A 57,379-nucleotide genomic window follows, 5' to 3' on the forward strand; every position below is an offset into this window, starting at 1 on the left:
TGTGGGAAGCAGCGGATCAACTGCGAGCCAACTCCAAGCTAACCGCTGCGGAGTACTCGATGCCGGTACTCGGGCTGATTTTCCTGCGTCATGCGGATAATCGCTTCAAGGCCTATCTCCCGGAGATCGAGGCCGATATCCACCCCAAGATGCCGGATACCCAACGCGAGAAACTGATCCTGCTTGGCTTCCAAGGCAAGGCCGCCATTTACCTGCCGGAAAAGGCCCGTTTTGATCACATCGTCAGCTTGCCTCAGGGAGCTAATGTGGGCGAGGCTATCGACACCGCGATGGATGTGATCGAAGCCGAGTATGAAGTGCTCAAGGGGGCGCTGCCGCGAGGCTACACGGCCTTTGAGCCCGACCTGCTGGCGGATTTAGTTAAGATTTTCGACCGCCCGGCGATAAAGGCGGCTACTGGCGATGTGTTTGGCCGCATCTACGAATACTTCCTCAACAAATTCGCCATGAGCGGTGCCCAGGAGGGAGGCGAATTCTTCACCCCGCCATCCCTGGTGCGGATGATCGTCAATGTGATCGAGCCCGATCATGGCTTGGTGCTGGATCCGGCATGTGGTTCGGCCGGCATGTTTGTTCAGACCGGTCACTTCATCGAAGACGAGCGTCATGCAGTAGTCAACGACGCCGTCACCTTCAATGGGCAGGAAAAGAGCGACACCAACACCAAGCTGGCGCGCATGAACCTGGTGGTGCACGGGCTGGATGCTTCCAACATTCGTCAGGGCAATACCTTTTACGATCAGATCGAGCATTTGGTCGGGCAATGCGATTTTGTGATGGCCAATCCACCGTTCAATGTGGATGGCGTGGATACCAAGAAGATCGCTCCCCAGGAGGATCCTGTAGGTCGCCTACCTTTTGGGCTGCCAGGTACCAACGCCAAGACGGGGGCCATTAGCAACGCCAACAGCCTGTGGATTCAGTACTTCTATGCCTACCTGAACAAGACGGGGCGTGCAGGCTTTGTTATGGCGTCAAGTGCCTCGGATGCCAGTAATAAGGACCGCGATATTCGCGAGAAGCTGGTCAATACGGGCCATGTCGATGTGATGATGGCCATTGGCAACAAGTTCTTCTACACCCGCAGCCTGCCTTGTACGCTTTGGTTCTTTGACAAAGGGAAACCGCAGCACTTGAAAGACCAGGTGCTGATGATCGACGCACGCAACGTGTATCACGTCGTCTCCGCGCGCTCGCATGTGTTTACCGACGAACAATTGGCAAACCTCAACGCCATCGTCTGGTTGTATCGCAGCGAACAAGAGAAGTTTGTGGCGCTAGTGGGGCGCTACCAGCGGCAAGTGGACGGCTGGCTGGCGGCGTTACCTGAACGCATCAGCGCTGATACCGCTGCGGTGAATGATCTGGCGACCAAACTTTCCGCCTTTGCTGAGGGCGTGACTTTGGCTGAACTAAATGCCGACCAACTGGAGGACGCCCAGCTCACGCAGGCGGTACTCGACTCTTTCAGGGTAGAGCTTGCAGCAGTCTGTGCTGATACGGCAGTAGCTGAGGCCATTGCTGCAACCCTAGAGGCATGTGCGCAGGCCCGCAGCGCCATCGCCGCTGCAGATATGATCAAGCACGATAGCCAGGTAGCGTTGCAAACCAACTTGGATGCACTGGCTCCCCAGCTAAAGGCAACGGCCAAGGTACTGGAGGCCCGCCATAAACAGTGGCTCAAACTGCTGGATACGGCTGAGAAATCCCTTCGTGCCCGACTTTCCAATGCCTTCGATGGCAAAACCATTCGCGAAGCAAAGCGTGCATTGTTATCTGCCGATGCCAAAAAGAACGAAGCACCTACCTTGCGTGATGCGGTGCTGGAGGCGTTCAAGCAGGCCGTCTACTTCATTCATCAGGGGCACTGGCTGCATAGCCGTTTCCCAAGAGGCACGTTCGAGAACGTGCCCGGTCTGTGCAAGGCGGTTCCGATAGAAGGCGAAAATGGCATCGCGGCCAATGACTACTCGTTAACTCCTGGTCGCTATGTGGGCATGGCTCCGTCGGATGCCGAGGATGATGAAGACTTCGCTGAGAAACTGCGCGAGATTCACGATGAACTAACTGAATTGAATGACAAGGCGGCTGAACTGGCTGGGCAAATTGCCTCCAACCTTGAGGAGTTGCTGGGATGAGCTGGCCCGAGGTTAACTTCGAATCGATTTTTGCAGAGTCGAGCCGAAATGGTGTTTACAAGAGCAAAGAACACCATGGCGCAGGAGTGCGTATTGTCAATATGGGGGAGCTGTTCGCATTCAATCGAATAGGCAATCAGCCGATGTCGCTGATTCAGATGTCCGATTCCGAAATGCGCAAGAGCGGGCTGATTGACGGGGATCTTCTCTTCGGCCGTCGTTCTCTGGTAGAGGAAGGGGCAGGAAAGTGTTCGATGGTGTACAGACCCGCGAGTCCGATGACGTTCGAGTCATCCATTATTAGGGTTCGTCTCGACAAATCGGTCGCCGATCCAGAGTTTTTCTTCAACTATTTCCGTTCCTCTATTGGACGATCCAGAATTCGTGCAATCGTTGGCGGGGTGACTGTTAAAGGTATTCGAAGCAGTGATCTGAAATTGATCAAGGTGCATTTGCCGCCCATCAATGAACAGATTGCAATACGCCAGGTTGTAGCTAGCTACGATGACCTGATTGCCACCAACCAGCGTCGTATCTCCCTGCTCGAAGACGCTGCCCGCCGTCTCTACCGCGAATGGTTCGTGTACCTACGCTTTCCAGGGTATGAGTCGATACCGGTTGCGAATGGGGTGCCAGAAAAGTGGCAAGCCCAGACCCTGAGCGACGTTTGCGATACCGTAGGAGGCGGAACGCCGTCAACCGACCGGCCAGAGTACTGGAATGGCGACGTGGTATGGGTGACGCCAACAGACGTGACCCGAAACGATTGCCTCGTACTGCTCGACTCAGGAAAGAAAATCACGGAAGCGGGATTGGCTAATTCATCAGCAAAGCTGGTCCCACCGAACACTATTTTGATGACCAGTCGGGCATCCATAGGTTTTTTCGCGCTGATAGATCGGTTCGCTTCAACAAACCAGGGGTTCATATCTGTTGTTCCAAAGCAGGCAGATTCGCGGATGTTTTTGCTGTTTAACTTGCTAGGGCGTGTTGAGGAAATGATCGGCTTGGCAACAGGCTCGACATTCAAGGAAATCTCGAAAAAGACCTTCCGTGCGTTGCCAATCATCTGGCCGAATGAAACTCTGTTGGGGGCGTTTGAAGGCAGGGTGTACCCAATGATCGAGCAGGTACGGCTAATTAAGAAGCAGAACCATCAGCTTGCTCTGGCTCGTGACCTTCTACTTCCCAAACTGATGTCTGGCCAACTCGACGTAAGCAATATCCCTTTACCTAAAGAGGTAGCTGCATGACGAGGATCTTTCTATACGGTTCCGCAAGTGGCCCTTATGGCTTAGCGCTAAGGCACAACCTACGCTCAAACAGTTTGAAGACTTCGCTTGTTTCACGCATAAACGCATCAAAATTCCGAATTTGTGCATTGGCTTGGGCCTGCGATTCATGACGTCCTACGGAATTTTGCGGATCGAGAAGCCAAATTTGTTCTTGGGGCCGCCCAGTAATGATGTTTTGACCTTGGTAGCGAGCAAGCTATGACGCAGCCTTGCTTACAGCAACCGTATTGCTGACGACTTGATTAAGGGCCCTGGTGCGCCGGAGTGCGTAGCCGGGGCTTGAGGGAAGGAAACCGATGGCCAAGAAAGACTACTCCGAAGATTTGTTGATTCAGGCCCCAACGGCCGAGTTTCTGGAAAAGGAGCTGGGTTGGCAAAGTGTCTTCGCGCAGGATGAAGGTGGCTTTGGGCCGGATAGCCTTCTTGGTCGGACATCGGACAGCGAGGTGGTACTGACCCGAGAAGTGTCGGCCGCACTCGAACGCTTGAACCCTGGTTTGCCAGATGAGGCATATCGCCAGGCACTGACCCAAGTCGTGCAGGACGACATTACCAAAACGCTGATCGCCCACAACGAAGAAAAGTACAAACTGCTGCGCGACGGCGTGCCGGTGAGCTACCGCGATGCGTCGGGCCGCTCGATGGATAAACGTCTACGTCTGATCGACTTCAATGAGCCGATCAACAACCGTTATCTGGCCGTGCGTGAGCTGTGGGTGCGGGGCAAGCTGTGGTTGCGTCGACCGGACGTCATTGGCTTCGTGAACGGCCTGCCTCTGGTGTTCATCGAGCTCAAGCGCTTCGAGGCGCACATCGACAGTGCCTACAAGAAGAATTACGCCGACTACTTGGATACGATTCCGCATCTGTTCCATTGGAATGCGCTGGTGGTCATCTCCAATGGCCACGATGCCCAGTACGGCTCAATCACCTCGACCAAGGAGCACTTCTACCGCTGGAAGCGCCTGGATGAAGAAGACCCGGAGCCCAGTAAGGACCAGCCCCTGCTGCCCATCCTGCTGGCCGGTATGCTGCATAAGCAGCGCCTCTTGGACATCACCGAGAACTTCGTGTTGTTCGACACCAGTGAAGGTAGCACACACAAGATCGTAGCACGCAACCACCAATACCTCGGGGTGAATCGCGTTCTTGATCGGCTGACCTCTTCCGATGAGCAGATCCGTGCTGAAGTAATAGCCGGACAACTTGGGGTGTTCTGGCACACACAAGGCTCGGGTAAGTCGTATTCAATGGTGTTCTTGACCGAGAAGATTCACCGCAAGATTTCCAGCAGTTACACCTTTGTGATCATCACAGATCGCACTGAGTTGGACGACCAGATCGCTTCGACCTACACCAACTGCGGACGTGCCAACAGCAAAACCGATCAGGCTAAAAATGGTGAAGCCTTGCGCAAGATGCTGCGCGATCAAAATCGCCGTTATGTGTTCAGCCTGATCCAAAAATACCGTGAGCGGATCATCGAGGCCTACTCGGAACGGGACGACATCATAGTCATCAGTGATGAGGCGCACCGGAGTCAGTATGGACGTTTGGCGTTGAACATGCGCAAGGGGCTGCCGTGTGCCAAGTTCCTCGGCTTCACCGGTACACCGCTGATTGATTCGGGGGAAACGCAGCTCACTCGTGAAGTATTTGGCGAGTACGTGTCGATCTATGACTTTCAGCGTGCTGTGGCCGATGGCGCGACTTTGCCGCTGTTTTACGAGAACGCTGGCGAGAAGCTGAAGATCATCGACCCCACAGTGAGTGAGCGTATTACTGACCACATTGAGGCCGCTAAACAGGCAGCAACCCTCGATGACCCGTGGAGTGACGAGAAAGAAGAAAAGCTTTATCGGGAGTTGGCGCGGGACTACCCCATCCTGACTTCTCCTACGCGGCTGGATAAAGTCGCGCAGGATTTCGTGGATCACTTCCATCAGCGCTGGCGCGTTGTGGAAAACGGCGGCGGAAAAGCCATGATGGTCTGCCTCGATAAAATCACCTGCGTGAAGATGCACGATCTAGTCGTTGCTAAATGGCAGGATAAAGCCGCGCAACTCGACGCTACGGTGACCGCAGAAGAAGCCATGTTTGCAGCCAAGGGCAAAGCACCCACTAATCTGCTCAAGCAGCGCCGCGAGCAGGTGGAATGGATGAAGGCCACCGAATGCTGCGTAGTGGTATCGCAGGAGCAAGGCGAGGTGGCTGACTTCGCCAAGTGGAAAAACTTCCGCGATGAGCCGCTGGACATCACGAAGCACCGCGAAAAGATGGTAAAGCGTGACCTAGAAAAGGAATTCAAAAAGGCCGACAACCCATTCCGGGTCGCCATCGTTTGTGCTATGTGGCTGACTGGCTTCGATGTGAAGTGCTTAGCCACGTTGTATCTGGACAAGCCCATGCAGGGCCACACCCTGATGCAGGCCATCGCTCGGGTCAATCGAGTGGGCGGCGGCAAGAAGCACGGACTGATCATTGATTACAACGGGATGATCAAGAGCCTGCGTCGTGCGTTGGCCACCTTCGCCCAGGGGGACCGGGCTGGTACCGGCAAAGGCGAAGGTGAGCAGGATAGGGTGCGCGACGATACAGTTGCTTTGGCCGAGTACGCTAACAGCCTAAAGGTCGCGCGTGACTTCCTGGTGGGACTGGGCTTTGATCTCGATGGATTGATCGGGACCCACGGCTTCGCTAAGCAGCAGCAAATTTTGGTGGCTGTGAATCTACTTTGTGAAAGCGATGAGTGCCGCAAGACCTATCAGGTGATCGTCGAGGATGCGCAGGCTCGCCATAGAGCCCTGTTCCCTCATCCTGGCTTGTTCGGCTTTGATGCCGAGGAAAGCGCACTTACGGCGATCTACAACAAACTGCAGGATGCGCGTGTTACACCAGACGTGAGCGCCCTATTGCAGGACTTGTATGACGTGGTGGATGTGGCTGTTGCTACTGAGGCACCGAGCGCCAAGGAAAAACGATCTCGCTATGACCTCTCGAATGTCGACTTTTCTCGTCTGCGGGCCGAGTTCGAGAAAACGCCCTTCAAGAACGTTGTGGCGATGAATCTGATGGAAAAAATCGAAGAGCGTCTGGCCGCCATGGTCGCGCGTAATCCAACTCGGGTGGACCTCTACGAGCGTTATCAGGAGATCGTGCAAGCGTACAACAAGGACAAGGATTCGGCGGAAATACAGAAGGTGATGGATGATCTCTTTTCCTTCAACGACACTTGTACTGACGAGGAAAAGCGCTATCTGCGCGAGGAGCTGGAAAGTGAGGATCAGTTGGCTGTATTCGATCTGCTGCAGAAGAAGTCGCTCAGCAAAGACGACCGCGATGCCATCAAAAAAGCAGCGAAGGAGTTGCTCAATAAATTGACTGGCGGGAAGCTGCAGATCGATCGCTGGCGAGAAAAGGCTGCAGCACAGGCCCAGGTCAAGGCCGAGATCATCAAGCATTTGTGGGCCAGTCTCCCACTGTCAGCGTATGATGCGGACGAGATTGATCTCAAGGCGAACGCGGTTTTTTCCCACATCTACACCTCTGGAATTGGAGGTGAGCTGCGGGGGTATCACTAATTTTGTAATTGGGGCTATGGGCGCTCTCAGCCAGGCCGACTACTCCTATTAGACCTACTGGTGCAAGGGTCAGCTCCAATGCAAGCAGTTGGTCGAGTGAGTGAGGTTGCGTTTTTGGCCGAAAAAATAAGAACTGAATTAATCCCCTAACCCCGATTCCCTAGACACCAATGGACCGTATGACCCGGTCCATTGGTGTCTAGGGATGTTATTGCAGGTAGCCCAGCGGCTGATCATTGTCGTCAAAGCAAAGGATAGTCTCGCAGTGCCCTCCTAACTGGTCGACATTGGATTCGCTGACCGAGGGAAGCCATTTACCCAGCTCCGCCACTGGCACTTTTTGGTTGTCGATGTAGCAGTCATCATCCATGCGGGGATTACACCAGGCGGTTTTGACTTCTGGCCATTCGGACTGGGGAGCAGCCGGAGTCTTCGTCGCTGCTGATGCAGTCCCGCCCTTCTCCTGATTCCACGCTGCCCAACCACCGATGTAACGCTTGTCGAAGGTCGAAACCAGTTCATTGTCCGGGACACCTGCATCTAAGTAGAACTTCATCAGCAGGCTGCCCGCTTCCGCGTATGACACTTGACGGGTGGCGTCGATGCGGTAGGCGACTGGCTTGCCATCAGTGCTACTGCCTATGCGATACCAGATGGACAGTTGGAATGGTGTGTCCTCCTTCCAGTTACCTACCTCTGCACCCTGGATTCGACAATTGCCACGCTGACACATGCCGTTGACTTTGTTGGTGATGCGGACGTTCTGCTGACGCTGCGCATCCCAGAGGTCCACGTACCGCGTGCTGGTGAGCCAGGTACAGAAGAGCATGGGTTGGCCCGTTGCTGCTGGGCGGGTGACGCATGGAATCACTTCCGGGAGGTTGTGCGTCGATTTCTCGTCGGGAAAGAAAGCCACTGTACCTTGGTACGCGGAGAATTCAGCGTTGACTTGGGCACAGAACGCGAGAAGGAGGATGCTGAGAATACGTTTCATGGTTTGTTTCTTACTATGAAGGTGGGAGCGAAGGAGGTCTTGAGCAAGCTGCTATTTCTTGTAAATAACCTTGAGCTTCTTGTTGACGTAGTCCTTGATGATTTCGTAGTCGGGGTTGTAGGTAACGAGCGTATGACCTACTCCTGCTGCGGCGGTTAATGTTGCTATGGTCAATGTGGCGGGTGTTGTCAGGACGCTGAATACAGCCCCGAGTGCGCCGCCTTGTACCACTGCACTTTTCACATCGCTTTTAACTCGACACTTCAGCCCCTGGCTTTCAATCTTGGTTTCAACCAGTTTGATACCTGCCATGAAATTGCCTCTGAGGCCTTGGATCTCGAAGGACGCTTTGCTTCTCACGAGACCTTCAATCTGTGCTTCATTCAGACCGGTTACGACGATCATGTTTTTCTGAGCTCCCTGCATGAGGTGGCGGATTAGAGAAAAAGTCGAATATCAACCTTTTAAGGTGAGTCTCGGTTTAGGAGGTCCTTCATGTCAACAGGTTGATGCTCAACCATCCAGGTTGAACTGGAGGGTGGCATGTCAAAAAACAAATCGAAGCAGCTGGCGGAGCTTGTTGGCCAAGCAATTGCTCGCCAGCGTGTTGGTTGCAAGCTGAGTCAGGAGCAGGTTGCGGAAAAGCTTGGGATTGGAAGTGAGGCCGTATCCCGTATCGAGCGTGGGATCGTCATGCCTAACATCGAGCGTTTGGTCGAATTGGCGGCGGTTTTTGGTTGTGAAACGGCTGATTTGCTGACCGAGGGGAGTTCTCGCCCAGAAGATCAGGCGCGGAGGCTCTATGACTTGCTGTCTAGACTGGAGGCGCATGACCGCGACTTCGTCATGGACATGGTGGAGCGTCTTGTCGCTAGGCTCGATCGCGACTGATGGGCTCAGTCACGGCGGTTGTTTTGTTGTTTCAAAGGATTCTTTTTTCCCTGGCTCATCGAACAGAGCACCTCAGCGCAGGCACAAGCAGTTGAATCCCGCGAAGTGATATTTGGCGACATCCTCGGCTACCTGCAATGCCGATGGATAGGCGGGAGTGATAGCGGCCAACCCATTGATGAGCAGATGACTGTCTGGCGCTTGGGAATCCTCGTTCGCTTTCTGCGCTTCTCGCAACGCACTGTCAGCTAGGCAGACCAGCAGTGCGATACCCTTGGCTGCTTCCCGGACCAGGACGGCCTTGGAGTCGCAGATCAAGCAGTGTCGAAGCATGATTCATTCTCCTGGAAAAGCGGCCCTGGACACGGCAGCGCACGGTGATTTTGAGTATTTCAGGTGGGATTTCTCTGGTCGGAGGACAGTAGCCTGAGTAAACGACTCAGGATCCAGCAGGCCAGCACCACGGCCAGTAACAGAGGCGGGAAACGCAACATGAGCAGAATGCTTAGCACCAGCGCTCCTGCGGCGGCGAGCGCACCGACGAAAATGAACAAACAGAGCAAGAATCGCAGTAGATGCATGGCGGATCTCCAAGAGCTTTTGCCTGGCAGATTACTCAGCACAGACAGATTCGATTCAGTGAGCCTGTGAGGCGATAGCTTCCAGCTTGCCAGCGAGAGAGTTGGGAGCTGGCTGCGATTCACACTGGCTAGAGGTGCTGGCGGGCTCCGAGTTCGCGAAGAACTCTTCGATCACGACGTGACTGTCCTCCTCGCTATCCTCGAAGGCTCCATTGCCGAAGCCCCGGCGAGCCGTCTCATCCAGTGCTGTTTGGTCGAAACCTGCTGTTTGCCGCTGTGTATCGAGGTCGCTCGCCTTCTGTAGTGTTTCGGTAATGTCCATACCGCTGCGTGCCGTGAGGTCGACGTAGAAGATCGGAGTGCCGTGGCTTTGGCGAGTCGACTTGCCACGCAGGCGCAGCTCCAGCGGCAGGCAAGCCAGCCGATTACCTGAGATGGCCTGGAAGTAATGCAGCCGAGCGGCCAGGGTGCGGATGCTATTAAATCCGGTGGTGCGGAACACAAAGCTACCCAACGAATCCTCATCACCAATGACCACATTCAGTCGGCCGTAAGGCTTGCAGGCACCGCCTCTGGCGAGTGGGCAGGCATCCGGCGATGGGCATGGCAACGACTGCATGCCGTCCTTGGTCAAGCGCTTGCAGGTCTCGCCATTGCCCACGCAAAGCGGGCGTCCGGATTGACGGTCGAACAGCGTGTAGTCGGCACGAAAGTTGAGCTCCGGCTCGTTGAACAGCAGGCGTACCGGGATGCTGCGCAATTTGTCTTCCTTACCCTTACGCAGCTCATCATTGAGCGGGTGCAGTAGCCAACCGTCCTTGCCTTGTACCTGCGAGGTGATGGTGAACTGATCATCTTTCTCCGGCAGGCGTTTGCCGTTCTTTTCGATGATCTTGCCGATGGAAATTCGTCCGAGTACCGGCGGGGTGATAGCCAGACCTTTGAGCATGGTGGTTCTCCTGTAAACGAAAAAAGGCCAGCCACGCAGAACTAACTGCATGGGCTGACCAAGGGGAGGGAATGGTTGAACACGGTGGGGTCAGACGATTAGGAAACGTCGGCTGCCTTCCTTAATCTTGATGTAGCGCGCCTGCAGGTAGGGCTTATCCTTCAGCATGCTTTCGACATCGAGCACAGTGCTGTCGTTGGACTTTTTCCAGCTGATGAAGCCGTGACCGAACTCGGCACGGGTAGCATCCCCCATGGCCTGCTGCAGCATTTGCTTGAGCTGGGCTTCACGAGTTTCTTTCTCGGCTATCGACTGACGTACCGCCTTAAGTTCGATGTAGGCGGCCGTCAGTCCTGCATGATTGCTGAGATCCAGCGCCTGGCCGTTGTCTTCCGGATAGAGCGCGCGCAGTGCCATTTCAGCCGAGGCTGAGCCATCAGCAGGTGGTGGCGTGTCGGTCTCGACGTAGTGCCAGAACTTACGCTCCAGCTCAACCAGGCGAGCAATCACCTGCTCGTCACGCTCGATGCGGTGGATCTCCAGCGTCTGGCCGCCCAGCAATACAGCCACATCCGCAGCTTGCTTACCGGTGACGGCGAGCTGATGCATAACCTGCAGTTGTACGTACTCGGGCACGCCTTCTTTCCAGAGGCGTGCGCCGTTTACGCCGGCGGTCTTGCACTCGAGGATTTGCACATCGTCAGAACCGATCACCTCGCGGTCGATGTTGGCCAGCATCCAGGGCAGCTCAGGATCAGGGTGTTGAAGCACAGCGTTGATGCGCCGCACCTTGTTTTTCGTGCGTTTGCTGTAATGCCAGGCCACGACTGGTTCCAGCACGTTGCCCCAGTACATCGGGCTTTCTTCATCATGTGGGTCGGCTTTTGGCAGTGTGGTGTCTCGACCGGTTTTCTCCAGCCACAGCTCTAACTGCGATTTGTAGGGATTTAGGCCCACCGCAGCGCCGGCATCCGAGCTGCCAATGCCTTGCTTGCGCACCGCCAGCCAATCTTCACGAAGCAATTCCTTGGTGCTGATGAGGCGCAGTGCTGGACGAGCCTTGCTAGTGCTGTGCGACGGAGTAGTGTTCATAACGTTCACCTTGCAGAAATAGAAACGCCCGATCAGCAAGAGGCTGATCGGGCGTTATGGGGTGGAGGAAGTAACCGGTTAGGCGACAAGTTGCAGTGCGGTGTCCAGCGCACGTTGCTTGATCTGCGCCCCTTGGCCGAACCAGGCCGAGTCCATGCGGTACTCGTTGCTACGGGCGCGACGTTCGTGGTCGACGTACTCGGTTACGGCGTTGAGCAGGCCCCAGGCGGTACCGCGAGCCGAGTCCAGCTGACTGCCTCGGCCGCGACCTTCGTACAGCTCCTGAACCTTTCGCAGGGCACGTTCATTGGGCAGTACCTCCGGCAATGCGCCGGTAGGATTGGTCTCGCACAGCACGTTCATAAAGAAGCCCAGCGCCTCATGCCACTGCACTTTGCGTTCCGCCAGCGCACGCATGCGGTACATAAAGTCGTCCCATTGCGAGACGGCGATGCCGAGCTGCTTCTTTACTGCCTTCGGGTCGAAGCGAGTGTTGTGCGGCACCTTGATGGCGCGGCTTGTGCCGTCTAGGGCGATGGTCAGGGTGTTGTTGCAGACAACGCGCACGGTGGTCGGCGTTGCCGTGGTTGCCAGGGTGCCGTCGCAGGAGGTTGCCAGCAGTAGGTAGCCATTCACCTGGTCATTACCCTTGAGTGCCGCCCCTTGTCCGGTACGCGCCAGCGCCCAGAATTTACGGCCACCCTTGAGCACGCCAGCCGTCTCCAGTTCGAAGCCGGAGACCTCGGTGAGATCCCGATAAAACTCCAGCACTTCCCGAGGTTGCACCGTGTGGTAGCGATTGGAGACCACCGACAGCGGGGTCTTGGTGTCAGAACGGAATAGTACCTTCTGTTCGGGGAAAGAGTGGATTGCGCCCAGGTGGCCAACGGCATCCGACTTAAAATGCACGGGGCTTTCCAAAATCTGCCAGTCCATACCGGCTTCACGCTGCCAGACTTCGATTGGCTGTTTCTGAGTGAGCTGATTGCCCAGTCCATGCCACGGGGCAGCGCCAGCGTAGGCCATGGTTTCGACGAGATGTGCCATGTTAACGATTCCTTTAGGTGCAAGCCGGCATAAAGCGCCGCGCCAGGCGCAGCACAGGCCGGACGATTGAAATATGAGGAGAGAAAGGGCGGGATTAGGCCGGCAGGTTGAAGCGATGACCGCAGAGCAGGCAGAGGTTGTGGGCCAGGACATGACGGTCGAGCGATTCGCCGAGTTGCGCGCCCAGCGCACAGCCGCCGACCCCGCCTGCTAGGCCGCCGAGGATGGCGCCAGACACGGAGCCGAGGGTGATACCGACAGGCCCGGCTAACGCGCCGATAGCGGCGCCAGCGTGACTGCCTGCCAGGGCTGCGCTGACGCCACGTGCAACACCGCCCACAGTGCCGATGGTGGCGCCGACTTTCATGGCGGGATGGAAGGAAGCGACTTTGGGGGAGTGACAGCGAGGACACTGCAATGACATGGGGCGAACCTCCTTGGTGGGTTTGTCATGGCAGTTATGTAGATTTGAAAGTTTTTCGGATCGAATCAGCCCGCTAGCGGGCGTGATTTGGTTTGTACGAAAGACACCCATAGCTGATATGAGGAGGAGGGACAAGGAGGTGCGTACATAGTATCGTTCGGCCATGAGTGCCGATGGCGCGCCGAAAGGCCTCGGCTTATATGAACACTAGATGCAGGGAGGCCGCGTCATTGGGCGCGTATAGCGATGTTCATTGAACGATTAACGTTAACCAAATTCCGCAGTTTCGGGGTCGAAACGAACATTGACCTGACCCCAGGTCTCACTGCATTCATTGGCGCTAATGGCTCTGGTAAGACGGCAGTGATGCAGGCGCTTCAGCGGCTATTCGGTATCACCGGAGATCAGCGTCGTATTCGCCGCCAAGACTTTCATGTGCCTGCGGCCGAGGATGTTGCACCACTGCAGCGGCAGTTTAGTCTTGAAGCCATCCTCGCTTTTCCTGAGCTGGACACGGAAGAGGCTGAAGCAGCAGCCATCCCTGAGTTCTTTCAGCAAATGGCTGCCGATGAGGCCGGGCGGTTGAAGTGCCGGCTTCGGCTAGACGCGACATGGACAGACGATGGTTCGATCGATGGGGCAATCGAGCAGAAATACTGGGCCGTACGTGCCTTTGGCGAATTCACTGATGAGGATTGCGTCGAGCTGAAAGCTGTCGATCGGGCACGTATCCAGATGATCTACGTACCTGCTTCGCGTGATGGTTCTTCGCAGGTAACTTCATTTTTGAGGGGGCGCCTGTGGCGCGCGATCACTTGGTCTCAGGGTGTACGCGACACGTTTGATGAGGCTGGCACGACACTCAATGGGGCATTTGCTGGTGAAGCGGCTGTCGATGTAGTTGCTGACGCGGTACGGCGGCGCTGGCAAGAGGTCCATACGGCCGGCACCGATACCACGCCATTGTTTCGCCCCATGGATTTGCGTTTCCAGGAGTTTATTAGGAAGGTCGAAGTGGTTTTTCGGCCTGACGAGGCTGGCCGTGAACGTGCTCTTGACGATCTCAGCGACGGCCAGCGCTCGTTGTTTCATCTCGCAATGACGGCAGCAACATTGGATGTCGAAAACAGCATCGCCGGAGATCCCGTCGCAGCCGGATTTCAACCTGGCGGTGTCCCCCTGCCGGCGTTGACCCTTATTGCGATCGAAGAGCCGGAGAACAATCTCGCCCCCTTCTACCTTTCGCGCATCGTCCGTCAAGTCGAAGACCTTACGGGCGGGAACCGTGCCCAGGCAGTTGTCTCAAGTCACTCGGCAAGCATTCTTTCGCGAGTTGATCCCTCTCAAGTCAGGCACTTCCGCCTCGACTCCGCTAATCGGACGTCCTTGGTTCGAGCGATCTGCTTGCCTGAGGGGCTGGAGGAGGAATCAAAATTTGTTCGTGAAGCTGTGCGCGCCTATCCAGAGCTCTACTTCGCTCGATTCGTCGTTCTTGGCGAAGGCGCTTCTGAAGAGGTTGTTATCCCGCATCTGGCAGAGGCCATGGGCTTCGATATTGATCGTTCGTTTGTCGCTGTCGTGCCGCTCGGTGGACGCCACGTCAATCATCTGTGGCGCCTTCTCAAGGATTTAGAAATCCCTTACGCAACGTTGCTTGACCTCGATTGGGGGCGCGATGGCGGCGGTTGGGGGCGAATAAAGAGCGCCTGTACTCAGTTGCTCGAGATTGGTATCGCCCCTCAAGCGCTGTTTGGCCAGCACTTGGATCCAAACGGCCCCGAAGTCAACCTCGCTCGCTTTGATGGACTACCAGCAGAGAATACGGTAGGGATGCAGGAGTGGACCAATTGGCTGCGCCGGTTCGAAGTATTCTTCTGCGCTCCTCTTGATCTCGACTATTCAATGCTTTGCGCTTTTCCTGCGGCATATCAAGTTATTGAGCCAGGCCGGCAAGGCCCCTCTAATCAAGGCGACCCTCGCATTGCGGTGCTGGGCGAGACGGGGCGCCGGGAGCTTTACGGACTAGACCAAGAAGCCTCATTACGCTGGTATCGATACCTGTTTCTCGGGAGAGGCAAACCCAGCACGCATGTGCGTGTGCTCAGTAGCCAAGCATCCGAAACCTTGGCCGCAGGAGCGCCTGAGGAGCTCCGGGCGCTCCTCATGGCTATAAATGCTCGATTGGAACCGGCGAACTGACTATGGCACAAATTCGTCCAGAGGATTGGCGACCACGCGGTATTGAGGATTTAGAGCCTGCTGCATGGCGAGCGTTGCGTCATGAGGGGTCGGCCTGTGTAGTCGCAGGTCCAGGAGCCGGCAAAACCGAGTTTCTTGCCCAGCGCGCAGCCTACCTGCTTGAAACAGGAATATGTCCTGCTCCTTACCGTGTGCTGGCGATTTCTTTCAAGGGTGATGCTGCTGACAATTTAGCGGCGCGGGTTCGAAAACGGTGCCCACCTGATCTCGCTAACCGCTTTACCTCGCTCACCTTCGATTCCTTTACAAAGGGCTTGGTAGATCGCTTCCAGGCGGCGATTCCGGTAGCGTGGCGGCCAACACGTCCCTATGACGTGGCATTTCCGACGCGCCGCCAGGTCGAGCAATCCATTGCTCGTGCGAGGCAAAATTCTGCAGTTCAATGGCAAGCCACAATTGGTAGCTTTAGCGCTGGGACCTTTGAGTCGCACAAGGTGGGGGCATACCGGCTCCCTATCGCTCGGAATGCACCGCAGTCGGCTGAAGAATTTGCCATCCACCATTGGTGGAGAGAACAGCTTGAGCGCCAACCGAGCTCAGGTCTCACCTTTGTAAGCCTGAACCGATTAGCAGAGCTGTTGCTTCGCTCGAATCCGCATATTCGACGTGCACTGCAGCACACCTATCCGTTTGTGTTCGTCGATGAATTTCAAGACACAACTTACGCTCAATACGACTTCCTGCTGTCAGCATTCGGCGGTGCTGACATTGCGGTGACAGGAGTCGGTGATGACAAGCAGCGCATCATGACGTGGGCAGGTGCGCGCCCGGATTCATTTGACCGCTTCTCTGAGGATTTCGGCGCAGTTCGTATTCCGTTGCTGTTCAACTTCAGGTCGTCTCCAGACCTTGTTCGAATACAGCAGGTTGTTGCGCGAGCGCTTGATCCAAATGCTCCTCAAGCGGAGGCGCAAGCGCAGCGCCAGGTTGACGGTGATGTGGCTCAAGTTTGGAACAGTCGCACTAGGAATCAAGAAACAACCCACCTCGCACGCTGGATTGTGAGCGACATGGCCAATCGTGGCCTTTCGCCTCGACATTACGCAATTCTTGTAAAACAGCGCTCCGATGATTTCGAGGCTGATCTGGCACCTGCCTTTGCCCAGGTTGGGCTACGGATTCGCAATGAAAGTCACGCTCTCGGGCGAACGACTTTGCAAGACCTGCTTTCTGATAACTTTGCAAAAATCGCCATAGGGCTCCTCAGGCTCGGAGCAAGTCGCAGAGCCCCTGCTGCCTGGCAGCTTGTTTCCTCCGCGCTTTGGGCCATACGTGCTATTGCCCCGGATGATGAATTAGGAGCGATGCGCATTGAGACGGAACTCTCTAGGTTCATCGCAACGCTTCGCGCTGATATGACCAATTGTCCGCCTTCGCTAGCCAATGCCAATGTCTTTGCAAATCGCGTGGTGGAATTTCTCGATCTGGCAGCCCTTCGGCGAACCTACATCGAATACGCATCCGGTGACGTGCTAGCCATCATGGAAGAGGCGTTCCACTTGCACCTTGCAGCGTCTTCTGATGCCGCTGACTGGATCGGTTGTCTCGATGCCTTCGAGGGGCTAGCTCAAATCCCCATGATGACCGTGCACAAAAGCAAAGGCCTCGAGTACGACACTATCGTCTTTGTGGGCCTTGATGATCAGGCTTGGTGGGCACATACGCCGGGCAATCTTGAGGGTCTTGCGACGTTCTTCGTTGCCCTCTCTCGTGCAAAACAGCGTGCGATTTTTGCCTTCTGCCAGGAGCGTGGTCAGCGGCAGCGGGTAGCTGAGCTCTTCCAGCTTTTGACCGCGGCCGGCGTGCCGGAGATCGCAATCTGAATACTAAATATCAGATGGGTAGTGAAGACCGTTTTCATATGTGGCTGCGTCCGCTTCTGGGCCGGTAGCAGCCCCTGATCAGCGTATCGAAACGACTTTTTTGTCCCGGTTTTCCTTGATGGCTGACATGGACAGGTTGCCGGTTGCTGCTTCCTGAATGTGTTCACTCCACCAGGCCATCATCGGGCGTCTACGTTCAATGTAATCCGCCCGGTTGTAGGCGCTGCGAACCTCGTCCTTGTCGACGTGGGCAAGCGCCACCTCAATCAGCTCAGGATCCCAGCCATGCTCGTTGAGAATGGTACTGCCCATCGAGCGCATGCCGTGGCTGACCAGTCGCCCCTCGAAGCCCATTCGCTTCAGTGCCATGTTGGCTGTCTGGCTATTGCAGTGGGTGCGGGGGTTCCGGTCTGCGGGGAAAACATACTCCCGATGTCCACTGTAGGGTTTGATAGCTTCCAGGAGCGCGAGAGCCTGCTCCGTGAGCGGGACAATGTGTGTGCGGCGCTTCTTCATACGCTCCGCAGGTATCGTCCAGACCTTCTTCTCGATGTCGATATCTACCCAGCGGGTGGTTGCTGCCTCGATTGGTCGAGTCATGGTGTGGAGCTGCCACTCGATTAGGCAGCGGGTTGTTCTTTTTATGCTGGCATTGGCTATCGCCACCATGAGCTCTTTCAGCTCATCGGGGGGGAGTGCCGGCATGTTTTTCTTTTTCGGTTTCTTGAAGACGGAGCGGATGCCGCTAAGCGGATTCGCGTGAATAAGCCCCGAGTTGACCCCGTAGGTCATGATCTCGTTGAGCCGCTGCGTCAGCCGCTTCACGGTTTCAAGACTGCCCTTGGTTTCGAGTGGTCGGAGCAAGTTGATAACCTGAGGGGCATTGATGGCTGAGATCGGCGTGGTGCCTAAATCAGGGAAGATGTGTAGCGTGAGGGAGCGCCAAATGTCCTCGGCGTAGGCCTGCGTTACTGAGTCTTTTTTCAGTTCATACCAAGCTGTCGCGATGTTCTGAAAGGTATGTTCGGTCGCGGCTTTTTTCGCCTGACGATGAGCGTTGCGCTGTTCCTTCGGATCGATCCCTTGGGCAACAAGCTCTCTAGCCTCGACGGTTCGCTTGCGCGCCTGAGCCAGGCTCACTTCAGGGAAAGTACCTAGACCCATGTTTATCCGTTTCTTCGTCACAGGATGGATATAGTTAAAATTCCACAGTTTTGAGCCATTGCTTCTCACTCGCATCTGAAGGCCGTTGCCATCAGTTAGCGTGTAGTCCTTTTCACTAGGCTTGGCGGCTTTGACTTTGAGGTCGGAGAGGCGCGTGGCTTGGGCACCCATGATGTATTCCAGAGCTGGTTGTGTATTCCAAAAAATACCAGCTGAGTGCTTGGAATACCACGTGGAATACACAAAAACATAGATGCTGCTGGACGCCATCGGATCGTGATGACGCTGAAATCCCCGTATTTACTGGCTTTCAGGCACAAAAAAAGACGTCCGTGGACGTCTTTAGATGATTATTTGGTGGAGCCGGGGGGATTTGAACCCCCGTCCGCCAGTACTCCGCTGTCGGTACTACATGCGTAGCCGTGTCTATTAAGTTAACCCTCAGCGACCCGACGGGCAGGGTGCTTTGGGCGAGTTGTGTAAGTTTTAGCCGCTTCGTCCACAACGTACTGCACGGCGATTCTGTTCTATATGACAATCATTTCGGGTTTACAGACATCCCCTGATGATTGCTGGACCCGAAGGTACCAGGAGCATTGTCAGCTGCAATTAAGCAGCGAGAGCAACACCGTATTGGTCGTCATTGGCAACTATAAGTAGTTGCAACAGTGGATTTACGACTTCTGTTACCAAGTCGGCATGCACCTAGAGTTTCGCAACCGGCGTCGAATCCTAAACGGCCCCGAACTCATTGCCCGGTAAATCTGATCGGGCAACAAGCGTGCACAGTGTACGTCAATCTGCCGACGAGGCCAACCCGCAGGTTGGCCCGTCAGTCTGGATCAGTTGTTGGTGCCGGTGTTTTTACGTAGCTCAACGATGGTTTGCGAGGTTTCGGCAACGCAGTCGTCGATTTTGCCTTCGGCTTTCAGCGCTTGGGCCTTGCTCACGCTGGTTTCGGCACGCTGGCTCAGTTCTGGCTTCGCTGACAGCTGAGCTTTCATACCATTGATGGTTTGAATATTGGCATCGCACAGATCCGCAGGTTTGTCTGCTGCGAACGAAGTGGACGCCATCATCGAGGCAGTAACGAACAGACCTAACAGTACAGAACGCTTCATGTGTGTCTCCTTGAACTGAGGGATCCAGGCTTCGCTGACCGCTGGGCGAGCCACCGAATGGAGGAAAAGCCCCGATTTGTCGGGGCCTGTTCTGTGGATTGCCGTCTCGCTCAAGAGTTCTATTTTTTTTCAGACGGCCTTTGCGCGTGTCACCCGATCCACCAGATAAACCAGCCCGTGATAGTCGATGCCACCGTGCTGGGTCAGGCCGATTTCGCACGTGCGGCTGGTGGAAATCCCCTCGCTGCAGTGCTGCACCGCGTCCTTGAGCGTACGCAGCGAATGGCTGTTCAGCTCCGGCGTGGTGAAGCCTTTGTCGCCGGCAAATCCGCAGCAATGTATGCCTTCGGGAATCACCACGGTGTTGCTGCATTTGCGCGCCAGATCGATCAGCGCCTGGCTTTCGCCCAAGTGCTGAGTGCTGCAGGTCACGTGCACGGCAATCGGCGATTGCTGGGGTGTGAAGTCCAGACGATCCAGCAGATGCGTACGGATGAAGCGCACTGGATCGTACAGATCCAGTCGCGTTTCGCCGATGTCTTGGACCAGTCGCAGCGTACATGGGCTGGTGTCGCAATAGATCGGATCGAGGCCGCCGCGGCTGGCGTGAAGCAGGGCGCTGATCAGTTCCTGGCGCTTGTGCTCGGCCTGTTCGGCGTAGCCTTTGGAGGCGAACGGTTGGCCGCAGCAGAGGTTGTCCTGGTTGTCGGGAAAGACGACCTGGTAGCCGGCCTTTTCCAGCAGGCCACGGGTTTTGTCGTACAGCGACATCTGTTCCTTGTCGCCCGCCGCCGGGCCCATGACCCGCGACACACAAGCCGCCAGATAAACCACGCGCGGGCGCTCGTCCGCCACGCTCGGGCTGAAACGAATGGCTTTTTCCGGTTGTGGCATGGCGTTGGTCCACAGCGGGACCTGCCCTTTGGACAAGCGCGTCAACGTCGCCGACAGCTTCGCCAGACGCGGCGCCCCGAGCATCATCCGCGCGCCATTGGCGACGTGCAGGGTGAAGCGAGCGCCTTGCAGGGTCTTGGCGAAATTTCCTTCGATCCAGTCAGCGGTTTTCTGGTGCGTGGCGTGTCTGCCACGGAGCTTTTTCACCAGCTCGCCGGTATTGATGCCTACAGGACAGCGTTGCGCGCACAGGCCGGTTGCGGCACAGGTGTCGATGCCTTGGTAGTCGAAGGCTTTTTCCAGTTCGGTGGTGTCGACGCCGGCGCGTTTTTTCGCCTGGATATCGCGCCAGATGACGATGCGCTGGCGCGGGCTCAGGGTCAGGCCTTTCGATGGGCAGACCGGTTCGCAAAAACCGCACTCGATGCACTTATCCACAATCTCGTCCGCCGCCGGCAGCGGTTTCAGGTGCTTGAGATGGATCTGCGGATCTTCGCTTAGCACGACGTCCGGATTGAGAATGCCGTTGGGGTCGAGCAAGCGTTTGAGCTGCCACATCAGTTGATAAGCGTCGCTGCCCCATTCCAGTTCCACGAACGGCGCCATGTTGCGGCCGGTGCCGTGTTCGGCCTTCAGCGAACCGCCGAATTCCACCGCGACCAGTTGCGCGACGTCGTCCATGAACGCTTGGTAGCGTGCGATTTCTTCCGGGCTATTGAAGCCTTGGGTGAAGACGAAGTGCAGATTGCCTTCCAGTGCGTGTCCGAAAAGGATCGCTTCGTCGTAGGCATGTTTGTCGAACAGCTCGATCAGGCGATTGACGCCGATCGCCAGTTGTTCGACCGGAAAAGTTACGTCTTCGATGATCACTGTGGTGCCGGTTTTACGCACGGCGCCGACGGCGGGGAAGGTGTCTTTGCGGATGGCCCAGAGTCGCGCGTTTTCCACTGGGTCTTCGGTGAAGTCGACCTGCTTCTCGACGGGGAAATCGCGCAGCGACGCCATGATTTGCGCCAGTTGTTCCTGCAGCAATGTCGACGAGGCGGCGCGGGATTCGATGAGCAGCGCGCAGGCATTTTCCGACAGCAGCTGTACGAAAGCGGGCATGCCTTTTTTGTCCTGCACGGAACGCAGACTGCGTCGATCAAGCAGCTCCACTGCTGACACCGGTTGGTTTTTCAGCACGGTGACCGCGTTGCAGCAGGTCTCGACATCGGGGAAGACGATCAGTGCCGATGCCTTGTTCGGGTGATCGATGACGGTGTCGTAGGTCACCGCGCTGATAAAGCCGAGGGTGCCCTCGGAGCCGACCAGCAGATGGCTCAAGATATCCACAGGCTCGTCGAAGTCCACCAGGGCATTGAGCGACAGGCCGGTGGTATTTTTCAGACGGTATTTGTGGCGAATTCTCGCGGCCAGTTCGGCGTTGGCGCGGGTCTCGCGACCTAAAGTCGCCAAGCGTTCGAGCAGTTCGCCGTGGCTTGAACGAAATGCCGCGACGCTGGCAGGGTCCTCGGTGTCGAGGCGCGTGCCGTCGGCCAGCACCAGACGAATCCCGGCCAGGGTGTGATAGGTATTTTGCGCAGTGCCGCAGCACATGCCGCTGGCGTTGTTGGCGACAATGCCGCCGATCTTGCAGGCATTGATTGACGCCGGGTCCGGGCCGATCTTGCGCCCGAACGGTGCCAGCCAAGCGTTGGCTTGCGCGCCGATTACTCCCGGTTGCAGGCGGATCTGCGTGCCCTGGCCGCGAATCTCGCGAGCGTTCCAGTTATCCCCGAGCACGATCAGCACGGAATCGCTGATCGCCTGCCCGGACAGGCTGGTGCCGGCGGCGCGGAAGGTCACCGGCACGTTGTCACGCTGGGCCAGTTGCAGCAGCGCCACCACTTCGTCCTCGGATTCGACGCGGATTACCAGTTTCGGGATCAGTCGATAGAAACTGGCGTCGGTGCCAAAGGCCAGGGTCGACAGCGGGTCGTCGAAGCGCCGGTCTGCTGGAATCAGTCGCTCGGCATCACGCAGGAAAGCAGCAGGAAGACTCATTGATCCTCCAGAATCAGCACGACCAGATCTTTCGGGCCATGCGCGCCATACGCCAGCACCTGTTCAATATCGGCGGTTTTCGACGGGCCGGAGACCAGCAGCGCGTTGGTCGGCATGCCTTGCGCCCATTCGAATTCCTCTTGCACCTGATAGAAGTTGTCGCGGATTTCGCTGGCCTTGAGCAGGGCGAAATGCACCGGCGGCACCAGGCTCATCAGGCGCGGTTCTTCACGGGTAGGCCAGATGATCAGGCTGCCGGTCGCGGCGATCGCGCCGAGGGTGCCGGTGAGGCTGGCCGGGGTGTCGTTGAACAGCTCGGCTTTCCACGCTTCCATTGGCCGGTCGTAGGACTTCAGTTCTGGCAGCTCGGGATTGTTCGCCCAGTGCTGTGTGATGCGCTGCCCGTGCGGTGTGGTCGGTGCGATCAGCAGGCTCGGCAATTGACGGTCGCGCAGCAGTTGCGCCAGTAATGCCGGCCACTCGGCGGCCGAGGTCAGGTGGATTTCGGTGTGCACCGCTTCCATCAGTTTGCGCAATTGCGGGATGCGTTGCTCGGCGCTGTAGGTGTAGGGCTGGGTGACCAGGTCGACATCGAAGTTGTCGGTGATCGGCGTGGTGCCGGTCAGACTTTTCCGCAGCTTGCCGAGGATATTTTGCTTGGCGCTCATCGACGCTCTCCCTGTTTGCCCAGATGCTCGCGGGCCATGTCATGCAACGAACGCGCGGCCGGTTTTGGTGCGCTGTGGTTTTGCGTCCAAGGGCCGACATTGCTCGGCGTGAGGGCGCGCAGGCGCGTGGCGAAAAAAGCGAACAAGCGGTACAGCGTCGGCGAGCTGTTGAGTCTGGCCCAGGCGTTCCAGATAAAACGCTCCTTGCGCGAATACTTGCTGCCCTGGCCGCGCATCACCTGATTCGGCGCGTCCGGAGCTTTGACGTTTTCCTCGCGCAGACGGCGCAGGATGGCGGGGATCGGAATCTTCACCGGGCAGACTTCACCGCAGGCGCCGCACAATGATGACGCGCTCGGGTGGTCCGGAACCTTGGCCAGGCCGACCATGTGCGGGGTGATGATTTTGCCGATCGGCCCCGGGTAAACCTCGCCATAAGTGTGGCCGCCGACTCGGGTGTAAACCGGGCAATGATTCATGCAGGCGCCGCAGCGGATGCAGTTCAGGGTCTGGCGCAATTCACTGTCGGCGAAGGCCTGGCTGCGACCGTTGTCGAGCAGGACCAGATGCACTTCCTGCGGGCCGTCGAGTTCATGTTCCTTGCGCGGGCCGGAGATCATGTTGACGTAAGTGGTGATCGGAATGCCCAGCGCCGAGCGCGTCAGCAGTGACAGCAGCGGCACCACGTCGCGCAGGTTTTCCACGACTTTTTCGATGCCGGTGACGGCGATATGCACCGGTGGCACGGTGGTGGTCATGCGCCCGTTGCCTTCGTTTTCCACCAGCAGCAGGGTGCCGGTTTCGGCGACGGCGAAGTTGACGCCGGAGACGCCGATGTCGGCTTCGAAGAATTTCTGCCGCAGGACCCTGCGACCGATCTGAATGAGTTGGTCAACGTCCTTGGTGTATTCCACGCCAAGTTTGTCGTGGAACAAGGACGCGACCTGACCGGCATTCTTGTGGATCGCCGGCATAATGATGTGTGAAGGCTTCTCGTGGTCGAGCTGGACGATGTACTCCCCCATGTCGGACTCCAGACATTCAATGTCCCGAGCCTCGAGGAAATGGTTCATCTCCATCTCTTCGCTGACCATCGATTTGCCCTTGATCACTTGCCGCGCCTCGTGAGCGCGGATGATCGACAGGACGATGCCATTGGCCTCGTCCACCGTTTCCGCCCAGTGCACTGTCACACCGTTGCGGGTCAGGTTCTGTTCCAGTTGCTCGAGCAGGTCGGGCAACTTGGACAGCGCGCGGGCCTTGATCGAATTGCCCAGTGCGCGCAGGTGTTCTCTTTCGTGGGCATCGCTGAAAGCCGCTGCCCGCTTGGTCATCAGTGAATCCATGGCAGTGCGGAAGTTGTTCCGCAACTGCTGATCACCCAAGGCATTGTGTGCCCGGGTGCGGAAATCTTCTTCTACGGCGACCGTAGGAATAATCGTCGAGGTGCTCATTGTGCACCTCCGGTTCGCTGCCAGAGAAAGCTCGCCAGATGTTGCCCGCGTAACGCTTGCTGCTGTTTCTCCAGCGCGCCGTTGATGTTCATCAAACAGCCGCAGTCGGCACTCAGTACCTTGTGCGCGCCGGACTCCTTCAGTGCGCGGGTCTTGTCAGCCACCATCGCGCCGGAAATGTCTGGCATACGGACGCTGAATGTCCCACCGAAGCCACAGCATTCGCTTTCGTGGTCGTGATTGACCCGCTCCACATTGCTCAACTGCGCCAACAACTCGCGGCCATGCAGGTGGGTATTCATTTCGCGGCGTGCCGAACACGAGGTGTGCAGCGCGACTTTCACCGGTTCGCCGCTGTCCTTGAGCTGCACCTTGCAGACGAACAGCAGGAATTCGGCCAGTTCATAAGTGCGCGCTGCGAGAGCCTGCACCTGTTTCAACGTTTCCGGCTCGTCCTTGAACAAGTCGGCGTAATGCTCGCGCAGCATGCCGGCGCAGGAACCCGACGGCACCACCACCGGATAATCTCCGGCAAACAGCGCCAGTTGCGAGCGCGCTACCGTCCGCGCCTGCTCGGTGTAACCCGAGGTGTAAGCCGGTTGGCCGCAGCAACTCTGCCCTTGCGGATATTCGACCCGGATCCCTTCGCGCTCCAGCAGATGGATCGCGTCCATCCCGGCTTCTGGGTAGAACAGGTCGACCACACACGTGCCGAACAGGTAGACCCGCGACGGTTTTTCGCTGGGGTATTGCCGAGGTTCGGGCAGTGGCGGTGCCACGCGGGTCGCGTTCGGCACAGCGTTGTAAAAAAGCTCGCTCATCAGGCGTGTCTCCGGGTGGGCCCGGTTATCCGTCTGCTGCGGCTGCCGAATATAAAGCGCGTTGCTTTCAGCAGCCTTACAGACCCGGTGGTGAATTGCTGACGCCGGATCACGGGCCGGCGTCGGTTATTTCCGTCTTTCTTGTAGGTTTAGTGCACCAGCATGCCGGTGAACCAGTAGGCCTGAGCCAGGGTGATCAAACCGACAATCGTTGCAAAGAATAGGCTGTGCTTGAGGGTGAAGCGGAACAGATCCGATTCCTTGCCGACCAGACCGGTCGCGGCGCAGGCCACGGCGATCGATTGCGGCGAGATCATCTTGCCGGTCACGCCGCCGCTGGTATTGGCCGCCACCAGCAAAGTGTCGTTGACGCCGATCTGGTGGGCGGTGGTCGCTTGCAACGAGCTGAACAGCGCGTTCGACGACGTATCCGAACCGGTGAGGAACACGCCCAGCCAACCGAGGAACGGCGAAAAGAACGGGAACGCCGCGCCAGTACCCGCCAGCACCAGGGCCATGGTCGAGGACATGCCGGAGTAGTTGGTGACGAAGGCGAACGCCAGCACCATGCCGATCGACAGGATTGGCCAGCGCAGTTCGTAGAAGGTCTCTTTCAAAGTGGTCAGACCAGTTTTGAAATTGATCTTCAGTACCAGCATCGAAATCAGCGCGGAGAAGAAAATCGCCGTGCCGGTGGCGGAAATCGGGTCGAGTTTGAACACTGCTGGAATCGCGGTCGGGTTGGCCACGATCGGCGCAGTCTTGATCACCAGTTGATCAAGGTGCGGAATCGCGAAGTTGAACACCCAGCCATACATCGAGCCGCCGGCAGCGAACATCGCTTTGAAAGGCTTCAGCGTCCAGATCGTCACCAGCACAGTGAGGATCAGGAACGGCGACCACGCCTTGAAAATTTCCCCGAGGCTGTAAGGCGAAGCGACGGTGGTGCGCTTCTGGCCGAAACCGCCGACGCTGGCGCTGACCACCGAAGCGGACACGGCGCCAACGATGTGCTGGCCGGCGGCGCGACGTGGTTGCCAGACCTTGAGGAACAGGGTCAGGGAAATCAGGCTGGCCAGTGCCGAGGTGATGTCCGGCAGTTCCGGGCCGATGAAGTTGGAGGTGAAGTATTGGGTGATGGCGAAACTCAAGCCTGCCACCAGCGCGGCCGGCCAGGTTTCCCGCACGCCGCGCAGGCCGTCCATCATGAACACCAGCCAGAACGGCACGAACAGCGACAGCAGTGGCAACTGGCGACCGGTCATGGCGCCGATCTTGAAGGCGTCGATGCCAGTGACCTGACCGGCAACGATGATCGGAATCCCCAGCGCGCCGAACGCCACCGGAGCGGTGTTGGCGATCAGGCACAGGCCGGCGGCGTACAGCGGATTGAAGCCCAGTCCTACAAGGAGTGCGGCAGTAATCGCGACCGGCGCGCCGAAACCGGCGGCACCTTCGAGAAATGCGCCGAAGCAGAAACCGATCAGCAGCACCTGCAAGCGCTGGTCATCGGTGATCGACAGGACCGAGCTGCGGATGACCTCGAACTGACCGCTTTTCACCGTCAGTTTGTAGAGGAACACCGCCGCGACAATGATCCAGGCAATCGGCCACAGACCATAAGCGAAACCATAACCAGCGGCGGCGAAGGCCATGTCCACGGGCATCTGGAAGGCGAAAATCGCCACGGCGATCGAAAGCGCGAGGGTGATGCTGCCGGCCACGTGGCCTTTGAGGCGGAACACCGCCAGGGCGAGAAAGAAGAACACGATGGGAATGACGGCTGCGAGAGCGGAGACGCCAAGACTGCCGAGCGGGCTGTAGAGCTGTTGCCAGGTTTGCATAGTGGGGTGGCCCCTAATTGTTGTTGGTCAGGCAATGTGAGCAATCTTGGATAATTGGTAATACCAATTTACAAGCGCTGTCGGCTAGGGTAAAAGCCTTGGTAGCGGTGTGTCAATTTGCCGCTCTGAAACTTTCGTCGAAGATGCGGTGCAGAGAGCAACTGATCCGCTTTGGCGAAGTGGTGGCTGGCAGGTGTCGCCGGCGCGCGGATAGGCCAGAATAGACACCCCGGCGAGCGGTCGGGATCGTGGAGAAATGAGTTATGGGCTTTGATCAGATACGTCAGCGCCGTTTGTCTGACGATATTGTCGAGCGCCTCGAGGGGATGATCCTCGAGGGCACGCTGAAGTCGGGCGAGCGGCTGCCGGCCGAGCGCGCGCTGGCCGAACAATTTGGCGTATCACGCCCGTCGTTGCGCGAGGCGATTCAGAAACTCGCGGCCAAAGGTTTGCTGGTCAGTCGCCAGGGCGGCGGCAATTATGTGGTGGAAGGCCTGGGTTCGACGTTCAGCGATCCGCTGCTGCAATTGCTTGAAAGCAATCCCGAAGCGCAACGTGATTTGCTCGAATTCCGGCACACCCTGGAGGCATCGTGCGCCTACTACGCCGCATTGCGCGCGACCGATGTCGATCGCGAGCGCCTGACCGCTGCGTTCGAAGAGCTGCAGGATTGTTACTCGCGCCATGAAGAAGTCAGCCGGGCGGAGGAGGGCGCGGCGGATGCGAAGTTTCATCTGGCGATTGCCGAGGCCAGCCATAACGCCGTCTTGCTGCACACGATTCGCGGCTTGTTCGACCTGCTCAAGCGCAACGTCGTGACCAATATCGGCGGCATGTACAAGCAGCGTACGGAAACCCGCGACATGCTGATCTCGCAGCATCGGGAATTGTATCTGGCGATTATCGAAGGGCGTGCGGAGCAGGCGCGGGAAGTGTCCAGCCGACATATTCTGTATGTGCAGGAAGTGCTGGAAGAGGTGCGTCAGGAGGTGCAGCGCATTGCTCGGGCGGAGCGGCGCAAGGGGATGTAGTCAGTTGGTTCTGCAAACGATCGTTCCCACGCTCTGCGTGGGAATAAAGCAATGGACGCTCTGCGTCCGCGTTGTGACGCGGAGCGTCACGGGATGCATTCCCACGCAGAGCGTGGGAACGATCAGGATGGGGAATCAGTCTTCCTTGCCCTTGTTGCGCACCGCACGCTGCAGTTCACGACCGGCATCGCGCTCGCGTTCGGTGTCGCGCTTGTCGTATTCCTTCTTGCCCTTGCCCAGAGCGATTTCGCACTTGACCATGTGCTTGCTCCAGTACCAGGACAGGCAGACGCAGGCGTAACCCTTTTGCTGCACGGCGGCGGCAAGCTTGTCGAGCTCGCGGCGGTTGAGCAGCAGTTTGCGTGTGCGCACCGGGTCGGCGATGACGTGAGTGCTTGCGGTCATCAACGGCGTGATGTGGCTGCCGAGCAACCATGCTTCGCCGTCCTTGAGCAGCACATAGCTGTCGACCAGCTGCAACTTGCTCGCCCGCAGACTTTTTACTTCCCAGCCGGCCAGGACCAGACCAGCCTCGAACTTGTGCTCGATGAAGTAATCGTGTCGCGCCTTTTTGTTCTGCGCGATGGTCCCTGTTGGGTGTTTCTTCTGTTTAGCCATAGGGGCGGCATTATATGGAGTTGTTCGGCTGTCGGCTACGGTGTTGCTGCGTGCTTGAGCAGGTTGAGTGAATCCCGGACAATGCGGCCTCTTTTTCTAACGCTTGGGCGTGATAAACGATGTCGACAGACAAGGTTTCTGTCCACGGCAGTTGGGCTAGCCGCTGGGTATTCATACTCGCCGCGACCGGTTCGGCCGTGGGACTGGGTAGTATCTGGAAGTTCCCCTACATGGTCGGGGTCTACGGTGGCGGCGCCTTCGTGCTGATGTTCCTGGCGTGCATCGCGCTCATCGGCGTGCCGGTCATGCTCGCGGAAACCCTGATCGGCCGGCGCGCCCGGCAAAGTCCGGCGAACGCCTTGAAGGTGCTGGCGCTGGAAGCGGGACACTCGGCGAAATGGTCGTGGGGCGCGTTTGCCGGAATGATCACGGCCCTGCTGATCCTGTCTTTCTATAGCGTGGTCGGCGGCTGGTCGCTGGACTACATCGTCGACATGGGCCGTGGCGACTTCCAGGGCGCGACGGCCGATCAGGTCGGCGCCTATTTCGGCAATGTCATCTCCAACCCATGGCGCCTGACACTTTGGCACACGATTTTCATGCTGCTGTCGGCCTTCGTCATCGCCAAAGGCGTGGTCGCCGGGCTTGAACGCAGTCTGCGGATCATGATGCCGCTGCTGTTCGTGATGATTCTGGTGCTGCTGGGCTACAGCATGACCACCGGGCATTTCATGGAAGGCGTGCATTTCATGTTCGATTTCCACCCGGAAAAAGTCCTCGACGGCCTGCTGCCAGCGATGGGGCACGCGTTCTTCTCGCTGAGCGTCGGCGTTGGTTCGATCATGATCTACGGCGCCTACATGCCGAAGAACACCTCGCTGTCGGGCACGGTGGTCGGTGTCGCGCTGCTGGATACTTTCGTATCGCTGGTCGCCGGTCTGGCACTGTTTCCTATTGTGTTCGCTGCTGGCCTGAACCCAAGCGAAGGTCCGGGACTGATGTTCGTCAGCCTGCCGTTTGCTTTTGGTAATGTCTTTTTCGGCCAGTTGATGGGGGTGGTGTTCTTCGTGCTGGTCGCGGTGGCGGCCTGGAGCTCGGCGATTTCCCTGCTCGAGCCGATGGTGGCTTACCTGGTTGAGCGCACTAAAATCAGCCGCACCTGGGTGACTTTCTGGCTGGCGTTCACCTGCTGGTTTGTCGGTCTGGGTACAGTGTTTTCTTTCAATATCTGGAAGGAAGCCAAGTTTTTCGTGAACGAAGGCGGGACGTTCAGCCTCTACCAATGGGGTGCGCAGAGCGGTCTCGACTTCTTCGGCGTGATCGATTTCTTCACCTCGCGGATCATGTTGCCCCTCGGTGGCTTGTGTTTCGTGCTGTTCGCGGGATGGGTGATGGGGCGTGAGGCGGTGCGGGATGAATTGTCCATCCGTAACCCGGTTCTGTTTGCCCTGTCCCTGTTCTTGATGCGCTACGTGGCGCCTATCGGCATTCTTGTAGTCTTTGCCGCTCAGCTCTGGAAGTAACGCTTACATGACGACACATATCCAACGATCCGCGCTCCTGCCGTACCCGGCGCAGTTTCTCTACGACCTCGTCAACGACGTCGCGCGTTACCCGGAGTTTCTGCCGTGGTGCTCGGAGGCTGAAGTGCTGGAAAGCTCGGCGGAACATATGCGCGCCAGCGTCGGCGTGGCCAAGGGCGGCCTCAGTCAGCATTTCGTCACGCGCAATACGCTGGTTCCGGGGCAGTCGATCGAGATGAATCTTGAGGAGGGCCCGTTCACTCAGTTGCACGGCATCTGGGTATTCAAGGCACTGAACGAAAAGGCCTGCAAGATCAGTCTGGATCTGTCGTTCGATTATGCCGGGCCGCTGGTGCGCGCTACGTTGGGCCCGCTGTTCAATCAGGCGGCTAACCAGCTGGTGGATGCTTTCTGCCAGCGCGCCAAGCAGATGCATGGTTAAGCCGGTGATCGAGATAGAAGTCGTGTACGCGGCGGTTGATCGGCAGGTTCTGCGTATCATCAGCGTCGCTGAGGGCGTCAGCGTTCGGGCGGCGGTGCGCGAATCGGGCATCGCGGCTGAGTTTCCTGAGCTGAATCTGGCGGAGTGCCCACTAGGGATTTTTGGCAAGGTCGTGGCTGACGCGGATTCTCGCCCTGTTCAGGCGGGCGATCGCATCGAAATTTATCGACCGCTGCAGGCTGATCCCAAAGAAGTTCGACGTTTGCGTGCGGCCAAGGCTGCTGAGGCAAAAGCGCGGAATATTTGATCAGGCCAAACGGCCGGCAATAAAAAACCCGGAATCTCCGGGTTTTTTATTGCCTCGCCATTTACTGCGGCGAGGTGTCCAGCGGCTCTGGTGTCGGAACCGGTACGGTTTCCACACCATCGACGTCCTTCTGGATCTGATCCAGCAAGGAGCCTGGTTTGGCTGGCTTCTCGGCTTCTGGCTTGTCGGCGTTTTCAGCAGGCGCGGTCACGGTAGTACCGCTGTCCTTGCCGAGAATGGCTTCGTCACGGCTCACGCCGGGCATGAAGTCACCGGACAGGCTGACAAGCTGGTCGTTGGAATTGAAGATAACGCTGATTCGTTCCTGCTGGCGTTCACCGCCACCCGGTTGCAGGCTGTACAGATAATCCCAGCGATCGGCATGGAACGTGTCGGCAAGCAGAGGGTTGCCCATGATAAACCGTACTTGCGGCCGGGTCATTCCCGGGCGTAACTGGTCTATCATGTCCTGCGTGACGACATTGCCCTGCTGGATGTCGATTTTGTAAACCCCGGGGAATGAACAACCGGCGAGTGCGAGCAGTCCCACAAAGGTGAAACTGGTTAGCAAGAGCTTGGTGTTTTGCATCGGTGGGCGACTTCCACTATCTTGGCTGGGACAACGTAAACGCCGATCATACCCGCATTAAGAGAAGCTGCGAAGCAGCATCGCGAGAAAGCTGACCATGGTTGAAAATAGCGAACTACGCAAAGCCGGCCTCAAAGTGACCCTGCCACGGGTCAAGATCCTGCAAATGCTCGACTCTACCGAGCAGCGCCACATGAGTGCCGAAGACGTCTACAAGGCGTTGATGGAAGCTGGTGAGGACGTCGGTCTGGCCACGGTTTACCGTGTTCTGACCCAGTTCGAAGCGGCCGGCCTCGTGGTCCGCCACAACTTCGACGGCGGCCACGCGGTCTTCGAACTGGCTGACGGTGGCCACCACGACCATATGGTCAACGTGGAATCGGGTGAAGTGATCGAATTCTTCGACGAAGAAATCGAAAAACTTCAGAAATCGATCGTCGAGAAGCATGGCTTCGAGATGGTTGATCACAACCTGGTGCTGTACGTACGCAAGAAAAAGTAAGCATGTCGCGCGAATTTCACATTCGCGAAACGAACGAAGGCGACCCAAGGGTCGCCTTCGTGCTTCCTACTCTTTATTAAGCCTTGGCAGTCACCACCATTTTTTTCGCGTGAGCCAGGGATTCCTTGGTCAGGTCGATACCGCCGAGCATGCGTGCGACTTCTTCGATGCGCTCGTTCTTTGTGAGCTTGGCGACGGCGGTGTGAGTCGCCTTCTCGTCGCGGACCTTGTGCACGAACAGATGCTGATGCCCCTGCGCCGCCACTTGCGGCAAGTGCGTCACGGTCAAGACCTGGCCGCGATCACCGAGACGGCGCAGTAACTGGCCGACAATCTCGGCAGTCGGGCCGCCAATACCTACGTCCACTTCGTCGAACACCAGGGTCGGCACACGGGATGTCTGTGCGGTAATCACCTGGATTGCCAGACTGATCCGCGACAGCTCACCACCGGAGGCAACTTTTGCCAGCGCCTTGAGCGGTTGGCCGGGGTTGGCGCTGACCAGCAGTTCAACCTGTTCCAGCCCGTTCGGCAGCAACTCGTCGCTGCTGTTGGCTTTAAGTTCGATGGTGAAGCGACCACCCGGCATGCCCAGGCGCTGGATTTCCTGCTCCACCGCGCTGGCGAGGCTGCCGGCGGCTTGATGGCGAAGGTCGCTCAGCTCGCGCGCTTTCTCTTGATAGTGGCGGGCATAGGACGCCAGTTCCTCACCCAAGCGCTCGATGGATTCATCATTGGCGTTGAGGGTTTCGATTTCATCCAGCAGCTTCTGCTGCATCTCGCCGACTTCGGTCGGCTGGATCCGGTGTTTGCGCGCCAACGTGTAGATCGCGTCGAGACGCTCTTCCAGATATTGCAGGCGAGCCGGGTCGGCATCGAAGTTATCAAGGAAGCGGTTGAGCTCGCCGACCGCTTCTTCCACCTGAATCTGTGCGCTGGTCAGCAGGCTGCTGGCTTCACCCAGCGCCCCCACCGAGCTGTTCACGCTGGAAAGTCGATTGAGGCTGGCGGTGAGCGCATTCAGCACATTGCCTGAATCGCTTTCGCTGCACTGCTCGACCACTTGCCGACAAATGCCCAGCAGGGTTTCGGCGTTGGTCAGGTTCTTGTGTTCCTGTTCCAACTGCTCGAGTTCGTTTTCGCCGAGGCCGAGGTTTTCCAGTTCTTCGAGCTGATAGCTGAGCAGTTGATGACGTGCGCGCTGTTCGTCGCCGGAGTTGGAGAGCCGCTCCAGTTCCTGGCGAGTCTGGCGCCAGCGCTGTGCGGCCAGTTGCACCTGACGGGCCAGATCAGTCGCGCCGGCGTACTCGTCGAGCAGGCGGCGATGGGTGTCGGTTTTCAGCAGTGACTGATGTTCATGCTGGCTGTGGATATCGATCAGCAGCTCACCGAGGGCTTTGAGGTCGCCAAGCGGGCAGGGCGTGCCGTTGATATAGCCGCGCGAACGACCTTCCGAAGTGATGACCCGGCGCAGGATGCACGGCCCGTCGTGTTCCAGATCGCGCTCGGCCAGCCAGGCGCTGGCTTCAGGGATATCAGCGAGATCGAAGGTGGCAAGAATGTCGGCTTTATCGGCGCCTGGGCGAACCACGCCGCTGTCGGCGCGATCGCCCAGCGTCAGGCCCAGGGCGTCGAGCATGATCGACTTGCCGGCGCCGGTTTCCCCTGTGATCACGCTCATCCCGCGATCAAGTTCAAGATCGAGATGTTCAACGATGGCGTAGTTGTGTACGGACAGGTGCACCAGCATAAAGGCCGCTCCCAGGCTTGAGGTCTGGTTATTTATACAGTGTTTTGTTCAGGCCTGACAATGCTCTCGCTTAGCTCGATTTGCTTGATAGAAGCGTTTTCTTAGTGCATTCAAGAATGAGTATTCAGCACTTTTTTGTAGGGACAATTGTTTTCAGCCCTTGAAGCCTGATTTTGCGGCCCCATATATCGGGGCAGAAGCGCGAGTCAGGCTCGCGGACGAAATTGAAAGGAGAATTCTATGGCTGACGAACAGACAGTAGATACGCAAAACCCAGATGCCAATCAGGCGCCCGAAGGTTCGGGTGACGACCTGGCGACCCGTGTGCAAGTGCTCGAAGAGCAATTGGCCGCCGCGCAGGATCAGTCTCTGCGTGTTGCTGCCGATCTGCAGAACGTTCGCCGCCGGGCCGAGCAGGACGTCGAGAAGGCGCACAAGTTTGCCCTTGAGAAATTCGCCAGCGACCTGCTGCCGATCGTCGACAGCCTGGAGCGCGGCCTCGAGCTGTCGAGCCCGGACGACGAAAGCATCCGTCCGATGCGCGAAGGCATCGAGCTGACCCTGAAAATGTTCCACGACACCCTCAAGCGCTACCAGCTTGAAGCGATCGATCCGCATGGCGAACCGTTCAACGCCGTTCACCATCAGGCGATGGCCATGCAGGAAAGTGCCGACGTCGAACCGAACAGCGTGCTGAAGGTTTTCCAGAAGGGCTACCAGCTCAATGGTCGCCTGCTGCGCCCGGCGATGGTCGTGGTCAGCAAGGCGCCGGCACCGGTTTCGCCTTCGATTGACGAGCAGGCTTGAAATTAGCCGCAAGGCCCCCATTTAGAAGTCAAGCGTTTAAGTGCTACCGCAGTCAGCCACCACTGCTGCGGCAACAAAATCCAAAGTTTCGGGAGAGTGAACATGGGCAAAATTATCGGTATCGACCTGGGGACTACCAACTCCTGCGTCTCCGTGCTGGAAAACGGCAAAGCCAAAGTTATTGAAAACGCTGAAGGCGCGCGCACCACGCCGTCGATCATCGCTTACGCCAATGATGGCGAAATTCTGGTAGGACAGTCGGCCAAGCGTCAGGCTGTCACCAACCCGCACAACACCCTGTACGCGGTAAAGCGTCTGATCGGTCGTCGTTTCGACGAAGAAGTTGTGCAGAAAGACATCCAGATGGTCCCTTACAAGATCGTCAAGGCTGACAACAATGACGCCTGGGTAGAAGTGAACGGCCAGAAAATGGCACCGCCACAAATCTCGGCTGAAATTCTGAAGAAGATGAAGAAGACCGCCGAAGACTACCTCGGCGAGGCAGTCACCGAAGCGGTGATCACTGTTCCGGCCTACTTCAACGACAGCCAGCGTCAGGCTACCAAAGACGCCGGCCGCATCGCTGGTCTGGACGTAAAACGTATCATCAACGAACCAACCGCAGCTGCTCTGGCTTACGGTATGGACAAGGCCAAGGGCGATCACACCGTGATCGTTTATGACCTGGGTGGCGGTACCTTCGACGTATCCGTTATCGAAATCGCTGAAGTTGACGGCGAGCACCAGTTCGAAGTGTTGGCCACCAACGGTGACACCTTCCTCGGCGGTGAAGACTTTGACATTCGTCTGATCGACTACCTCGTTGACGAATTCAAGAAAGAAAGCGGCATGAACCTCAAAGGTGACCCGCTGGCGATGCAGCGCCTGAAAGAAGCCGCTGAGAAAGCCAAGATCGAGCTGTCGTCCGCTCAGTCGACCGACGTCAACCTGCCGTACATCACTGCAGACGCGACCGGTCCTAAGCACCTGAACGTGAAAATCTCGCGTGCCAAGCTCGAAGCATTGGTTGAAGACCTGGTTCAGCGCACCATCGAACCTTGCCGCATTGCCATGAAAGACGCCGGTATCGACGTCGGCGCGATCAACGACGTGATTCTGGTCGGTGGTCAGACTCGTATGCCGCTGGTACAGAAGCTGGTTACCGATTTCTTCGGTAAAGAAGCGCGTAAAGACGTTAACCCGGACGAAGCTGTTGCCATGGGTGCTGCGATTCAGGGCGCTGTTCTGGCCGGTGACGTGAAAGACGTGCTGCTGCTCGACGTCAGCCCGCTGACCCTGGGTATCGAAACCATGGGTGGCGTGATGACTGCGCTGATCGAGAAAAACACCACGATTCCTACCAAGAAGTCGCAAGTGTTCTCGACTGCCGACGACAACCAGGGCGCTGTGACCATTCACGTTCTGCAGGGTGAGCGCAAGCAAGCTGCCCAGAACAAATCGCTGGGCAAGTTCGACCTGGCCGACATTCCACCAGCTCCACGTGGCGTGCCGCAGATCGAAGTGACCTTCGACATCGACGCCAACGGCATCCTGCATGTCGGCGCGAAAGACAAGGCTACCGGCAAGACCCAGTCGATCGTGATCAAGGCCAACTCCGGTCTGTCCGACGAAGAAATCGAGCGCATGGTGCGTGACGCCGAGGCGAATGCCGAGGAAGACCGCAAGTTCGAAGAACTGGCTGCTGCCCGTAACCAGGGTGATGCACTGGTGCACTCGACTCGCAAGATGGTCGCTGACGCCGGCGACAAGGTCACCGCCGAAGAGAAGACTGCAATCGAAGCTGCAGTGGTTGCTCTTGAAGCCGCCGTCAAAGGCGACGACAAGGCTGCCATCGAAGCCAAGGTTGAAGAGCTGTCGAAAGTCTCCGCTCCGGTTGCTCAGAAGATGTACGCCGAACAGGCTCAGCCAGCTGATGGCGCAGCCCCGCAAGGCGAATCGGCTGAGAAGGCTGACGACGTTGTCGATGCCGAGTTCGAAGAAGTCAAAGACCACAAGTAAGTTGTTGGTCGCCCGGTTGACTGCCTTGCGGCGGTGACTGGTAGGATGTCGCCGCGCGGGAGCTTGCCTCCCGCGTTGGCGTATCTGGAATACGTGAATTTTTACAGCATGCGACACCGTTCGGATGTTGGCGGTATGGCCGGGAATGCTCCTGCTTTTCGCGCCGCAGATACCGCATCAATCAAGACCAGGATCGTTGAATTGACGTGAGTTGGGTCCGGGCCTTAATGGGGGCTCAACGAGTTTGGCGAGGCTCAGGAGGGGTTTGCCGAACGTCCTTAAGAGTGCAAAGAACTTATGGCAAAGCGTGACTATTACGAAGTATTGGGTGTCGAGCGGGGCACGAGCGAAGCGGACCTGAAGAAGGCCTATCGCCGTCTGGCCATGAAGCACCACCCCGACCGTAATCCCGGCGACAAAGCTTCGGAAGAAGCATTCAAAGAGGCCAACGAGGCCTATGAAGTGTTGTCCGACGCCAGCAAACGCGCGGCATACGATCAGTACGGTCATGCCGGCGTTGATCCGAGCATGGGCGGCGGCGGTGCCGGTTTCGGTGGTCAGAACTTCTCGGACATCTTCGGCGATGTCTTCAGTGATTTCTTCGGTGGCGGTCGCGGCGGTGCCCGTGGCGGCGCTCAGCGTGGCAGCGATCTGCGCTACACCCTGGAGCTGAATCTGGAAGAAGCGGTGCGCGGTACGTCGGTGAATATCCGCGTTCCGACACTGGTCAACTGCAAGCCGTGCGATGGTTCCGGCGCCAAGAAAGGCTCGTCGCCGACGACGTGCCCGACCTGCGGCGGCATCGGCCAGGTACGCATGCAGCAGGGCTTCTTCTCGGTGCAGCAGACCTGCCCGCGCTGCCATGGCCAGGGCAAGATCATTTCCGATCCGTGCGACTCCTGCCACGGCGACGGTCGCGTCGAAGAGTACAAAACCCTGTCGGTCAAAGTACCGGCCGGTGTCGATACGGGCGACCGCATTCGTCTGTCTGGCGAAGGCGAGGCGGGTACCCAGGGCGGGCCGACTGGCGACTTGTACGTTGTTATCAACGTGCGCGAACACGACATCTTCCAGCGTGACGGCAAGCATCTGTTCTGCGAAGTGCCGATCAGCTTCGTCGACGCGGCACTGGGCGGCGAGCTGGAAATTCCGACCCTCGACGGTCGCGTCAAATTGAAAATCCCCGAAGGTACGCAGACCGGCAAGCAATTCCGCGTACGCGGCAAAGGCGTTGCGCCAGTGCGTGGTGGTGGTGCCGGCGACCTGATGTGCCGTGTCGCTGTGGAAACGCCGGTCAACCTCAATCGTCGTCAGCGTGAACTGCTGGAAGAATTCCGCAGCTCCCTGGCCGACGACAACAGCCACTCGCCGAAAACCACCGGTTGGTTCGACGGTGTAAAGCGCTTCTTCGGCGATTTGTAAGGAGTCGGCATGCGACGTATAGCTGTGATGGGCGCCGCCGGGCGCATGGGCAAGACCCTGATCGAGGCGGTGCAGCAGACGCCGGGCGCCGGTCTGACGGCGGCGGTTGATCGTCCGGACAGCACGCTGGTCGGCGCGGACGCCGGTGAGCTGGCAGCGCTGGGCCGAATCGGCGTGCCGCTGTCTGGTGATCTGGATCGTGTGGTTGAAGAGTTCGATGTGCTGATCGACTTCACCCATCCGACCGTGACCCTGAAAAACCTCGCGTTCTGCCGCAAACACGGCAAAGCGATGATCATCGGCACCACCGGTTTCAGTGTTGAAGAGAAGCAATTGCTGGCCGAGGCGGGGAGGGACATTCCGATCGTCTTCGCCGCCAACTTCAGCGTCGGCGTCAACCTCTGCCTGAAATTGCTCGACACCGCTGCGCGCGTGCTGGGCGACGATGTCGATATCGAGATCATGGAGGCCCATCACCGGCACAAGGTCGATGCTCCATCCGGTACCGCGGTGCGCATGGGTGAAGTGATTGCCGATGCCTTGGGGCGTGATCTGAAGAAGGTCGCGGTTTACGGCCGTGAAGGCCAGACCGGGGCGCGTGAGCGTGAAACCATTGGTTTCGCCACCGTGCGTGCTGGCGACATCGTTGGTGATCACACCGTTCTGTTCGCTGCCGATGGCGAGCGCGTCGAGATTACTCACAAGGCTTCTAGCCGCATGACCTTCGCCAAGGGCGCGGTGCGTGCGGCGCTGTGGCTGGATGGTCGCGAGCCGGGCCTGTACGACATGCAGGACGTTCTCGACCTGCGTTGAGCCGTTGCTGAACCCGGCGCAAACGTCCCGTTTTGCGCCGGTTTTTACCGCTTGGCGACGACCTGTCGCATTCTCCGGCCTTTAGGGCTCTTTAGCGGTGGACCAAAAACGGCCTTTTCTGTAAGCTACAGCTTTAGTGTGTCCACTAAAAGCGCGCAGAATAATTTCAGTGAAGAAGCGGGGTGACGTGTCCATACGTCACTCCGCTTTTTTACAACCTGCGATTGCCCTTTCATGCGTTATTTACGGGAGATCTTCTTGACTAAGCCAGCCATACTCGCCCTTGCTGATGGCAGCATTTTTCGCGGCGAAGCCATTGGAGCCGACGGTCAGACCGTTGGTGAGGTGGTGTTCAACACCGCAATGACCGGCTATCAGGAAATCCTTACCGATCCTTCCTACGCCCAACAGATCGTTACCCTGACTTATCCGCACATCGGCAACACCGGCACCACGCCGGAAGATGCCGAGTCCGACCGCGTCTGGTCCGCTGGCCTGGTCATTCGTGACCTGCCGCTGGTAGCGAGCAACTGGCGTAACACGATGTCCCTGTCCGATTACCTGAAAGCCAACAATGTTGTGGCAATCGCCGGTATCGACACCCGTCGCCTGACTCGCATCCTGCGTGAAAAAGGCGCTCAGAACGGCTGCATCATGGCCGGCGACAACATCTCCGAAGAAGCGGCCATCGCCGCTGCGCAAGGCTTCCCGGGCCTGAAGGGCATGGATCTGGCGAAAGTCGTCAGCACCCAGAAGCAATACGAATGGCGCTCGACTGTCTGGGATCTGAAAACCGACAGCCACGCGACCATCGAAGCCTCCGAACTGCCTTATCACGTGGTCGCTTACGACTACGGCGTCAAGGTCAACATCCTGCGCATGCTGGTCGAGCGCGGCTGCCGCGTCACCGTGGTGCCTGCCCAGACCCCGGCCGCCGATGTGCTGGCGCTGAAGCCGGACGGCGTGTTCCTGTCCAACGGCCCGGGTGACCCGGAGCCATGCGACTACGCGATCCAGGCGATCAAGGAAGTGCTGGAAACCGAGACGCCGGTGTTCGGCATCTGCCTCGGCCATCAGCTGCTGGCCCTGGCCTCCGGCGCCAAGACCCTGAAAATGGGCCACGGCCACCACGGTGCCAACCACCCGGTGCAGGATCTGGACACAGGCGTGGTGATGATCACCAGCCAGAACCACGGTTTTGCGGTCGACGAAGCCACCCTGCCGGGCAACGTTCGCGCGATCCACAAATCGCTGTTCGACGGCACCCTGCAAGGCATCGAGCGCACCGACAAGAGCGCGTTCAGCTTCCAGGGCCACCCTGAAGCGAGCCCGGGCCCGAACGACGTCGCGCCACTGTTCGACCGCTTCATCAACGAGATGGCCAAGCGACGCTAAGCGTTCGCCTTGAGACTGTAGAGAGAAGCCCTCGAGGGCGGCCCCGGCACCGGTGGCCCCTTCGGGACTTCAGAAATCGATCAAGACGGCTTGCCGACTGACCTGCGGATTTGAGTGACAACCCATGCCAAAACGTACAGACATTAAAAGCATCCTGATTCTCGGCGCTGGCCCGATCGTGATCGGCCAGGCCTGTGAATTCGACTACTCCGGCGCCCAGGCCTGCAAGGCCCTGCGCGAAGAGGGTTACCGCGTCATCCTGGTGAACTCCAACCCGGCCACCATCATGACCGACCCGGACATGGCCGACGCCACCTACATCGAGCCGATCAAGTGGCAGACCGTGGCCAAGATCATCGAAAAAGAGCGTCCGGACGCCGTTCTGCCAACCATGGGCGGCCAGACCGCTCTGAACTGCGCCCTGGATCTGGAGCGCGAAGGCGTTCTGGAGAAGTTCGGCGTAGAGATGATCGGTGCCAACGCCGACACCATCGACAAGGCTGAAGACCGTTCGCGTTTCGACAAGGCGATGAAATCCATCGGCCTTGCGTGCCCGCGTTCTGGCATCGCCCACAGCATGGAAGAGGCCAACGCGGTTCTCGAAACCCTCGGTTTCCCGTGCATCATCCGTCCGTCCTTCACCATGGGCGGCACCGGTGGCGGTATCGCTTACAACCGTGAAGAGTTCGAAGAAATCTGCGCCCGCGGTCTGGACCTGTCGCCGACCAAAGAGCTGCTGATCGATGAATCGCTGATCGGCTGGAAAGAATACGAAATGGAAGTTGTCCGCGACAAAAAGGACAACTGCATCATCGTCTGCTCGATCGAAAACTTCGACCCGATGGGCGTGCACACCGGCGACTCGATCACCGTGGCTCCAGCCCAGACCCTGACCGACAAGGAATACCAGATCCTGCGTAACGCCTCGCTGGCGGTACTGCGCGAGATCGGCGTGGAAACTGGCGGTTCCAACGTGCAGTTCGGTATCTGCCCGAACACCGGCCGCATGGTCGTGATCGAAATGAACCCGCGTGTATCGCGTTCCTCGGCGCTGGCTTCGAAAGCCACCGGTTTCCCGATCGCCAAGGTCGCGGCCAAACTGGCGGTGGGTTACACCCTCGACGAGCTGTCGAACGACATCACCGGCGGCAAAACCCCGGCGTCCTTCGAACCGTCGATCGACTACGTCGTCACCAAGCTGCCACGCTTCGCCTTCGAGAAATTCGCCAAGGCTGACGCGCGCCTGACCACGCAAATGAAGTCGGTCGGTGAAGTCATGGCCATCGGCCGGACCTTCCAGGAATCCCTGCAGAAAGCCCTGCGCGGCCTGGAAGTTGGCGTTTGCGGTCTGGACGAGAAGCTCGACCTGAGCAACCCGGAAAGCATGAGCGTGCTCAAGCGCGAACTGACCGTGCCGGGCGCCGAGCGTATCTGGTACGTGGCGGACGCCTTCCGCGCCGGTCTGTCGGTCGAAGATATTTTCGGCATGAACATGATCGATCCGTGGTTCCTGGTGCAGATCGAAGACCTGATCAAGGACGAAGAGAAGGTCAAGACCCTCGGTCTGTCCTCAATCGACCGCGACCTGATGTTCAAGCTCAAGCGCAAAGGCTTCTCCGATCAGCGTCTGGCCAAGCTGCTGGGCGTGACCGAGAAAAACCTGCGTACGCACCGTCAGAAGCTGGAAGTGTTCCCGGTCTACAAGCGCGTTGACACCTGCGCCGCGGAATTCGCCACCGACACTGCTTACCTCTACTCGACTTACGAGGAAGAGTGCGAAGCCGCGCCGTCGGGTCGCGACAAGATCATGATCCTGGGCGGCGGTCCGAACCGTATCGGCCAGGGCATCGAGTTCGACTACTGCTGCGTTCACGCTGCTCTCGCTCTGCGCGAAGACGGCTATGAAACCATCATGGTCAACTGCAACCCGGAAACCGTCTCCACCGACTACGACACCTCCGACCGTCTGTACTTCGAACCAGTGACCCTGGAAGACGTGCTGGAAATCTGCCGCGTCGAGAAGCCGAAAGGCGTGATCGTCCAGTACGGCGGCCAGACTCCGCTGAAACTGGCTCGTGCTCTGGAAGCTGCTGGCGTGCCGATCATCGGCACCAGCCCTGACGCCATCGACCGCGCGGAAGACCGCGAGCGCTTCCAGCAAATGGTCGAGCGCCTGAACCTGCGTCAGCCGCCAAACGCCACGGTGCGCAGCGAAGACGAAGCCGTTCGTGCAGCCGCCAAAATCGGTTATCCGCTGGTGGTGCGCCCGTCCTACGTGTTGGGCGGCCGTGCGATGGAAATCGTTTACAAGGAAGACGAGCTCAAGCGTTACCTGCGTGACGCGGTACAAGTGTCCAACGACAGTCCGGTGCTGCTCGACCACTTCCTCAACTGCGCCATCGAAATGGACGTGGATGCGGTTTGCGACGGTAAAGACGTCGTCATCGGCGCGATCATGCAGCACATCGAACAGGCGGGCGTTCACTCCGGTGACTCCGCGTGCTCGCTGCCGCCGTACTCGCTGCCGGCGCACATCCAGGACGAGATGCGCGAACAGGTCAAGAAAATGGCTCTGGAACTGGGCGTTGTCGGCCTGATGAACGTGCAACTGGCTTTGCAGGGCGAAGACATCTACGTCATCGAAGTCAACCCGCGCGCCTCGCGTACCGTACCGTTCGTTTCCAAGTGCATCGGCGTTTCCCTGGCCATGATCGCTGCCCGCGTGATGGCCGGTAAGACCCTGAAGGAAATCGGCTTCACCAAGGAAATCATCCCGAACTTCTACAGCGTTAAAGAAGCGGTGTTCCCGTTCGCCAAGTTCCCTGGCGTTGACCCGATCCTCGGCCCAGAGATGAAGTCGACCGGTGAAGTAATGGGCGTCGGCGACACCTTCGGTGAAGCATTCGCCAAGGCGCAGATGGGTGCCAGCGAAGTGCTGCCGACCGGCGGTACCGCGTTCATCAGCGTGCGCGATGACGACAAGCCACTGGTTGCAGGCGTGGCCCGTGATCTGATCAACTTGGGCTTCGAAGTGGTCGCCACTGCCGGCACTGCCAAGCTGATCGAAGCGGCAGGCCTGAAAGTGCGCCGCGTGAACAAGGTAACCGAGGGTCGTCCGCACGTGGTCGACATGATCAAGAATGACGAAGTCACGCTGATCATCAACACCACCGAAGGTCGTCAGTCGATTGCCGATTCGTACTCCATTCGTCGCAATGCCCTGCAGCACAAGATCTACTGCACCACCACTATCGCTGCGGGCGAAGCGATCTGCGAAGCGCTGAAGTTCGGTCCGGAAAAGACCGTGCGCCGCTTGCAGGATCTACACGCAGGATTGAAGGCATGAGCATAACCAAGTACCCAATGACTGTTCAGGGCGCTCGCGCCCTGGAAGAAGAACATGCTCACCTGACCAAGGTCGTTCGTCCGAAGCTCAGCCAGGACATCGGTACGGCCCGCGAGTTGGGTGACTTGAAGGAAAACGCTGAATACCATGCCGCCCGCGAACAGCAGGGCATGGTCGAAGCACGGATTCGTGACATCGAAGGCCGGATTCAGAATCAGGTCATCATCGACGTCACGACCATTCCTCACACCGGTAAAGTGATTTTCGGTACCACCGTCGAGATCGCCAACGTCGAGACAGATGAAAGCGTCACTTACCACATCGTGGGTGAGGATGAGGCTGACTTCAAACTCGGCAAGATCTCCGTCGGTTCGCCGCTGGCCCGTGCCTTGATCGGTAAGGAAGAGGGTGACGTCGTCGCCGTCAAAACGCCAAGCGGCGTGATCGAGTACGAGATTGTCGAAGTTCGTCACATCTGAAAGAAGGCGCCCGCTGCATGCGGGCGCCATGCTTTGGCAACTGACCCAGATGCTTTGGGTCGGTGGCCTATGGTTGATTCATATCGGTTTGCAGCCGGCGTTGGGCCAGATCGGACTCGCGCCGCTGTTGATCGACGAAGTCGCCAGTGCATTCGAAGTGCTGGTGGTGGGGTTCGCCGCTCTGTGCGTGATCTTTCAGGCTTTGGTGCTGGTACAGGCCGAGGGCCTTGGCAGTCTATGGCGGGATTTTCGCGGGCAGGTGCTGTTGATGGCGTTGTACGCGTGCGCGATGTATGTCGCCGTGCGTGTCGGCTGGCCGGATGCGCAGCGCTGGCAGGTATTCAGTTATCTGGTACTGGGATTTTCCGGGCTGGTGCTGGTCATGCAGCCGGTGCCGGGATGGAGTGGCAGGGTGCGCGAAGCACACCCTTGACCCTGCGCATCACTTGAAGCGATGAACGTTCGACAGCTGCTTGTTGGCGCTGAAGTTCTTGCGGTAGACCAGAGCCATCTTGCCGATGACCTGGACCAGGTCCGCCTTGCCGACCTTGCACAGCTCGGCGATGTGCGCCAGGCGCGACTCGCGGTCGAGGATATTGAGCTTGATCTTGATCAGCTCGTGATCCGCCAGGGCGCGTTCAAGTTCGGCTAAAACACCTTCAGTCAAACCGTTGTCCGCCACCGTCAACACTGGTTTGAGGTGGTGGCCGATGGATTTGTACTGTTTCTTCTGCTCTGGAGTGAGCGGCATAATCTGACCCTTTCGTCTGGATTCTGTAAAATGGCGGCCATTTTACCCGAGGGTTCGTGGATCCGCCCAACTAATCACGACCCTAATCATCGAGGTGCCCAATGGCGCGTTCCAAGACAAGCCTTGGTTGGCTGAAAAGACATGTCAACGATCCTTATGTGAAGCAGGCGCAGAAGGATGGCTACCGCTCGCGTGCGAGTTACAAGCTTCTGGAGATCCAGGAAAAATACAAACTCATCCGCCCGGGCATGAGCGTGGTCGACCTCGGCGCGGCGCCAGGTGGCTGGTCGCAGGTCACCAGTCGGCTGATCGGTGGGCAGGGGCGTCTGATCGCCTCGGACATCCTCGAAATGGACAGCATTCCGGACGTGCATTTTATCCAGGGCGACTTCACTGAGGACTCGGTGCTCGCTGAGATCCTTGAGGCCGTGGGTAATTCGCAGGTGGACCTTGTGATTTCCGATATGGCCCCCAATATGAGTGGTACGCCCGAAGTGGATATGCCCAAGGCCATGTTCCTCTGTGAGCTGGCGCTGGACCTGGCGGAACGGATCCTCAAACCCGGTGGCAATTTCGTCATCAAGATTTTTCAGGGCGAAGGGTTCGATGTTTATCTGAAGGATGCTCGGAAGAAATTCGACAAGATCCAGATGATCAAGCCAGACTCTTCCCGTGGCAGCTCCCGTGAGCAGTACATGCTGGCCTGGGGTTATCGCGGCGGTGATGCGTAAAACGAGGTTTTTCGGCGGGGCGATAGGTTTTTCATATTTCGCTCTGCAGGCATAAGCGAATATTGTGTAGAAAGTGTTTCACAAAGGGTTACAGACGGCGCCTGCCAGAGTTGTAGGTAATGTAGTAAGTTAGGCCGGTGAATATCATGCGAAGCGCGCGCCAGTAGCGGAGCTTGCTTCAGAGGGTAGTTAATTGAACGATATGGCAAAGAATCTGATCCTGTGGTTGATCATCGCGGCAGTCCTGGTGACGGTGATGAACAACTTCTCCAGCCCTAACGAGCCGCAGACCCTCAACTATTCCGACTTCATCCAGCAGGTCAAGGATGGCAAGGTCGAGCGCGTAGCCGTTGACGGCTATGTGATTACCGGCAAGCGCACCGATGGCGACAGCTTCAAGACTATTCGTCCGGCAATTCAGGACAATGGCCTGATCGGCGATCTGGTAGACAATCACGTTGTGGTTGAAGGCAAGCAGCCTGAACAGCAAAGCATCTGGACCCAGCTCCTGGTAGCCAGCTTCCCGATCCTGGTGATCATCGCGGTGTTCATGTTCTTCATGCGCCAGATGCAGGGTGGTGCCGGTGGCAAGGGCGGGCCGATGAGCTTCGGCAAGAGCAAGGCGCGCCTGCTCTCCGAAGATCAGGTGAAAACCACGTTGGCTGACGTTGCCGGTTGCGACGAAGCCAAGGAAGAAGTCGGCGAGCTGGTTGAGTTCCTGCGTGATCCGGGCAAGTTCCAGCGTCTGGGTGGCCGCATCCCGCGCGGTGTGCTGATGGTCGGCCCGCCGGGTACCGGTAAAACCTTGCTGGCCAAGGCGATCGCTGGCGAAGCGAAAGTGCCGTTCTTCACTATTTCCGGTTCCGACTTCGTCGAAATGTTCGTGGGTGTCGGCGCGAGCCGTGTCCGCGATATGTTCGAACAAGCCAAGAAACATGCCCCTTGCATCATCTTCATCGACGAAATCGATGCCGTAGGTCGCCATCGTGGCGCCGGCATGGGTGGCGGTCATGACGAGCGTGAGCAGACTCTCAACCAGTTGCTGGTGGAGATGGACGGCTTCGAAATGAATGACGGCATCATCGTCATTGCTGCAACCAACCGTCCAGACGTACTCGACCCTGCGCTGCTGCGTCCGGGCCGTTTCGACCGTCAAGTGGTGGTTGGCTTGCCAGATATTCGTGGTCGCGAGCAGATTCTCAAAGTGCACATGCGCAAAGTGCCAATGGGCGACGACGTTGCTCCGGCAGTGATCGCACGTGGCACTCCGGGCTTCTCCGGTGCTGACCTGGCCAACCTGGTCAACGAAGCGTCGTTGTTCGCTGCTCGTAGCGGCAAACGCATCGTCGAGATGAAAGAGTTCGAACTGGCCAAAGACAAGATCATGATGGGCGCCGAGCGCAAATCCATGGTCATGTCCGAGAAAGAAAAGCAGAACACTGCTTACCATGAAGCCGGCCACGCCATCGTCGGTCGCGTTGTGCCTGAGCATGATCCGGTCTACAAGGTATCGATCATCCCGCGCGGTCGTGCGCTGGGTGTGACCATGTTCCTGCCGGAAGAAGACCGCTACAGCCTGTCCAAGCGTGCGCTGATCAGTCAGATCTGCTCGTTGTACGGTGGCCGTATCGCTGAAGAAATGACTCTGGGCTTTGATGGTGTGACCACCGGTGCGTCCAACGACATCATGCGTGCAAGTCAGATTGCCCGGAACATGGTGACGAAATGGGGCCTGTCGGAAAAACTCGGTCCGCTGATGTATGCCGAAGAAGAGGGCGAAGTGTTCCTCGGTCGCGGCGGTGGTGGTCAGGCTGCGAGCTTCTCCGGTGAGACCGCCAAGCTGATCGACTCCGAAGTGCGCAGCATCATTGATCAGTGCTACGGCACCGCCAAGCAGATTCTCACGGATAACCGTGACAAGCTGGATGCCATGGCTGATGCGCTGATGAAGTACGAAACCATCGATGCCGAGCAGATCGACGACATCATGGCCGGCCGCACACCACGCGAGCCTCGCGACTGGTCGGGTGGCACCGGTACGCCTCCGCCACCTGTCGTGCAGGATGAGCGTCCGGAAAAACCGATTGGCGGTCCGGCTGCTGACGTTTAAGGCTTGAAATGACTTCTGTTCAGTCCCTGACCCGGTTGCCTTGCGGCAACCGGGTTCTTGATTTGGCCCGGACGCATGTCATGGGCATTCTCAATGTCACTCCTGATTCTTTCTCCGATGGTGGCCGCTATAGCCAGCTCGACGCGGCTCTGCGCCACGCCGAAGCCATGGTGTTGGCTGGCGCGACGCTGATTGACGTCGGCGGCGAGTCGACTCGGCCCGGCGCGCGAGCGGTTTCTCCGCTGGAGGAGCTCGAGCGCGTCGCGCCGATTGTCGAGCTGATCAATCGCGAGCTGGATGTCATCATCTCGGTCGATACTTCCACCCCGGCAGTCATGCGCGAAACCGCACGGCTCGGTGCTGGCCTGATCAATGATGTGCGTTCGTTACGTCGCGATGGTGCGCTGGACGCGGCGGCCGCGACAGGGTTGCCGGTCTGTCTCATGCATATGCTCGGCGAACCGGGGGATATGCAGGACAATCCGCGGTATCAGGATGTCACCCGCGAGGTCGCTGAGTTTCTCGCCGAACGCATGGATCAATGCGCGCAGGCGGGCATCCCTGCCGAGCGGATCATTCTCGATCCCGGCTTCGGCTTCGCCAAAACCCTGCAGCACAATCTAAGCTTGTTCAAGCACATGGAGGCCCTGCATGCGCTGGGTCGACCTTTGCTGGTAGGTGTTTCACGCAAGAGTATGATTGGCCACGCTTTGAATCGTCCCGTGGGCGAGCGTCTGCATGGCGGCCTGGCGCTGGCAGCGCTGGCGTCGGTCAAGGGCGCGCGGATATTGCGCGTCCACGATGTGGCGGAAACTGTCGATGTAGTGCGAATGATCGCGGCCGTAGAATCAGCCGAATAAGAATGATGGAGCACTTATGAGCAAGAAATATTTTGGTACCGACGGCATTCGCGGTCGCGTAGGTGAATACCCGATCACGCCTGACTTCATGCTCAAGCTCGGCTGGGCGGCTGGCATGGCTTTCCGCAAGATGGGTGCCTGCAAGGTGCTGGTCGGCAAGGACACGCGGATCTCCGGCTATATGTTCGAATCGGCACTGGAGGCGGGCCTGACCTCGGCGGGTGCCGATGTGATGCTGCTCGGCCCGATGCCGACGCCTGCCATCGCCTATCTGTCGCGCACTTTCCAGGCAGAGGCCGGGATCGTGATCAGTGCATCGCACAATCCGCATGATGACAACGGCATCAAGTTCTTCTCCGGCAAAGGCACCAAGCTGCCGGATGAATTGGAATTGATGATCGAAGAGTTGCTCGATACGCCGATGACCGTCGTCGAGTCGAGCAAGATCGGCAAAGTCTCGCGAATCAATGATGCATCGGGTCGCTACATCGAGTTCTGCAAAAGCAGTGTGCCTACCGGGACCAGTTTCGCCGGTCTGAAAATCGTCATCGATTGTGCGCACGGTGCCACTTATAAGGTTGCACCGAGCGTCTTCCGTGAGCTGGGTGCCGAAGTCGTCGTGCTGTCTGCTCAGCCGAACGGGCTGAACATCAACGATAACTGCGGTTCCACGCACATGGGGCCGTTGCAGGCTGCGGTGCTGGCTGAACATGCCGACCTCGGCATCGCTTTCGATGGCGATGGCGATCGCGTGTTGATGGTCGATCACACCGGCACCATCGTCGATGGTGACGATCTGCTGTTTATCATCGCTCGCGATCTGCACGAGCGCGGAAAACTGCAGGGCGGTGTTGTCGGTACGTTGATGAGCAACCTCGGCCTCGAGCTGGCATTGGCAGATCTGTCGATCCCGTTCGTTCGCGCCAATGTCGGTGACCGCTACGTGATCGCCGAACTCCAGGAGCGCAACTGGCTCATTGGCGGGGAAAATTCCGGGCATGTGGTCTGCTTCAACCACACCACCACGGGGGACGCGATCATCGCCGCCTTGCAGGTGTTGATGGCCCTGAAATCCCGTAACGAAGGTCTTGCACAAACCCGGCAGGCGTTGCGCAAGTGCCCGCAGGTGCTGATCAACGTCCGCTTCGGCGGCGGTGAAAGCCCGCTGGACCATCCGGCTGTCAAGGAGGCCAGTGCCCGTGTCACTCAGGCGATGGCGGGGCGCGGCCGCGTGCTTCTGCGCAAGTCCGGTACAGAGCCTCTGGTGCGCGTCATGGTCGAAGGCGAAGACGAAAACCAGGTTCGCGGCTATGCCGAAGAGCTGGCAAAACTGGTAACTGAAGTTTCTGCCTGATACGGCTTGCAAGCCATGAATGTGTTGGGTAACATCTGCGCCCACTTTGACCGACGAGGTACAGCATGCGTCGCCCTATGGTAGCTGGTAACTGGAAGATGCACGGTACCCGCGCCAGCGTCGCTGAACTGATCAACGGCCTTCGTCATCTGGCCTTGCCAAGCGGTGTTGATGTCGCGGTGTTCCCGCCTTGCTTGTATATCAATCAAGTGATTGATGGCTTGAAAGGCAAGTCGATTTCGGTCGGCGCGCAGAATTCTGCGGTGGAAGCCATGCAAGGTGCGTTGACTGGTGAGATTGCTCCCAGCCAACTGGTGGATGCAGGTTGTTCCCTGGTGCTTGTCGGGCATTCCGAGCGCCGCCAGATTCTCGGCGAGCGAGACGGGATGCTGAATCGCAAGTTCGCAGCGGCACAGGCATGTGGCTTGATTCCGGTGTTGTGTGTAGGGGAGACCCTCGAGCAGCGCGAAGCCGGAAAAACGCTTGAAGTTGTCGGGCGTCAGCTGGGCAGCATCATCGAGGAGCTGGGTGTCGGTGCATTTGCCAAGGCAGTGATTGCTTACGAGCCGGTCTGGGCCATTGGTACCGGGCTGACTGCAACGCCGCAACAGGCTCAGGATGTGCATAAGGCCATTCGCGAGCAGTTGGCGGCAGAGAATTCTGAAGTCGCACGAGGTGTGCGGCTTCTATACGGCGGCAGCGTGAAGGCGGCCAATGCGGTCGAACTGTTCGGCATGCCGGATATCGATGGGGGGCTCATTGGTGGAGCTTCCCTGAATGCAGATGAGTTCGGTGCGATCTGTCGCGCCGCGGGAAACTGAAAAAATGCTGGAAACAGTCGTAGTCGTTTTTCATCTGCTGGGTGCATTGGGCGTAGTTGCTCTGGTTTTGCTGCAGCAGGGTAAGGGTGCGGACGCTGGCGCGTCTTTCGGAGCAGGTGCTTCAAATACTGTGTTCGGAAGCCAAGGTTCCTCTACCTTTCTTAGTAAGTTTACTGCTATACTTGCCGCCGGTTTCTTCATAACCAGCTTGGGGTTAGGTTACTTTGCTAAAGAGAAGGCTCATCAGCTGACTCAAGCAGGTCTGCCAGATCCAGCAGTTTTGGAAGTACCTAAGCAACAACCGGCTTCTGATGATGTCCCGGTGCTTCAAGAGCAAAAGTCGGCTACTCCAGCGACTGACGTGCCTCCAGCTCAAGAGCAGAAGTAAGAAGGGTTTCAACGTAGTATTGCCGAGGTGGTGGAATTGGTAGACACGCAACCTTGAGGTGGTTGTGCCCATAGGGTGTAGGGGTTCGAGTCCCCTTCTCGGTACCAATTAGTCAGGAGAGCCCGCTGTTGCGGGCTTTCTTGCAGGTGGAAGGTTACATTGACCCTAAAAGGGATCGGTCGTATACTTCCGCCCCAGCTTTGTCGCGGGGTGGAGCAGTCTGGTAGCTCGTCGGGCTCATAACCCGAAGGTCGTCGGTTCAAATCCGGCCCCCGCAACCAGTTTAAGGAGCCCCTTTTAAGGGGCTTTTTGTTAGCTGGATACTTTCAACGCCGCTGTTCGACGGCGTTTCAAGGATGGGCGTTATGCCCATTTTTTTATTTTGCAAAGCATGCACATATCATGCACTAGGGGGTTCAGGTGTCGAGCAAGCTAGAAGAGTTGCAGGCCTTGCTGGCCCCGGTGGTCGTGGCCCTGGGCTATGAATGCTGGGGTATCGAGTTTTCGGCTCAGGGTCGTCACTCGATGTTGCGCGTTTATATCGATAAAGAGGGTGGCGTGCTGGTGGACGATTGCGCCATTGTCAGCCGTCAGATCAGCGGTGTTCTGGATGTTGAAGATCCGATCTCCGTTGAATACACCCTTGAAGTTTCCTCGCCTGGCATGGAGCGCCCGCTGTTCACTCTTGAGCAGTTTGCCAAATTTGCCGGTGAACAAGTGAAGATCAAGCTGCGCTCGCCTTTCGAGGGTCGACGCAACTTTCAGGGCCTTCTGCGCGGTGTAGAAGAGCAGGACGTCGTGGTGCAGGTAGAAGACCACGAGTTCCTGTTGCCGATCGATATGATCGACAAGGCCAACATTATTCCCAGTTTTGACTGAGACGCGGATCCCGCGGATCCAATGGCTTGCGAAAGGCGAGGCGTACGATGAGCAAAGAAGTACTGCTGGTTGTTGAGTCGGTATCCAATGAAAAGGGTGTACCGGCAAGCGTAATTTTTGAAGCGCTGGAGCTGGCTCTGGCCACTGCTACCAAAAAGCGTTTCGAAGACGAAGTGGACCTGCGTGTGGAAATCAACCGCCACACCGGTTCCTACGAAACCTTCCGTCGCTGGACGGTCGTCGAAGAGAATGATCTCGACGATCCGGCCATCGAGACCTGGCCAAGCAAGGTTGCCGAAACGCACCCTGGCGCCAAGGTCGGTGACGTCGTCGAAGAGAAAATCGAATCCATCGAGTTCGGCCGCATCGCTGCACAGACTGCCAAGCAGGTCATCGTGCAGAAAGTTCGCGAAGCCGAGCGCGCTCAAGTGGTCGACGCCTATCGCGAGCGCCTGGGAGAAATCATCTCCGGCACCGTGAAAAAAGTTACCCGCGACAACGTGATCGTCGATCTGGGCAACAACGCTGAAGCGTTGCTGGCCCGTGAAGACATCATTTCTCGCGAAACCTTCCGTGTCGGCGTGCGTCTGCGTGCGCTGCTCAAGGAAATCCGCACCGAGAACCGCGGCCCGCAGCTGATCCTGTCGCGTACCGCGCCGGAAATGCTGATCGAGCTGTTCCGTATCGAAGTGCCGGAAATTGCTGAAGGCCTCATCGAGGTCATGGCCGCCTCCCGTGATCCGGGTTCGCGCGCCAAGATCGCCGTCCGCTCCAAGGACAAGCGCATCGACCCACAAGGTGCCTGCATCGGTATGCGCGGTTCGCGCGTCCAGGCGGTATCGGGTGAGTTGGGCGGTGAGCGTGTTGATATCGTGCTGTGGGACGACAACCCGGCCCAGTTCGTCATCAACGCCATGTCCCCGGCCGAGGTTGCGGCAATTATCGTTGACGAAGATGCCCATGCCATGGACATCGCCGTTGGCGCAGACAATCTGGCTCAGGCCATCGGTCGCGGTGGTCAGAACGTGCGTCTGGCCAGCCAGTTGACTGGCTGGACCCTGAACGTGATGACCGAATCGGACATCCAGGCTAAGCAGCAAGCAGAAACCGGCGACATCCTGCGCAACTTCATCGACGAGCTGGAAGTCGACGAAGAACTGGCTCAGGTGCTGGTAGATGAAGGCTTCACCAGCCTGGAAGAGATTGCCTACGTACCGGTGGAGGAGATGCTCAACATCGACGGCTTTGACGAGGACATCGTCAACGAGCTTCGTGCTCGCGCCAAGGATCGCTTGTTGACCAAAGCCATCGCTACTGAGGAAAAGCTGGCAGACGCCCATCCGGCCGAAGACCTGCTCTCGCTTGAGGGTATGGACAAGGATTTGGCGATGGAACTGGCGGTGCGCGGCGTAATTACCCGCGAAGACCTGGCCGAGCAGTCTATTGACGACCTGCTCGACATCGACGGCATTGACGATGATCGTGCCGGCAAGTTGATCATGGCCGCCCGAGCCCACTGGTTCGAGTAATTAGGCGCGGCCTGAGGAGAGAAGTGCATGACGCAAGTCACGGTGAAACAACTGGCCGATGAGGTCAAAACACCGGTAGAGCGCCTGTTGCAGCAGATGCGTGAGGCAGGTCTGCCGCACACCGCCGCCGACGAAAATGTGACTGACAGTGAGAAGCAATCCCTGCTGACTCACTTGAAGAGCAGTCACAAGGCGAAAGTGGAAGAACCACGCAAGATCACGCTGCAGCGTAAAACCACCAGCACCCTTCGTGTGGCTGGTAGCAAGAGCATCAGCGTTGAAGTTCGCAAGAAGAAAGTTTTCGTACAGCGCAGCCCGGAAGAAATCGAAGCCGAGCGCAAGCGTGAACTGGATGAGCGTCGCGCAGTAGAAAATGCTGCCCGTCAGAAGGCTGAAGAAGAAGCCAAGCAACGCGCCGAAGAAGAAGCGCGTCGCCAGCCTGCTGCTGCGCAAACCGCTGCCAGCGACGCCGTTGCGGCGCCGGCTGCTGCTGCCGAACCTGTTCGCGAAAGCGCACCGGTGGCTGCTGCTCCTGCTCCATCGGCTGACGTTCGCAACAAGCAGAACGAACAGCGCCGTCCGGACAAGCCACGTGCCGACGACAACAATCGTCGCAGCGGCGGCGGTGATGGCGAGCGCAAAAACGCTCCGCATCGCGCATCGGTCAAAGAAAAAGCGCCGGCACCACGTGTGGCGCCACGCACTACCGACGAAGAAAGCGATGGCTTCCGTCGTGGTGGTCGCGGCAAGGCCAAGCTGAAGAAGCGCAACGCCCACGGTTTCCAGAGCCCGACCGGCCCTGTCGTGCGTGACGTGCAGATCGGCGAGACCATCACGGTTGGCGATCTGGCCAACCAGATGTCGGTCAAAGCGGCTGAAATCATCAAGTTCATGTTCAAACTGGGTACTCCAGCGACCATCAACCAGGTGCTTGATCAGGAAACTGCTCAACTGGTAGCCGAAGAGCTGGGCCACAAAGTGACCCTGGTCAGCGACACCGCTCTGGAAGATTCCCTGGCCGAGTCCCTGAAGTTTGAAGGTGAGTCGTTCTCCCGTGCACCAGTCGTGACCGTAATGGGTCACGTTGACCACGGTAAGACTTCCCTGCTCGACTACATCCGTCGTGCCAAGGTAGCTGCTGGCGAAGCCGGCGGTATCACCCAGCACATCGGTGCATACCACGTTGAGACTGATCGCGGCATGGTCACTTTCCTCGATACCCCGGGTCACGCTGCGTTTACCGCAATGCGTGCCCGTGGTGCCAAGGCGACCGACATCGTGATCCTCGTGGTTGCAGCGGACGACGGCGTGATGCCGCAAACCATCGAAGCGGTTCAGCATGCTCAGGCAGCTGGCGTGCCGCTGGTGGTAGCAGTGAACAAGATCGACAAGCCGGGCGCCGATCTCGATCGCATCCGCAGCGAGCTGTCGGTTCACGGCGTGACGTCCGAAGACTGGGGTGGCGACACGCCATTCGTTCCGGTTTCGGCGAAGATGGGTACTGGCGTGGACGAGCTGCTTGAAGCCGTTCTGCTGCAGGCCGAAGTTCTCGAACTGAAAGCTACTCCGTCGGCTCCTGGCCGTGGTGTGGTGGTTGAATCGCGTCTCGACAAAGGTCGCGGCCCAGTCGCAACCGTGCTGGTTCAGGACGGTACGCTGCGTCAAGGCGACATGGTCCTGGTCGGTTCGAACTACGGCCGTGTACGTGCCATGCTCGACGAGAACGGCAAGCCAATCAAGGAAGCAGGTCCATCCATCCCTGTCGAGATCCTCGGCCTGGACGGTACCCCGGACGCTGGCGACGAGATGAGCGTGGTTGCCGACGAGAAGAAAGCCCGTGAAGTGGCTCTGTTCCGTCAAGGCAAGTTCCGCGAAGTCAAACTGGCTCGTGCTCACGCCGGCAAGCTGGAAAACATCTTCGAAAACATGGGTCAGGCGGAGAAGAAGACGCTCAACATCGTCCTCAAATCCGACGTCCGTGGTTCGCTGGAAGCGTTGAACGGTGCCTTGAATGGCCTGGGCAACGACGAAGTCCAAGTGCGCGTCGTGGGTGGCGGTGTCGGTGGTATCACCGAATCCGACGCCAACCTGGCACTGGCTTCCAACGCTGTACTGTTCGGCTTCAACGTGCGTGCCGATGCCGGCGCTCGCAAGATCGTCGAGCAGGAAGGTCTGGATATGCGTTACTACAACGTGATCTACGACATCATCGAAGACGTCAAGAAAGCCCTGACCGGCATGCTCGGCAGCGATGTTCGCGAGAACATCCTGGGTGTGGCCGAAGTGCGTGACGTGTTCCGTTCGCCGAAGTTTGGCGCGATCGCCGGTTGCATGGTGATCGAAGGTGTTGTGCACCGTAACCGTCCGATCCGTGTACTGCGTGAAGACATCGTTATCTTCGAAGGCGAGCTGGAATCCCTGCGCCGCTTCAAGGATGACGCTTCCGAAGTGCGTGCCGGCATGGAATGCGGTATCGGCGTGAAGAGCTACAACGACGTCAAAGTCGGCGACAAGATCGAAGTCTTCGAGAAGGTTCAGGTTGCTCGCAGCCTCTGACTCGCGCACTTCAAGGGCCACGATGGGCCGTAGCATGCAAATGCACGGCACAGCGTCCGGACTCTAAACGCAACGCCCGGTCTGGCTTTTGTCAGGCCGGGCGTTTGCCGCTTTCAGACCTTGCGGGTTTCACCGCTGGGCAGTAACAGGTAACAAATCATGGCAAAAGAATACAGCCGTACCCAACGTATCGGCGATCAGATGCAGCGCGAGCTGGCGCAACTGATCCGTCGCGAAGTCAAAGACCCGCGCGTCGGCCTGGTCACCATCACCGCTGTGGAAGTGTCCCGTGACGTTGGTCACGCGAAGATTTTCATCACCGTGATGGGCCAGGACAACGCTGAAGACATCGCGCAAAGCATCAAGGTGCTCAATGCCGCCGCAGGCTTCCTGCGCATGCAATTGGCCCGCGAAATGAAGCTGCGCAGCGTGCCGCAATTGCACTTCCACTACGACGAATCCGTCGTGCGTGGCGCGCACCTGTCGGCGCTGATCGAGCGCGCCGTCGCTGAAGACAATCAGCACGTCGCCGCTCCTGCACCTGAAGACACCAAGGAGTAATTCGGTGGCTCAGGTCAAACGTATCCGTCGTAACGTCAGCGGCATCATCCTGCTCGACAAGCCATTGGGGTTCACCTCCAACGCTGCCTTGCAGAAGGTGCGCTGGCTGCTCAATGCCGAGAAGGCCGGGCACACCGGCAGCCTCGACCCGCTGGCCACCGGCGTGTTGCCGCTGTGCTTCGGCGAGGCGACCAAGTTCTCGCAGTACTTGCTCGATTCCGACAAGGGCTATGAGACTCTGGCGCAACTGGGCAAGACCACCACCACGGCCGATGCCGAAGGCGAGGTTTTGCAGGAGCGTCCGGTGACCGTTGGTCGCGCCGATGTCGAAGCGGTTCTGCCGAAATTTCGTGGGCAAATCAGTCAGATACCGCCGATGTACTCGGCACTCAAGCGTGATGGCCAGCCGCTGTACAAACTGGCACGTGCAGGCGAAGTAGTGGAGCGCGAACCGCGTTCTGTTACTATTGCGCGCTTGGAATTGCTGGCCTTCGAAGGCGATACTGCGCGGCTTGCGGTGGACTGCAGCAAGGGCACCTATATTCGCACCCTGGTGGAGGATATCGGTGAGCAACTCGGTTGTGGTGCGTACGTCGCAGAACTGCGCCGGACCCAGGCCGGGCCTTTCACCCTGGCGCAGACCGTGACCCTCGAAGAGCTGGAAGCGGTACATGCCGAAGGCGGCAACG

At 58.1% G+C, this 57,379-nt stretch carries 49 protein-coding genes, 2 tRNA genes and 1 other RNA gene (2 of these 52 only partly in view); 32 read left to right on the forward strand and 20 right to left on the reverse strand.

Going from position 1 to position 57,379, the window contains the following annotated elements; genetic code table 11:
- From ACZ0AZ_RS12550 to ACZ0AZ_RS12560, 3 genes are all read left to right on the forward strand, one after another.
- Positions 1-2,159: the 3' portion of a type I restriction-modification system subunit M gene (locus tag ACZ0AZ_RS12550; protein ID WP_463537484.1), read on the forward strand. Its footprint begins 28 nt before the window's first position; only the last 2,159 of its 2,187 coding nucleotides appear in the window; the start codon falls outside the window, past its left edge; it ends in the stop codon at positions 2,157-2,159.
- Positions 2,156-3,412 carry a restriction endonuclease subunit S gene (locus ACZ0AZ_RS12555; protein WP_463537485.1) on the forward strand — a complete coding sequence of 419 codons (1,257 nt, stop codon included), beginning with the start codon at positions 2,156-2,158 and terminating at the stop codon, positions 3,410-3,412. The genes ACZ0AZ_RS12550 and ACZ0AZ_RS12555 overlap by 4 nt, the downstream gene beginning before the upstream one ends.
- A 338-nt stretch (positions 3,413-3,750) precedes the next feature.
- Positions 3,751-7,035: a type I restriction endonuclease subunit R gene (locus tag ACZ0AZ_RS12560; RefSeq protein WP_463570847.1), complete on the forward strand. Its 3,285-nt coding sequence runs from the start codon at positions 3,751-3,753 to the stop codon at positions 7,033-7,035.
- A 208-nt stretch (positions 7,036-7,243) separates the two neighbouring features.
- Here ACZ0AZ_RS12560 and ACZ0AZ_RS12565 read toward each other — a convergent pair whose 3' ends face one another.
- Both ACZ0AZ_RS12565 and ACZ0AZ_RS12570 read right to left on the reverse strand, forming a co-directional pair.
- Positions 7,244-8,029 carry a hypothetical protein gene (locus ACZ0AZ_RS12565; protein WP_463537487.1) on the reverse strand — a complete coding sequence of 262 codons (786 nt, stop codon included), beginning with the start codon at positions 8,027-8,029 and terminating at the stop codon, positions 7,244-7,246.
- Positions 8,030-8,080: 51 nt separating this feature from the next.
- Positions 8,081-8,434, reverse strand: a complete 354-nt coding sequence (locus ACZ0AZ_RS12570) for a hypothetical protein (protein ID WP_463537488.1) — start codon at positions 8,432-8,434, stop codon at positions 8,081-8,083.
- 138 nt (positions 8,435-8,572) lie between these two features.
- On the opposite strand from ACZ0AZ_RS12570, the gene ACZ0AZ_RS12575 reads away from it, so the two are divergent.
- Positions 8,573-8,920, forward strand: coding sequence for a helix-turn-helix domain-containing protein (locus ACZ0AZ_RS12575; protein ID WP_463537489.1), 348 nt, complete (start codon positions 8,573-8,575; stop codon positions 8,918-8,920).
- Between the two features lie 72 nt (positions 8,921-8,992).
- Here ACZ0AZ_RS12575 and ACZ0AZ_RS12580 read toward each other — a convergent pair whose 3' ends face one another.
- The 6 genes from ACZ0AZ_RS12580 to ACZ0AZ_RS12605 form a co-directional block, all read right to left on the reverse strand.
- Entirely contained in the window at positions 8,993-9,253 is a 261-nt protein-coding gene (locus tag ACZ0AZ_RS12580) for a hypothetical protein (RefSeq protein WP_463537490.1), read from the reverse strand.
- Between the two features lie 59 nt (positions 9,254-9,312).
- Positions 9,313-9,501, reverse strand: coding sequence for a hypothetical protein (locus ACZ0AZ_RS12585; RefSeq protein ID WP_463537491.1), 189 nt, complete (start codon positions 9,499-9,501; stop codon positions 9,313-9,315).
- Between the two features lie 55 nt (positions 9,502-9,556).
- Positions 9,557-10,450 carry a recombination directionality factor gene (locus tag ACZ0AZ_RS12590; RefSeq protein WP_463537492.1) on the reverse strand — a complete coding sequence of 298 codons (894 nt, stop codon included), beginning with the start codon at positions 10,448-10,450 and terminating at the stop codon, positions 9,557-9,559.
- A gap of 90 nt (positions 10,451-10,540) precedes the next feature.
- Positions 10,541-11,542, reverse strand: a complete 1,002-nt coding sequence (locus tag ACZ0AZ_RS12595; protein ID WP_463537493.1) for a YqaJ viral recombinase family nuclease — start codon at positions 11,540-11,542, stop codon at positions 10,541-10,543.
- A gap of 78 nt (positions 11,543-11,620) precedes the next feature.
- A complete protein-coding gene (locus tag ACZ0AZ_RS12600; protein ID WP_463537494.1) occupies positions 11,621-12,589 on the reverse strand; it encodes a DUF932 domain-containing protein in 969 nt (322 codons plus the stop codon).
- A gap of 94 nt (positions 12,590-12,683) precedes the next feature.
- Positions 12,684-13,013 carry a hypothetical protein gene (locus tag ACZ0AZ_RS12605; RefSeq protein WP_463537495.1) on the reverse strand — a complete coding sequence of 110 codons (330 nt, stop codon included), beginning with the start codon at positions 13,011-13,013 and terminating at the stop codon, positions 12,684-12,686.
- Positions 13,014-13,259: 246 nt separating this feature from the next.
- Between ACZ0AZ_RS12605 and ACZ0AZ_RS12610 the strand changes: the two genes are divergently transcribed.
- Entirely contained in the window at positions 13,260-15,212 is a 1,953-nt protein-coding gene (locus ACZ0AZ_RS12610) for an ATP-dependent nuclease (protein WP_463570845.1), read from the forward strand.
- A 2-nt stretch (positions 15,213-15,214) separates the two neighbouring features.
- Positions 15,215-17,095: a UvrD-helicase domain-containing protein gene (locus ACZ0AZ_RS12615; RefSeq protein ID WP_463537497.1), complete on the forward strand. Its 1,881-nt coding sequence runs from the start codon at positions 15,215-15,217 to the stop codon at positions 17,093-17,095.
- A 78-nt stretch (positions 17,096-17,173) separates the two neighbouring features.
- Here ACZ0AZ_RS12615 and ACZ0AZ_RS12620 read toward each other — a convergent pair whose 3' ends face one another.
- The 8 genes from ACZ0AZ_RS12620 to ACZ0AZ_RS12655 form a co-directional block, all read right to left on the reverse strand.
- A complete protein-coding gene (locus ACZ0AZ_RS12620; protein ID WP_463570843.1) occupies positions 17,174-18,430 on the reverse strand; it encodes an integrase domain-containing protein in 1,257 nt (418 codons plus the stop codon).
- A 184-nt stretch (positions 18,431-18,614) separates the two neighbouring features.
- Positions 18,615-19,003, reverse strand: a transfer-messenger RNA (tmRNA) gene (ssrA, locus tag ACZ0AZ_RS12625).
- A gap of 98 nt (positions 19,004-19,101) precedes the next feature.
- Complete coding sequence (locus tag ACZ0AZ_RS12630) at positions 19,102-19,380, reverse strand: hypothetical protein (protein WP_400556572.1); 279 nt, start codon at positions 19,378-19,380, stop codon at positions 19,102-19,104.
- Positions 19,381-19,509: 129 nt separating this feature from the next.
- Entirely contained in the window at positions 19,510-22,320 is a 2,811-nt protein-coding gene (locus ACZ0AZ_RS12635; protein WP_463537498.1) for an FAD-binding and (Fe-S)-binding domain-containing protein, read from the reverse strand.
- Entirely contained in the window at positions 22,317-22,988 is a 672-nt protein-coding gene (locus tag ACZ0AZ_RS12640; protein ID WP_039759596.1) for a LutC/YkgG family protein, read from the reverse strand. The genes ACZ0AZ_RS12635 and ACZ0AZ_RS12640 overlap by 4 nt, the downstream gene beginning before the upstream one ends.
- Positions 22,985-24,442, reverse strand: a complete 1,458-nt coding sequence (locus tag ACZ0AZ_RS12645; RefSeq protein ID WP_463547957.1) for a LutB/LldF family L-lactate oxidation iron-sulfur protein — start codon at positions 24,440-24,442, stop codon at positions 22,985-22,987. The genes ACZ0AZ_RS12640 and ACZ0AZ_RS12645 overlap by 4 nt, the downstream gene beginning before the upstream one ends.
- Positions 24,439-25,263: a (Fe-S)-binding protein gene (locus ACZ0AZ_RS12650; protein WP_016771777.1), complete on the reverse strand. Its 825-nt coding sequence runs from the start codon at positions 25,261-25,263 to the stop codon at positions 24,439-24,441. Before ACZ0AZ_RS12650 ends, ACZ0AZ_RS12645 begins: the two co-directional genes overlap by 4 nt.
- 149 nt (positions 25,264-25,412) lie before the next feature.
- Complete coding sequence (locus tag ACZ0AZ_RS12655) at positions 25,413-27,107, reverse strand: lactate permease LctP family transporter (RefSeq protein WP_122601818.1); 1,695 nt, start codon at positions 27,105-27,107, stop codon at positions 25,413-25,415.
- Positions 27,108-27,370: 263 nt separating this feature from the next.
- Between ACZ0AZ_RS12655 and ACZ0AZ_RS12660 the strand changes: the two genes are divergently transcribed.
- A complete protein-coding gene (locus ACZ0AZ_RS12660) occupies positions 27,371-28,138 on the forward strand; it encodes a GntR family transcriptional regulator (RefSeq protein ID WP_463537499.1) in 768 nt (255 codons plus the stop codon).
- A gap of 135 nt (positions 28,139-28,273) precedes the next feature.
- Here the strand turns inward: ACZ0AZ_RS12660 and smpB are convergent, their stop codons facing one another.
- Positions 28,274-28,756 carry an SsrA-binding protein SmpB gene (gene smpB, locus ACZ0AZ_RS12665; RefSeq protein WP_007953781.1) on the reverse strand — a complete coding sequence of 161 codons (483 nt, stop codon included), beginning with the start codon at positions 28,754-28,756 and terminating at the stop codon, positions 28,274-28,276.
- Positions 28,757-28,875: 119 nt separating this feature from the next.
- On the opposite strand from smpB, the gene ACZ0AZ_RS12670 reads away from it, so the two are divergent.
- Genes ACZ0AZ_RS12670 through ACZ0AZ_RS12680 form a run of 3 tightly spaced genes read left to right on the forward strand, consistent with a single transcriptional unit; the run spans position 28,876 to position 31,028 of the window.
- A complete protein-coding gene (locus ACZ0AZ_RS12670) occupies positions 28,876-30,279 on the forward strand; it encodes a sodium-dependent transporter (protein ID WP_130000113.1) in 1,404 nt (467 codons plus the stop codon).
- 7 nt (positions 30,280-30,286) lie between these two features.
- The gene (locus tag ACZ0AZ_RS12675; RefSeq protein WP_039759582.1) at positions 30,287-30,721 is read left to right on the forward strand and encodes a type II toxin-antitoxin system RatA family toxin; all 435 of its coding nucleotides are present in this window, start codon (positions 30,287-30,289) and stop codon (positions 30,719-30,721) included.
- On the forward strand, positions 30,714-31,028 hold the full coding sequence (locus ACZ0AZ_RS12680; protein ID WP_463537500.1) for an RnfH family protein: 315 nt from the start codon (positions 30,714-30,716) through the stop codon (positions 31,026-31,028). Before ACZ0AZ_RS12675 ends, ACZ0AZ_RS12680 begins: the two co-directional genes overlap by 8 nt.
- A gap of 61 nt (positions 31,029-31,089) precedes the next feature.
- On the opposite strand, the gene ACZ0AZ_RS12685 is transcribed toward ACZ0AZ_RS12680, so the two are convergent.
- The gene (locus ACZ0AZ_RS12685; protein WP_016771771.1) at positions 31,090-31,617 is read right to left on the reverse strand and encodes an outer membrane protein assembly factor BamE; all 528 of its coding nucleotides are present in this window, start codon (positions 31,615-31,617) and stop codon (positions 31,090-31,092) included.
- A 97-nt stretch (positions 31,618-31,714) separates the two neighbouring features.
- On the opposite strand from ACZ0AZ_RS12685, the gene fur reads away from it, so the two are divergent.
- The gene (fur, locus tag ACZ0AZ_RS12690) at positions 31,715-32,119 is read left to right on the forward strand and encodes a ferric iron uptake transcriptional regulator (RefSeq protein ID WP_016771770.1); all 405 of its coding nucleotides are present in this window, start codon (positions 31,715-31,717) and stop codon (positions 32,117-32,119) included.
- Positions 32,120-32,195: 76 nt separating this feature from the next.
- On the opposite strand, the gene recN is transcribed toward fur, so the two are convergent.
- On the reverse strand, positions 32,196-33,869 hold the full coding sequence (gene recN / locus ACZ0AZ_RS12695; RefSeq protein WP_463537501.1) for a DNA repair protein RecN: 1,674 nt from the start codon (positions 33,867-33,869) through the stop codon (positions 32,196-32,198).
- Positions 33,870-34,109: 240 nt separating this feature from the next.
- On the opposite strand from recN, the gene grpE reads away from it, so the two are divergent.
- The 8 genes from grpE (at position 34,110) to ACZ0AZ_RS12735 (ending at position 44,583) form a co-directional block, all read left to right on the forward strand.
- Positions 34,110-34,676, forward strand: a complete 567-nt coding sequence (gene grpE / locus ACZ0AZ_RS12700; protein WP_039759570.1) for a nucleotide exchange factor GrpE — start codon at positions 34,110-34,112, stop codon at positions 34,674-34,676.
- 102 nt (positions 34,677-34,778) lie between these two features.
- Positions 34,779-36,695, forward strand: a complete 1,917-nt coding sequence (gene dnaK, locus ACZ0AZ_RS12705; protein WP_039759567.1) for a molecular chaperone DnaK — start codon at positions 34,779-34,781, stop codon at positions 36,693-36,695.
- Between the two features lie 297 nt (positions 36,696-36,992).
- Positions 36,993-38,117 (forward strand): molecular chaperone DnaJ, encoded by a 1,125-nt coding sequence (dnaJ, locus tag ACZ0AZ_RS12710; protein ID WP_016771767.1) that lies wholly within the window; start codon positions 36,993-36,995, stop codon positions 38,115-38,117.
- A 9-nt stretch (positions 38,118-38,126) separates the two neighbouring features.
- On the forward strand, positions 38,127-38,930 hold the full coding sequence (dapB, locus tag ACZ0AZ_RS12715; protein ID WP_463537503.1) for a 4-hydroxy-tetrahydrodipicolinate reductase: 804 nt from the start codon (positions 38,127-38,129) through the stop codon (positions 38,928-38,930).
- Between the two features lie 258 nt (positions 38,931-39,188).
- Entirely contained in the window at positions 39,189-40,325 is a 1,137-nt protein-coding gene (gene carA / locus ACZ0AZ_RS12720; protein WP_463537504.1) for a glutamine-hydrolyzing carbamoyl-phosphate synthase small subunit, read from the forward strand.
- A 124-nt stretch (positions 40,326-40,449) separates the two neighbouring features.
- The gene (gene carB / locus ACZ0AZ_RS12725; protein WP_039759558.1) at positions 40,450-43,671 is read left to right on the forward strand and encodes a carbamoyl-phosphate synthase large subunit; all 3,222 of its coding nucleotides are present in this window, start codon (positions 40,450-40,452) and stop codon (positions 43,669-43,671) included.
- Positions 43,672-43,673: 2 nt separating this feature from the next.
- Positions 43,674-44,150, forward strand: coding sequence for a transcription elongation factor GreA (greA, locus tag ACZ0AZ_RS12730; protein ID WP_038861135.1), 477 nt, complete (start codon positions 43,674-43,676; stop codon positions 44,148-44,150).
- 28 nt (positions 44,151-44,178) lie between these two features.
- Positions 44,179-44,583, forward strand: coding sequence for a hypothetical protein (locus ACZ0AZ_RS12735; RefSeq protein ID WP_016771762.1), 405 nt, complete (start codon positions 44,179-44,181; stop codon positions 44,581-44,583).
- Positions 44,584-44,592: 9 nt separating this feature from the next.
- Here the strand turns inward: ACZ0AZ_RS12735 and ACZ0AZ_RS12740 are convergent, their stop codons facing one another.
- Positions 44,593-44,901 carry a YhbY family RNA-binding protein gene (locus ACZ0AZ_RS12740; protein WP_016771761.1) on the reverse strand — a complete coding sequence of 103 codons (309 nt, stop codon included), beginning with the start codon at positions 44,899-44,901 and terminating at the stop codon, positions 44,593-44,595.
- Between the two features lie 101 nt (positions 44,902-45,002).
- Here ACZ0AZ_RS12740 and rlmE point away from each other — a divergent pair, with 101 nt between their 5' ends.
- From rlmE to truB, 13 genes are all read left to right on the forward strand, one after another.
- Positions 45,003-45,632, forward strand: a complete 630-nt coding sequence (gene rlmE / locus ACZ0AZ_RS12745; protein ID WP_016771760.1) for a 23S rRNA (uridine(2552)-2'-O)-methyltransferase RlmE — start codon at positions 45,003-45,005, stop codon at positions 45,630-45,632.
- A gap of 202 nt (positions 45,633-45,834) precedes the next feature.
- On the forward strand, positions 45,835-47,742 hold the full coding sequence (gene ftsH, locus ACZ0AZ_RS12750) for an ATP-dependent zinc metalloprotease FtsH (RefSeq protein ID WP_016771759.1): 1,908 nt from the start codon (positions 45,835-45,837) through the stop codon (positions 47,740-47,742).
- 8 nt (positions 47,743-47,750) lie between these two features.
- Positions 47,751-48,602: a dihydropteroate synthase gene (gene folP / locus ACZ0AZ_RS12755; RefSeq protein WP_463537505.1), complete on the forward strand. Its 852-nt coding sequence runs from the start codon at positions 47,751-47,753 to the stop codon at positions 48,600-48,602.
- Between the two features lie 16 nt (positions 48,603-48,618).
- Positions 48,619-49,956 (forward strand): phosphoglucosamine mutase, encoded by a 1,338-nt coding sequence (gene glmM / locus ACZ0AZ_RS12760; RefSeq protein ID WP_130000120.1) that lies wholly within the window; start codon positions 48,619-48,621, stop codon positions 49,954-49,956.
- Positions 49,957-50,021: 65 nt separating this feature from the next.
- Positions 50,022-50,777, forward strand: coding sequence for a triose-phosphate isomerase (gene tpiA, locus ACZ0AZ_RS12765; protein ID WP_041477932.1), 756 nt, complete (start codon positions 50,022-50,024; stop codon positions 50,775-50,777).
- Between the two features lie 4 nt (positions 50,778-50,781).
- Positions 50,782-51,165: a preprotein translocase subunit SecG gene (gene secG / locus ACZ0AZ_RS12770; RefSeq protein WP_016771756.1), complete on the forward strand. Its 384-nt coding sequence runs from the start codon at positions 50,782-50,784 to the stop codon at positions 51,163-51,165.
- Positions 51,166-51,186: 21 nt separating this feature from the next.
- Positions 51,187-51,272 (forward strand) — tRNA-Leu (locus tag ACZ0AZ_RS12775).
- 97 nt (positions 51,273-51,369) lie between these two features.
- Positions 51,370-51,446 (forward strand) — tRNA-Met (locus ACZ0AZ_RS12780).
- A 139-nt stretch (positions 51,447-51,585) separates the two neighbouring features.
- The gene (gene rimP, locus ACZ0AZ_RS12785; protein ID WP_007973115.1) at positions 51,586-52,044 is read left to right on the forward strand and encodes a ribosome maturation factor RimP; all 459 of its coding nucleotides are present in this window, start codon (positions 51,586-51,588) and stop codon (positions 52,042-52,044) included.
- A 47-nt stretch (positions 52,045-52,091) separates the two neighbouring features.
- On the forward strand, positions 52,092-53,573 hold the full coding sequence (gene nusA, locus ACZ0AZ_RS12790; protein ID WP_024011569.1) for a transcription termination factor NusA: 1,482 nt from the start codon (positions 52,092-52,094) through the stop codon (positions 53,571-53,573).
- 27 nt (positions 53,574-53,600) lie between these two features.
- On the forward strand, positions 53,601-56,129 hold the full coding sequence (infB, locus tag ACZ0AZ_RS12795; protein ID WP_024011570.1) for a translation initiation factor IF-2: 2,529 nt from the start codon (positions 53,601-53,603) through the stop codon (positions 56,127-56,129).
- A gap of 159 nt (positions 56,130-56,288) precedes the next feature.
- On the forward strand, positions 56,289-56,690 hold the full coding sequence (gene rbfA / locus ACZ0AZ_RS12800) for a 30S ribosome-binding factor RbfA (RefSeq protein ID WP_016771753.1): 402 nt from the start codon (positions 56,289-56,291) through the stop codon (positions 56,688-56,690).
- Positions 56,691-56,694: 4 nt separating this feature from the next.
- Positions 56,695-57,379, forward strand: the 5' portion of a protein-coding gene (gene truB / locus ACZ0AZ_RS12805; protein WP_024011571.1) for a tRNA pseudouridine(55) synthase TruB. It continues 233 nt past the right edge of the window; the window shows 685 of its 918 coding nt (coding positions 1-685); it begins with the start codon at positions 56,695-56,697; its stop codon lies beyond the right edge, outside the window.

The sequence above is a fragment of the Pseudomonas sp. AC239 genome, from assembly GCF_979258545.1.

Excerpts from the sequence above, each read along its gene's own strand:
- ACZ0AZ_RS12590 (WP_463537492.1), bottom strand. The coding sequence starts at position 10,450 with ATGCTCAAAGGTCTGGCTATCACCCCGCCGGTACTCGGACGAATTTCC.
- smpB (WP_007953781.1), bottom strand. The coding sequence starts at position 28,756 with ATGGCTAAACAGAAGAAACACCCAACAGGGACCATCGCGCAGAACAAA.
- folP (WP_463537505.1), top strand. The coding sequence starts at position 47,751 with ATGACTTCTGTTCAGTCCCTGACCCGGTTGCCTTGCGGCAACCGGGTT.
- secG (WP_016771756.1), top strand. The coding sequence starts at position 50,782 with ATGCTGGAAACAGTCGTAGTCGTTTTTCATCTGCTGGGTGCATTGGGC.
- dnaJ (WP_016771767.1), top strand. The coding sequence starts at position 36,993 with ATGGCAAAGCGTGACTATTACGAAGTATTGGGTGTCGAGCGGGGCACG.
- ACZ0AZ_RS12740 (WP_016771761.1), bottom strand. The coding sequence starts at position 44,901 with ATGCCGCTCACTCCAGAGCAGAAGAAACAGTACAAATCCATCGGCCAC.
- ACZ0AZ_RS12565 (WP_463537487.1), bottom strand. The coding sequence starts at position 8,029 with ATGAAACGTATTCTCAGCATCCTCCTTCTCGCGTTCTGTGCCCAAGTC.
- ACZ0AZ_RS12620 (WP_463570843.1), bottom strand. The coding sequence starts at position 18,430 with ATGGGTGCCCAAGCCACGCGCCTCTCCGACCTCAAAGTCAAAGCCGCC.
- ACZ0AZ_RS12650 (WP_016771777.1), bottom strand. The coding sequence starts at position 25,263 with ATGAGCGAGCTTTTTTACAACGCTGTGCCGAACGCGACCCGCGTGGCA.
- nusA (WP_024011569.1), top strand. The coding sequence starts at position 52,092 with ATGAGCAAAGAAGTACTGCTGGTTGTTGAGTCGGTATCCAATGAAAAG.
- rbfA (WP_016771753.1), top strand. The coding sequence starts at position 56,289 with ATGGCAAAAGAATACAGCCGTACCCAACGTATCGGCGATCAGATGCAG.
- ACZ0AZ_RS12655 (WP_122601818.1), bottom strand. The coding sequence starts at position 27,107 with ATGCAAACCTGGCAACAGCTCTACAGCCCGCTCGGCAGTCTTGGCGTC.
- ACZ0AZ_RS12630 (WP_400556572.1), bottom strand. The coding sequence starts at position 19,380 with ATGAAGCGTTCTGTACTGTTAGGTCTGTTCGTTACTGCCTCGATGATG.
- tpiA (WP_041477932.1), top strand. The coding sequence starts at position 50,022 with ATGCGTCGCCCTATGGTAGCTGGTAACTGGAAGATGCACGGTACCCGC.
- ACZ0AZ_RS12560 (WP_463570847.1), top strand. The coding sequence starts at position 3,751 with ATGGCCAAGAAAGACTACTCCGAAGATTTGTTGATTCAGGCCCCAACG.
- dapB (WP_463537503.1), top strand. The coding sequence starts at position 38,127 with ATGCGACGTATAGCTGTGATGGGCGCCGCCGGGCGCATGGGCAAGACC.
- ACZ0AZ_RS12575 (WP_463537489.1), top strand. The coding sequence starts at position 8,573 with ATGTCAAAAAACAAATCGAAGCAGCTGGCGGAGCTTGTTGGCCAAGCA.
- ftsH (WP_016771759.1), top strand. The coding sequence starts at position 45,835 with ATGGCAAAGAATCTGATCCTGTGGTTGATCATCGCGGCAGTCCTGGTG.
- ACZ0AZ_RS12600 (WP_463537494.1), bottom strand. The coding sequence starts at position 12,589 with ATGGCACATCTCGTCGAAACCATGGCCTACGCTGGCGCTGCCCCGTGG.
- rlmE (WP_016771760.1), top strand. The coding sequence starts at position 45,003 with ATGGCGCGTTCCAAGACAAGCCTTGGTTGGCTGAAAAGACATGTCAAC.
- ACZ0AZ_RS12615 (WP_463537497.1), top strand. The coding sequence starts at position 15,215 with ATGGCACAAATTCGTCCAGAGGATTGGCGACCACGCGGTATTGAGGAT.
- ACZ0AZ_RS12640 (WP_039759596.1), bottom strand. The coding sequence starts at position 22,988 with ATGAGCGCCAAGCAAAATATCCTCGGCAAGCTGCGGAAAAGTCTGACC.
- ACZ0AZ_RS12645 (WP_463547957.1), bottom strand. The coding sequence starts at position 24,442 with ATGAGCACCTCGACGATTATTCCTACGGTCGCCGTAGAAGAAGATTTC.
- ACZ0AZ_RS12735 (WP_016771762.1), top strand. The coding sequence starts at position 44,179 with ATGCTTTGGCAACTGACCCAGATGCTTTGGGTCGGTGGCCTATGGTTG.
- ACZ0AZ_RS12585 (WP_463537491.1), bottom strand. The coding sequence starts at position 9,501 with ATGCATCTACTGCGATTCTTGCTCTGTTTGTTCATTTTCGTCGGTGCG.
- ACZ0AZ_RS12685 (WP_016771771.1), bottom strand. The coding sequence starts at position 31,617 with ATGCAAAACACCAAGCTCTTGCTAACCAGTTTCACCTTTGTGGGACTG.
- dnaK (WP_039759567.1), top strand. The coding sequence starts at position 34,779 with ATGGGCAAAATTATCGGTATCGACCTGGGGACTACCAACTCCTGCGTC.
- ACZ0AZ_RS12580 (WP_463537490.1), bottom strand. The coding sequence starts at position 9,253 with ATGCTTCGACACTGCTTGATCTGCGACTCCAAGGCCGTCCTGGTCCGG.
- ACZ0AZ_RS12635 (WP_463537498.1), bottom strand. The coding sequence starts at position 22,320 with ATGAGTCTTCCTGCTGCTTTCCTGCGTGATGCCGAGCGACTGATTCCA.
- ACZ0AZ_RS12595 (WP_463537493.1), bottom strand. The coding sequence starts at position 11,542 with ATGAACACTACTCCGTCGCACAGCACTAGCAAGGCTCGTCCAGCACTG.
- ACZ0AZ_RS12570 (WP_463537488.1), bottom strand. The coding sequence starts at position 8,434 with ATGATCGTCGTAACCGGTCTGAATGAAGCACAGATTGAAGGTCTCGTG.
- carB (WP_039759558.1), top strand. The coding sequence starts at position 40,450 with ATGCCAAAACGTACAGACATTAAAAGCATCCTGATTCTCGGCGCTGGC.
- ACZ0AZ_RS12610 (WP_463570845.1), top strand. The coding sequence starts at position 13,260 with ATGTTCATTGAACGATTAACGTTAACCAAATTCCGCAGTTTCGGGGTC.
- recN (WP_463537501.1), bottom strand. The coding sequence starts at position 33,869 with ATGCTGGTGCACCTGTCCGTACACAACTACGCCATCGTTGAACATCTC.
- ACZ0AZ_RS12660 (WP_463537499.1), top strand. The coding sequence starts at position 27,371 with ATGGGCTTTGATCAGATACGTCAGCGCCGTTTGTCTGACGATATTGTC.
- ACZ0AZ_RS12605 (WP_463537495.1), bottom strand. The coding sequence starts at position 13,013 with ATGTCATTGCAGTGTCCTCGCTGTCACTCCCCCAAAGTCGCTTCCTTC.
- ACZ0AZ_RS12680 (WP_463537500.1), top strand. The coding sequence starts at position 30,714 with ATGGTTAAGCCGGTGATCGAGATAGAAGTCGTGTACGCGGCGGTTGAT.
- fur (WP_016771770.1), top strand. The coding sequence starts at position 31,715 with ATGGTTGAAAATAGCGAACTACGCAAAGCCGGCCTCAAAGTGACCCTG.
- infB (WP_024011570.1), top strand. The coding sequence starts at position 53,601 with ATGACGCAAGTCACGGTGAAACAACTGGCCGATGAGGTCAAAACACCG.
- grpE (WP_039759570.1), top strand. The coding sequence starts at position 34,110 with ATGGCTGACGAACAGACAGTAGATACGCAAAACCCAGATGCCAATCAG.
- ACZ0AZ_RS12555 (WP_463537485.1), top strand. The coding sequence starts at position 2,156 with ATGAGCTGGCCCGAGGTTAACTTCGAATCGATTTTTGCAGAGTCGAGC.
- ACZ0AZ_RS12670 (WP_130000113.1), top strand. The coding sequence starts at position 28,876 with ATGTCGACAGACAAGGTTTCTGTCCACGGCAGTTGGGCTAGCCGCTGG.
- glmM (WP_130000120.1), top strand. The coding sequence starts at position 48,619 with ATGAGCAAGAAATATTTTGGTACCGACGGCATTCGCGGTCGCGTAGGT.
- ACZ0AZ_RS12675 (WP_039759582.1), top strand. The coding sequence starts at position 30,287 with ATGACGACACATATCCAACGATCCGCGCTCCTGCCGTACCCGGCGCAG.